Origin of the sequence: Streptomyces calvus, from assembly GCF_006782915.1 — a bacterium.
Lineage (GTDB): Bacteria > Actinomycetota > Actinomycetes > Streptomycetales > Streptomycetaceae > Streptomyces > Streptomyces calvus.
The window spans coordinates 1-56436 of record NZ_VCNP01000025.1; the positions used below are offsets into that span (position 1 = coordinate 1).

Sequence of the window (56436 nt, forward strand, 5' to 3'; positions counted from 1 at the left end):
GGTGACCGGGCGGCGCCGGGAGGGATGTCCCGGCGCCGCACCGCGGAACTAGGGTGGTCGCATGGTCAACCTGACGCGCATCTACACCCGGACCGGAGACAAGGGCACCACCAACCTCGGCGACATGAGCCGGGTGCCCAAGACCGATCTGCGGATCTCCGCCTACGCCGACGCCAACGAGGCCAACGCGGTGATCGGCACGGCGATCGCGCTCGGCGGCCTGGAGCACGACGTCGTCCAGGTCCTCACCCGGGTGCAGAACGACCTGTTCGACGTGGGCGCGGACCTGTCGACGCCGGTGGCCGAGAACCCCGAGTTCCCGCCGCTGCGGGTCGAGCAGTTCTACATCGACCGGCTGGAGGCGGACTGCGACCGCTTCAACGAGCGGCTGGACAAGCTCCGCTCCTTCATCCTGCCCGGCGGCACCCCGGGCGCGGCCCTGCTGCACCAGGCCTGCACGGTCGTACGGCGGGCCGAGCGCTCCACCTGGGCCGCCCTCGAGGCGCACGGCGAGAGCATGAACCCGCTCACCGCCACCTACCTCAACCGCCTCTCCGACCTCCTGTTCATCCTGGCCCGCATCGCCAACAAGGAGACCGGCGACGTGCTGTGGGTGCCGGGCGGCGAACGCTGAGACCGGGGCCCGGCGTTCGGATCGTCCCGGGGTCGCGGGCCCGGCTCGGACCGTGCCGGGGCGGCGGGCCCGGCTCGGATCGTCCCGGGGCACGCGGGGCCCGGCTCGGATCCTCCCGAGGCCGCGGGGCCCAGCTCGGATCCTCCCGAGGCCGCGGGGCCCAGCTCGGATCGGCCCGAGGCCGCGGGACCAGCTCGGATCGGCCCGAGGCCGCGGGCCCGGCTCGGATCCTCCCGAGGCCGCGGGGCCCAGCTCGGATCGGCCCGAGGCCGCGAGGCCCAGCTCGGATCGTCCCGAGGCCGCGGGGCCCAGCTCGGATCGTCCCGAGGCACGCGGGGCCCGCTCGGATCGGCCGGAAGGCGCCGTTGTCTGGAGTCGGACCGATCCGGAAACGACAGGCCCTAGCTGTGCTGTCCGGACAGGTTGGTGACGCGGCTGGCGGGTGTCTGGCCGTCGATGCCGGTGTGGGGTCGGTGGTAGTTGTACCAGTCCAGCCAGTCGGGAAACGTGGCCTGGCGTTCGCGGTCTGAGGTGTAGGGCCGCTGGTAGGCCCACTCCTCGAGCAGGGTGCGGTGGAAGCGTTCGACTTTGCCGTTGGTCTGCGGCCGCCAGGGCCTCGTCCAGCGGGGGCTGATGCCCAGCTCGTGGCAGGTCTGGCGCCAGGTGTTCTTGGTGTAGGCCCAGGCGTTGTCGGTCAGCACGCGCTCGACGGTGACGCCTTGCTGGGCGAACCAGGCAGTTGCCCGTCGCAGGAAGGCTGCGCAGGTGGCGGCCTTCTCATCGGGCAGGTCCTCGGTGTAGGCGAGGCGGGTGTGGTCGTCCAGGGCGGTGTGCAGGTAGGCGTATCCGGTGCCGTTGCGGCGGTCCTGGTTGGCCCGGCCGGCTGCCCGGCCGAGGACCTTGTGGCCGCCGCCGTCGGGGATGCGGCCGAGCTTCTTGACGTCGATGTGGACCAGTTCGCCGGGCCGGGCACGCTCGTAGCGGCGGACGGGTTCGCCGGTGGCCCGGTCGCAGGCGGCGAGCGCGGGCAGGCCGTGCCGGACGAGGACGCGGTGGGCGGTGGAAGCGGCGATGCCGCAACGGGCGGCCAGCCGCACCGGACCGATCCGGTGTTCGCGTCGCAGCCGCACCACCTGCTGTTCGACCGGGGCGGGCGTCTGGCGCGGGCTGTGGTGGGGGCGGCTGGAGCGGTCGAGCATCCCGGCCGGGCCCAGTTGCCGGTAGCGGCCCGCCCAGCGTGCGGCGGTGGTGTGGCTGACCTGGAAGCGTTCCGCGGCCCGCCGCAGCGGCCAGCCTTCGTCCACGACACACCGGGCCAGGCGAAGCCGTCCGGTCGGAGTCAGCGGGGCGTTACGGTGGGACACGAGGGCCTCCTGCGGTCGGGCGTAGATGTCGCAATCCACACCGAACCCAGAAGGCCCTCACCTGTTCAAGCACCCAGCACGCGTGTCACCAACGTCCCGGGACAGCACACCTAGCCGGATCCGGCCGAGGCGCGCACGGCCCGGTACAGGCCGAGCAGCACCTCGGCACCGCCGACGCACATCATCACCACGCCCACCTTGGCGGGCGTGACCACCGGCAGGTCCACTCCGTCGGCGAACAGCCACAGCCCGAGGCCCACCACCAGCGTCCCCGCCCCCGCGAGGAGGTTCCGCGCCGCCCCCGTCATCGGCCGACACGCTCCTTGCCGACGGCCCGCCCGTCCTCCGGCGCGCCCGCCGGGGCCTTCTTCGGCCAGATCCAGTAGGCCAGGGCCACCAGGCCGTGGATGCCGGCCGCACGCCAGGCCGCGAAGCGCCAGTCCTCCAGGGAGGTGGTGCGGGACGGGTCACCGACGTACCAGATGGCGAGTTGCAGCAGCACGGTCGCCACGACGGCGGCCGTCAGCGTGCCCAGCCAGATCCTGGTCTCGTGCCGGGCGCGGGCCAGGCCGTGGCGCGGCGGCCCGAGCGGCTTCGGCGCGCCGCCCAGCCGGTGCGCGGCGTGCCCGTCGAGCCACTTCACCGTGCGGTGGCCGTGGCCCACGGTGTAGCCGATGTAGAGCGCGGCCAGGCCGTGCGTCCAGTTCGGTTCGGCGCCGTTCTTCAGGTCCAGCGCGGTGGCGACCAGCAGCACCACCTCCAGCACCGGCTCGCACAGCAGCAGCGCCAGGCCGGTGCGCGGCATCCTCAGCAGGTAGCGGCAGGCCAGTCCGGCGGCCAGCAGCACCCAGAAGCCGATCTCACAGGCGGCGATCAGGGCGACGATCACGGTTGGCTCCTCTCCGTCACCCCTTCAGGCTCCCGCGCGTTCCGGCCGCGCACGTCGTCACCGCCGACGAACTCGCGGTACACCGAAAGATGCAGTCCAGGACCGTTCGCGGGCATCAGGCGACGCCCCGGCGCACCGTGTTGGATGGGCCCATGGCCGTACGACTCCCCCGACCCCACCGCTTCGACCTGTGGGCCGCGCTCGCCGGGCTGCTCGGCGGGCTGCTGCTGTGGGGCATCGGGCTGGGCACCCGTCCGGCCGACGAACCGATCGTCCTGTTCGACGGGCGCTGGCCGCTGCTCGTCCCGCTCGCCGTGACCGCCGGCTGCGAACTGCTGCGCCGGTCGGCCCCGCGCGTCGCACTGCTCCTCGGCACCCTGGCCCTGACGGCGGACACCGTCACCCAGGGCAGCATCGTCACCGTCCTGATGTACACCGACCTGATGTACGCGGCCGTCCTGTACGGTCCGCCCGCCTCGGCCCGCCGCATCCCGTGGATCACCGGGCTGCTCACCGTCGCCGGATCGCTGGTGCCGTACGCCGTCTGGCGGGTGCCGGAGGCGCTGCTGATCGGGGTGGCCATCGGCGTGGTGTCGTTCGCGCCCGCCTCCACCGGGCTGATCGTGCGCAACCACCGCGAGGCCGCCGACGCGGCCCGGCTGCGCGCCGAACAGACCGCGCTGCTCGCGGAGATGGACCGCGTCCAGGCGGTGACGGCGGAACGGGCACGGATGGCACGGGAGTTGCACGACATGGTCGCCAACCACCTCTCCGCGATCGCCATCCACTCCACGGCCGCCCTGTCGCTCGACGATCCCGCGACGTCCCGGGAGGCGCTCACCGTGATCCGGGAGAACAGCGTCCAGGGACTGTCCGAGATGCGACGGCTCATCGGCCTCCTGCGCGACGGCTCCGGCGACCTGGAGCCGGCCGCGACGCCCACGCTCGACAGCCTCGGCTCCCTGGTCGAGGGCGCCCGCGCCAACGGCCTCGACGTCACCCTGGACGCCGAGTACGACGCCGTGCCCACACCGGTCGGGCTGGCCGCGTACCGCATGGTGCAGGAGTCGCTGACGAACGCGCTGAAGCACGCCGCGCCGGGCCGGGTCACCGTGTGGCTGCGCCGCCTCGACGACGCCCTCGCGCTGCGCGTGAGCAGCCCGCACGGCGACCGTGACGGCCCGCGCGCGCCGGGCTCCGGGGCCGGACTCGTCGGCATGCGCGAGCGGGCCGCGCTGCTCGGCGGCTCGTTCGAGGCCGGGCCGGTCGACGGCCCGGACGGCACGCTGTGGGTGGTCGACGCCACCCTCCCCGTCACCGACACTGCCCAAGGAGCAAGCGAATGATCCGCGTCCTGGTCGCCGAGGACCAGTCCGCCGTCCGCGCGGGACTGGTCCTCATCCTGCGCAGCGCACCCGACATCGAGGTGGTCGGCGAGGCGGCGGACGGAGAGCAGGCGGTGGCGCTGGCCCGTGAACTCGGCCCCGACGTGGTGCTGATGGACGTACAGATGCCGCGGCTTGACGGGGTGTCGGCGACGCGGCGGGTGGTCGCGGAGGGGCTCGCCGACGTGCTGGTGCTGACCACGTTCGACCTCGACGAGTACGTGTTCGGGGCGCTGCGCGCCGGCGCCGCCGGGTTCCTGCTGAAGAACACGGAGGCCAAGGACCTGATCGCGGCGGTGCGCACGGTGGCGCGCGGCGAGGGCATCGTCGCCCCGGCCGTCACCCGGCGGCTGATCGCGGAGTTCGCCGCGAAGCCCGCCCGTCCGGTGACGGCCGATCCGGCGGTGCTCGGCTCGCTCACCCGGCGCGAGCGCGAGGTGCTGTCCTGTCTCGGCGAAGGGCTGTCCAACGCCGACATCGCGGTGCGCCTCGGCATGGCCGAGGCGACGGTGAAGACGCACGTCAGCCGTCTGCTGGGGAAGCTGGAACTGCGCAGCCGGGTGCAAGCGGCGGTGCTGGCGCAGGAGTTGGGGATCTAGCGGAGGAACCGGGAGTCACCGGGACAGTGGTCCAGACCTATTGACCCGTGGTCCAGACCTTTCTATTCTCGCGGCACCGCGAGCGTGATGGCTCAGTCACGCACGCGGCCACACTCGGGTGCGCCCAGCGGCGCAATCACCAGAGGAGGCGCAGCATGCGCTTCAGACACAGAGCCGCGGCAGGGTTCGCGACCCTGCTGCTCCCCTTCGCCGGCCTCGTCGGCCTGGCGAGCCCCGCCCAGGCGGCGACCTCGGCGACCGCCACCTACGCCAAGACCCAGGACTGGGGCTCCGGCTTCGAGGGCAAGTGGACGGTGAAGAACACCGGCACCACCACCATCAACTCCTGGACCGTCGAGTGGGACTTCCCCTCCGGCACCAAGGTCACCTCCGCCTGGGACGCCACGGTCACCAACTCCGGCGACCACTGGACCGCCAAGAACAACGGCTGGAACGGCACCCTCGCCCCCGGGGCGTCCGTCTCCTTCGGCTTCAACGGCAGCGGCACCGGCTCCCCCACCGGCTGCAAGCTCAACGGCGGCAGCTGCGACGGCACGTCCGTCCCCGGCGACGCGGCCCCGTCCGCGCCCGGCACCCCGACCGCCTCCGGCATCACCGACACCTCGGTGAAACTGTCCTGGTCGGCGGCCACCGACGACAAGGGCGTCAAGAACTACGACGTCCTGCGCGACGGCGCCAGGGTCGCCACCGTGACGACCACCTCGTACACGGACTCGGGCCTGGCCAAGGGCACCGACTACTCCTACACCGTGCAGGCCCGCGACACCGCCGACCAGACCGGCCCGGTCAGCGGCGCGGTCCGGGTCCGCACCACCGGCGACACCGAGGAGCCCCCGCCCACCGGCGACAAGGTCAAGCTCGGCTACTTCACCGAGTGGGGCGTCTACGGCCGCAACTACCACGTCAAGAACCTGGTGACGTCCGGCTCCGCCGCCAAGATCACCCACATCAACTACTCGTTCGGCAACGTCAAGAACGGCCAGTGCACCGTCGACGACACCTTCGCCGCGTACGAGAAGGCCTACACCGCCGACCAGTCCGTCAGCGGCACCGCCGACACCTGGGACCAGCCGCTGCGCGGCAACTTCAACCAGCTGCGCCAGCTGAAGGCCAAGTACCCGCACATCAAGGTGCTGTACTCGTTCGGCGGCTGGACCTACTCGGGCGGCTTCGGCCAGGCCGCGGCCAACGCCGCCGCGTTCGCCAAGTCCTGCAAGCAGGTCGTGGAGGACCCGCGCTGGGCCGACGTCTTCGACGGCATCGACATCGACTGGGAGTACCCGAACGCCTGCGGTCTCACCTGTGACACCAGCGGCCCCGCCGCCTTCAGGACCCTCTCCCAGGCGCTGCGCGCCGAGTTCGGCAAGGACTACCTGGTCACCGCGGCCATCACCGCGGACGCCTCCGAGGGCGGCAAGATCGACGCGGCCGACTACGGCGGCGCCGCCCAGTACCTCGACTGGTACAACGTGATGACGTACGACTACTTCGGCGCCTGGGACAAGACCGGTCCGACCGCCCCGCACTCGCCGCTCACGTCGTACGCCGGCATCCCGAAGGAGGGCTTCAACTCGGCCGCCGCCATCGCCAAGCTCAAGGCGAAGGGCGTCCCGGCGAGCAAGCTGCTGCTCGGCATCGGCTTCTACGGCCGCGGCTGGACCGGCGTCACCCAGTCCGCCCCCGGCGGCACCGCCACCGGCCCGGCGACCGGCACCTACGAGGCCGGCATCGAGGACTACAAGGTCCTCAAGAACTCCTGCCCGGCCACCGGCACCGTCGGCGGCACCGCGTACGCCCACTGCGGCAGCAACTGGTGGTCCTACGACACCCCGGCCACCATCAACTCCAAGATGGCCTGGGCCAAGAGCCAGGGCCTGGGCGGCGCCTTCTTCTGGGAGTTCAGCGGAGACACCGCCAACGGCGAGCTGGTGAGCGCCATCGACGGCGGACTGAAGTAGGGCCCGACCCGCACACGACGACACGCACGTAACGCGCCCTCCTCGCCGGACCCGGTCCGGCGAGGAGGGCGCACGCGGTCACGCCACGTTCACCCTCCCCCAGCAGCTCCGCTGCGGGGGGGGACCCCCACCCAGCGGGGCCCTGAACGGCGCTCTACGCGACGTTCACCCTCTGGCCGGGCGGGGCCGCCTCCAGCCACGCGAGGAAACCGGTCAGCGCGTCCTCGCTCATGGCGAGCTCCAGGCGCGTGCCCCGGTGCAGACAGGTGAGGACCACGTAGTCCGTCAGCAGCGCCAGCTCCTCCTCGCCCTCGGGGACGCGGCGGCCGGCCACCTCGATCGCGGAGCGCTCCAGGACCCGGCGCGGACGCGGGGCGTAGGAGAACACCCGGAACCACTCCACCCGGTCGCCGTTGTAGCGGGCGACTCCGTAGGCCCAGCCCTTGCCGCTGGTGTCACCGCCCTCGGGGGTGTCCCAGCGCAGGCTGCAGTCGAACGTCCCGCCCGAGCGCTGGATGAGGCGGCGGCGCAGGCCGAAGACGAAGAGGCCCGCCAGCAGGAGCACCAGCACGATTCCGCACACAGTCAGAGCGAGGATCATCGGCACCGACCTCCTCGTCTCCTAGGTAACGGAACGGAAAAATCATCCAGATCTGCCTCAGCCGCGACCGGCTCCGGATCTCTCCGGTGCCGGCCGCGGCTGAGTCACGTCATCTCACCGCGCCGGGATCAGCGCCCCGCCGTCGCCGCCCGCAGACGGACATCCGCGCGGCGCTGGGCCTCGGTGTCGTCCTCCGCCTTCGCGCGGGCCAGGTCCTGCTCCACGCGCTGGACGTCGATCTCGTCCGACAGCTCGGCGATCTCGGCCAGCAGCGACAGCTTGTTGTCGGCGAACGAGATGAAACCGCCGTGCACCGCGGCGACGACCGTTCCACCGTCACTCGTACGGATGGTCACCGGGCCCGACTCCAGCACACCGAGCAGCGGCTGGTGACCGGGCATGACGCCGATGTCGCCGGACGTGGTGCGCGCGACGACCAGGGTGGCCTCGCCGGACCAGACCTCTCGGTCGGCCGCGACCAGCGCGACGTGCAGCTCAGCAGCCAAGGTGGCTCCTCGGGTCACCACCCGGCGGGTCTGCCGGGTGTTGGTTACAAGTCTAAGGGGCGTGGGAGAGGGGGCGGGACGCGCCCGCCCCCTCGGGTGTGAGCCCCAAGGGGCTCACGGTGAGCTCGGGGCTCAGGAGACGCCCAGCTCCTTCGCGTTCTTCTTCAGGTCCTCGATGCCACCGCACATGAAGAACGCCTGCTCCGGGAAGTGGTCGTACTCACCGTCGCAGATCGCGTTGAACGCGGCGATCGACTCGTCCAGCGGCACGTCCGAACCGTCCACGCCGGTGAACTGCTTGGCGACGTGGGTGTTCTGGGACAGGAAGCGCTCCACGCGACGGGCACGGTGGACGACGAGCTTGTCCTCCTCGCCGAGCTCGTCGATACCGAGGATCGCGATGATGTCCTGCAGGTCCTTGTACTTCTGCAGGATGTTCTTCACGCGCATGGCCGCGTTGTAGTGGTCCTGCGCGATGTAGCGCGGGTCCAGGATCCGGGACGTCGAGTCCAGCGGGTCCACGGCCGGGTAGATGCCCTTCTCCGAGATCGGACGGGAGAGCACCGTCGTCGCGTCGAGGTGGGCGAAGGTGGTGGCCGGGGCCGGGTCGGTCAGGTCGTCCGCGGGGACGTAGATCGCCTGCATCGAGGTGATCGAGTGACCACGGGTCGAGGTGATGCGCTCCTGGAGGAGACCCATCTCGTCGGCCAGGTTCGGCTGGTAGCCCACCGCGGAGGGCATACGGCCGAGCAGGGTCGACACCTCGGAACCGGCCTGGGTGAAGCGGAAGATGTTGTCGATGAAGAACAGCACGTCCTGCTTCTGGACGTCACGGAAGTACTCGGCCATGGTGAGGCCGGCCAGCGCGACGCGCAGACGGGTGCCCGGGGGCTCGTCCATCTGACCGAAGACGAGCGCGGTCTTGTCGATGACACCGGACTCGCTCATCTCGTCGATGAGGTCGTTGCCCTCACGGGTGCGCTCACCGACACCGGCGAACACCGACACACCGTCGTGGTTGTTGGCGACGCGGTAGATCATCTCCTGGATGAGCACCGTCTTGCCGACGCCGGCACCACCGAACAGGCCGATCTTTCCACCCTTGACGTACGGGGTGAGAAGGTCGATGACCTTGACGCCGGTCTCGAACATCTCGGTCTTCGACTCGAGCTCGTCGAAGTTCGGCGCCTTGCGGTGGATCGGCCAGCGCTCACCGTCGTAGGACTCGTCGACGTTCAGCACCTCACCGAGGGTGTTGAACACCTTGCCCTTGGTGAAGTCGCCGACGGGGACGGAGATGGCCGTGCCCGTGTCGGTCACCGGGGCCTGGCGGACCAGACCGTCGGTGGGCTGCATGGAGATGGTGCGGACCAGGCCGTCACCGAGGTGCTGCGCGACCTCGAGGGTCAGCGTCTTGAGCGCACCCTCCTGGGCCGGGTCGGCGACCTCGACGTGCAGCGCGTTGTAGATCTCCGGCATCGCGTCGACGGGGAACTCCACGTCGACGACCGGGCCGATGACCCGGGCGACGCGGCCCGTAGCCGTCGCGGTCTCAACAGTGGTGGTCATTAGTTGTCACTCCCCGCGTTCGCGTCGGCCAGGGCACTGGCGCCACCGACGATCTCGCTGATTTCCTGGGTGATTTCGGCCTGGCGGGCCGCGTTGGCAAGACGGGAGAGCGTGTTGATCAGCTCGCCCGCGTTGTCGGTGGCCGACTTCATCGCGCGCCGCGTGGCGGCGTGCTTCGAAGCGGCCGACTGGAGCAGCGCGTTGTAGATCCGGCTCTCCACGTAGCGCGGCAGCAGGGCGTCGAGGACGTCCTCCGCCGAGGGCTCGAAGTCGTACAGCGGCAGGATCTCGCCCTTGGTGGCGCTCTCCTCCGCGACCTCTTCGAGACGCAGCGGAAGCATCCGGGAGTCCACCGCCGTCTGCGTCATCATCGAAACGAACTCGGTGTAGACGATGTGGAGTTCGTCCACGCCGCCGTCCGCCGTCTCGTCCCGGATGGCCTCGATCAGCGGAGCCGCGACCTTCTTGGCGTCCGCGTACGAGGGCTCGTCGGTGAAGCCCGTGAACGACTCCGCGACGTCACGCTCGCGGAAGTTGTAGTGGGCCAGACCGCGGCGGCCGACGATGTACGTGACGACCTGCTTGCCCTCGCGCTCCAGGCGCTCGGTCAGCTGCTCCGCCGCCTTGATGGCGTTGGAGTTGAAGGCGCCGGCCAGACCGCGGTCGCTCGTGAGGAGCAGGACCGCGGCACGGGTCGGGTTCTCCGCCTCCGTGGTGAGCGGGTGCTTGGTGTCCGACCCGGTACCGACCGCCGTGACCGCGCGGGTGAGTTCCCGCGCGTACGGCGTGGAGGCCGCCACCTTGCGCTGCGCCTTGACGACGCGCGAGGCGGCGATCATCTCCATCGCCTTGGTGATCTTCTTGGTCGCGGTGACGGATCGGATGCGACGCTTGTAGACCCGGAGCTGGGCTCCCATGAGTCAGGTCCCTTCCTTACGTCACTTGGCGGCAGCGGCCGGGGCGTCCTCGCCGAGCAGCTTGCCGTCGCTCGTCTCGAACTGCTTCTTGAAGTCCGCGATCGCCTCGGCGACGGCCTGCAGGGTGTCGTCGGACATCTTGCCGCCCTCGCGGATGGAGGTCATGAGGCCCTGCTCCTTGCGGTGCAGGTACTCCAGCAGCTCCTTCTCGAAGCGGCGGATGTCGGAGACCGGAACGTCGTCCATCTTGCCGGTGGTGCCGGCCCAGACGGAGACGACCTGGTCCTCGGTGGACATCGGCTGGTACTGGTCCTGCTTGAGCAGCTCGACCATGCGCTGGCCGCGCTCCAGCTGCGCCTTCGACGCGGCGTCCAGGTCGGAACCGAAGGCGGCGAACGCCTCCAGCTCACGGAACTGGGCCAGGTCCACACGCAGACGGCCGGAGACCTGCTTCATCGCCTTGTGCTGCGCGGAACCACCGACTCGGGAGACGGAGATACCGACGTTCAGCGCGGGGCGCTGACCGGCGTTGAACAGGTCCGACTCCAGGAAGCACTGGCCGTCGGTGATGGAGATGACGTTGGTCGGGATGAACGCCGACACGTCGTTGGCCTTGGTCTCGACGATCGGCAGACCGGTCATCGAGCCCGCGCCCATGTCGTCGGAGAGCTTGGCGCAGCGCTCCAGCAGGCGGGAGTGCAGGTAGAAGACGTCACCCGGGTAGGCCTCGCGGCCCGGCGGGCGGCGCAGCAGCAGGGAGACGGCGCGGTAGGCGTCGGCCTGCTTCGACAGGTCGTCGAAGATGATCAGGACGTGCTTGCCCTCGTACATCCACTGCTGACCGATGGCCGAACCGGTGTACGGCGCCAGGTACTTGAAGCCGGCCGGGTCGGACGCCGGGGCGGCGACGATGGTCGTGTACTCCAGCGCGCCGTTCTCCTCCAGCGCGCGGCGGACCGACGCGATGGTGGAGCCCTTCTGGCCGATGGCGACGTAGATGCAGCGGACCTGCTTCTTCGGGTCGCCGGAGCGCCAGTTGTCACGCTGGTTGATGATCGTGTCGACGGCCAGGGCGGTCTTGCCGGTCTGGCGGTCGCCGATGATCAGCTGGCGCTGACCACGGCCGATCGGGGTCATGGCGTCGACGGCCTTGTAGCCCGTCTCCATCGGTTCGTGCACCGACTTGCGCTGCATGACCGTGGGGGCCTGCAGTTCGAGGGCGCGGCGGCCCTCGGTCTCGATCTCGCCGAGGCCGTCGATCGGGTTGCCGAGCGGGTCGACCACGCGGCCGAGGTAGCCCTCGCCCACGGCGACGGACAGCACCTCGCCGGTACGGGTGACCGGCTGGCCCTCCTCGATGCCGCTGAACTCACCGAGGACGATGGCACCGATCTCGCGCTCCTCGAGGTTGAGGGCGAGGCCGAGGGTGCCGTCCTCGAACTTCAGCAGCTCGTTGGCCATGGCCGAGGGCAGGCCCTCGACCTTCGCGATGCCGTCGCCGGCAAGGGTGACCGTACCGACCTCCTCGCGCGAGGCCGCGTCCGGCTTGTACGACTGGACAAAGTTCTCCAGCGCGTCCCGGATCTCCTCCGGCCGGATCGTGAGCTCCGCCATCTGAGTTCCCTGCTCTCCTTGTTGGGCCCGAAGTTTCACTTGGGGGGTATGGGGACTCCCCCCAATAAGAGGTGAATCCTCTGCACGGCCCAACCAGGGCCGTAAGTACGTACTGCTTATGTCAGAGTGTGCTGCTCAGCTCGCCAGCCGACGGCTCGCGTCTTCGAGCCGGTCCGCGAGGGAGCCGTTGATGACCTCGTCACCGACCTGCACCCGGATCCCGCCGACGACCGCGGGGTCGACGTCGAGGTTGAGGTGCATGCGGCGGCCGTAGAGCTTCGCGAGGGCGTCGCCCAGGCGCTGCTTCTGCCCGTCGCTCAGCGGCACCGCGGAGGTGACCACGGCCACCATCCGGTCGCGACGCTCGGCGGCGAGCTTGGACAGGGACTCGAGTCCCGACTCCAGGCTACGTCCCCGCGGCGCGGTCACGAGACGCGTCACCAGACGCTCGGTGCTCGCGTTCGCCCTGCCGCCGAGCAGGCTGCGCAGCAGCTCGCCCTTGGCGGAGACGGTGGCGCTCCGGTTGGTCAGCGCGGCACGCAGCTCGGTGTTGGAGGAGACGATCCGGCCGAACCGGAACAGCTCGTCCTCGACGTCGTCGAGCGCGCCGGCCTTCTGGGCGGCGGTGAGGTCGGCGAGGTTCGCCAGCTCCTCGAGCGCGTCCACCAGGTCGCGCGACTGCGACCAGCGGGAACGCACCATGCCGGACACCAGGTCGGCGGCCGGACCGCTGACCTGCGAGCCGAGCAGGCGCCGGGCCAGGTCGGCCTTGGCCTCACCGGCCTGCGCCGGGTCGGTGAGGACCCGACGCAGCGACACCTCGCGGTCGAGCAGCGCGGTGACGGCGGCCAGCTCACCGGCGAGCGAGCCGGCGTCCACGGACGTGGAGTCCGTCAGCGCGTCGAGACGCTCACGTGCGGCTGCCAGGGCCTCGCGGCTCGCTCCGTTCATCGCGCGGCCTCGGCCTTCTGGTCGAGCTCGTCGAGGAAGCGGTCGATCACGCGGCTCTGCCGGGCGTGGTCCTCGAGGGACTCGCCGACGAGCTTGCCGGCCAGGTCGGTGGCGAGCTTGCCGACGTCCTGGCGCAGCGCGGACGCGGCGGCCTTGCGGTCGGCCTCGATCTGCGCGTGACCGGCGGCGATGATCTCCTCGCGCTGACGCTGGCCCTCGGCCCGCATCTCGGCGATGAGCGTGGCGCCCTGCTCCTGCGCCTCCTGGCGCAGACGCGCGGCCTCGTGCCGGGCTTCGGCGAGCTGTGCCTTGTACTGCTCGAGCACGCTCTTGGCCTCGACCTGCATGGCCTCGGCCTCTTCGATACCGCCCTCGATCGCCGCGCGGCGCTCCTCCAGAACCTTGTTGATGTTCGGAAGCAGCTTCTTCCAGAAGACGAAGAAGACGATGGCGAAGGCGATGGTGCCGACGAGCAGCTCGGGGCCCGGAGGAATGAGCGGGTTCTGCTCCTCCTCGGCCGCCAGCTGTACCAGGTTGGCGATCACATCAATGCCTTTCGTTGAAAGGTTGGCTCGTCAGGGTCCGTCATCCGTAGACGAACGGCATGACGATGCCGATGAGGGCGAGCGCCTCACAGAAGGCGAAGCCCAGGATCTGGTTGGCGCGGATCAGGCCGGCCGCCTCGGGCTGGCGGGCGAGGGCCTGGGTGCCGTTACCGAAGATGATGCCGACGCCGACGCCGGGGCCGATCGCGGCGAGGCCGTAGCCGATGGAACCGATGTTGCCTTCGACGGCGGCGAGGGTCTCAAGGGCAGCCATGCTGATTCTTCCTTCTCTTTCATGGACCGGCGGGGGTTGGCCACCGGACGTTCAAAGGGGTCTGGGCCGGGTCGCTCAGTGGTGCTCGGCGAGCGCGCCCTGGATGTACGAGCAGGCCAGCAGTACGAAGACGTACGCCTGGACGGCCTGCACGAAAAGTTCGAAGAGGATCATGACCATGGTCATGATGAAGGAGACGCCGGCTGCCGGGATCATCCAGCTGTTCAGCAGGTACCAGGAGGCGACGGTGAACATCACCAGCATCAGGTGACCGGCGAACATGTTGGCGAAGAGTCGCACGGCGTGGGTGAACGGCCGGACCAGCAGGTTCGAGAAGAACTCGATGACCATGACGAGCGGCAGCACCGCGCCGAGCGACTTGTCGTAGCCCGTCACGTTCTTGAAGAAGCCGACGAAGCCGTGGCGCTTGAAGGTCAGCCCCACCCAGATGATCCAGACGATCAGCGCGAGGACCATGGGGTACGCGATGATCGACGAGACCGGGAACTGGGCCAGCGGGATCACGGACCAGATGTTCATGATCCAGATGAAGAAGAACAGCGAGACCATGAAGGGGACGTACTTCTCGCCCTCCTTCTTGCCGAGGGTCTCGTAGACGATGCCGCGGCGGACGAAGTCGTAGCCGGCCTCACCGACCATCTGCAGCTTGCCCGGCACCACCTTGGCCTTGCCGAAGGCCGCCCAGAAGAAGCCGATGACGAGGACGGTGGTGATGAGCGCGAGCAGCATCACCTTGTTGAACTCGAACCCACCCACAGTGGTGATCGGCTTGAAGAGGAACGAGTGCAGGCCCGGAGCCGGAAAGCCACACCCGTTGTCGGACATGATCCGACAGCTCCAGTCAAAGGCGAGCTGGGTCTGGTCAGCACTCACCGCGGGCTCCTTCGGCGTGACGCATAGGTACGGCAACCTCGTTGTGTCGGCGCGGCGCGCAGCCGCGGATCGGCACCGGACAGGTGTTACGGATGTGGGGGCGGCTGGGGGGCATCGAGCCTCGCGATGGAGCAGGCGTCAGCTCGGATGCCCGCGCCCGCGATGCCGCAGTTGGCACCGGACGATAGCAGGATCTCTCATGCGCCTTTATCCCGGCCCTACCCCTCACGACGAGTGCCCCGACTTGTCGGCCTTCCGGCCCGTCGTCGAATCGGGCTCGACGTAGAGGATCTTGGCCTTCATGTGCGCACGGGTCTGCGCGACGATCCATGCCAGGGTGCCGGCGACCAGCGTGAACGCGAAGGCCTTGGGGTGGAACAGCGTGGTGTCCTTGAAGGCCGTCAGGAAGACGAACAGCAGCAGGATCTGAGCCGCGTAGAGCATCAGCCCCATGGCCTGGAACAGATGCGGAAGCGATTTGGCGGTGCGCTGCAGGACGTACAGGCCGATCCCCATGAACAGGATCACCACCGCGGTGGCGACGAGCGCCCCGACCGCTCCCTTTCCGCCCGCGACCACGCCACTGACGACGGCGGCGACAGCGCCGACGGCAGCCGTGGGCACAGCGGCCTGGGCCAGGGTCCGGACGTCGTTGGACGGCATGGCGGCAACTCCGCATTTCACAGGGGGCAGGGGTGTCGTCATGGACGAGCGTAGTCCCCCGGGTGGAGTGTGAAGACCTCACGAGAATGGGCCGTCGCACTACGGCCCTTCGGCTCTGTCCCGGGTTCTCGTGAACGGTATCACAAACTATTTGATGCAGTCTTTACCTGAATGGCGTGCCAACCGTCACACGTGAGAGTGAACTCGCGCGTTCGAGCGAGAACCCGTGCGGTCTGTCTGGTAATGGGGGGAATCGCACCCCCAAAGCAGACCCATCACCGCACCACGACTTGGCAATGCTCTAGTCGGATTCTTACCTTGACCGTGACCGGTCGGCCAGACGTGCGCGGGGTCCCACGGCGGTCGCACCGTTGACGCCGGAGACACCGGCGGCCACCGGGGTGCGGTGCGCGGGCTCCTCCTCGTCGTCGTCGCCGGCCGCCTCGTACGACGCGGGAGCCGACGCCTCCGGGGCCGTCGCCGCCGCCCGGCGCCTGCGGTAGCGCGGCGGGACGAAGGCCTCCGCCCAGCGCGGGGCGCGCGGGGTGAAGCGCGGCAGCAGAAGCAGCACCAGCCCGATCGTGGAGAGGATGACCACACTCAGCACGATCCACATCGAGGCCGAGTTCACCGAGTACGTCAGCGCACCGAAGGCGATGAGCGCCGACCAGAAGTACATGATCAGCACCGCGCGGCTGTGCGAGTGCCCGATCTCCAGCAGCCGGTGGTGCAGGTGCCCCCGGTCCGCCGCGAACGGCGACTGGCCGCGCCAGGTGCGGCGCACGATCGCCAGGATCAGGTCGGCGGCCGGCACCGCGATGATCGTCAGCGGCAGCAGCAGCGGGATGTACACCGGCACCGTCTGGTGCACGGCCTCCTTCTCCGAACCCGCGAACAGCTTCAGCGCGTCCGGGTCGACCTGCCCGGTGACGGAGATGGCGCCGGCCGCCAGCACCAGGCCGATCAGCATCGAGCCGGAGTCGCCCATGAAGATCCGCGCCGGGTGCATGTTGTGCGGCAGGAAGCCCAGGCACATGCCCATCAGGATCGCCGCGAACAGCGTCGCCGGAGCGGCGGCCTCGATGCCGTACGAGTACCAGATGCGGTAGGCGTACAGGAAGAACGCCGTCGCCGCGATGCACACCATGCCGGCCGCGAGACCGTCGAGGCCGTCCACGAAGTTGACCGCGTTGATGGTGATGACGACCAGCGCCACCGTCAGCAGCGTGCCCTGCCACTGGGTGAGGGCGACCGAGCCGACGCCCGGGATCGGGAGCCACAGGATCGTCAGACCCTGCATCACCATCACACCGGCGGCGATCATCTGGCCGCCCAGCTTGATCAGCGCGTCGATCTCGAACTTGTCGTCCAGCACACCGATCAGCCAGATCAGCGCGGCCCCGGAGAGCAGGGCCCGCGGCTCGTTGGACTTCTCGAAGAGCTGGCTCAGGTTGGTGAGGTGGTCGGCGACCAGCAGGCCCGCGCACAGTCCGAAGAACATCGCGATACCGCCGAGCCGCGGAGTGGGTTCCCGGTGCACGTCACGTGCCCGGATCTCCGGCATCGCCCCGGCCACGATCGCGAACTTCCGTACCGGTCCGGTCAGCAGGTACGTCACCGCGGCCGTGATGCAGAGCGTCAGCAGGTATTCACGCACGGGCTTCCCCACAGGTCTCGCTGGCCATCACAGCCCCACACCCTAGCGAGGCGCGCATATGGGTGGGGACTTCCGGGTAGCGACGATGGTTGCACGCGTGGCTGTGCACACGCTCGCACCTACCCGTTCCGGCCACCTTCAGCGCGGATAGGGCGGAAACGCCGCGGTCAGTTCCCGTACGTCCGCGCGGGCCCGCGCGGCGTCCGTGCCGCCCCGCAGGACGCTCGCGAGCAGCCCCGCGACGAGCCGCATCTCCGCCGCCCCCATGCCCTGCGTCGTCACCGCCGCCGTGCCCAGGCGCAGCCCTCGGTCGTCGGCGTGCGGCAGCGCACAGCAGTCCAGCACCACTCCGGCGGCCGCCAGCAGGCCGCGGGCGGTGCGCCCGTCGACGCCGAGCGGCGCCGGGTCGGCGGTGATCAGGTGGGTGTCGGTGCCGCCGGTGGTCACGATCAGGCCCTCGTCGGCCAGCGCGGCGGCCAGCGTCCGCGCGTTGGCGACGACCTGGTGCGCGTACGCGGCGAAGGCCGGGGTCGCCGCCTCGCCGAAGGCGACCGCCTTGGCGGCGATGGTGTGCATCTGCGCCCCGCCCTGGGTGAACGGGAACACCGCGCGGTCGACGCGCTCGGCCAGTTCGCCGCCGCACAGGAGCATCCCGCCGCGCGGACCCCGCAGCACCTTGTGCGTCGTCGCGCACACGATGTCCGCGTACGGCACCGGACTGGGCGCCGCTCCCCCGGCGACCAGGCCGATGGGGTGCGCGGCGTCCGCGATGAGGTAGGCGCCCACCTCGTCGGCGACCTCGCGGAAGAAGGCGTAGTCGAGGTGGCGGGGGTAGGCGATGGAGCCGCAGACGATCGCCTTGGGACGGTGGGTGCGGGCCAGGGTGCGGACCTGGTCGTGGTCGACGAGGCCGGTCTCCGCGTCCACGCCGTAGCCGACGAAGTCGAACCAGCGGCCGGAGAAGTTGGCGGGCGAGCCGTGGGTGAGGTGGCCGCCGTGCGGCAGCCCGAGGGCCAGCACGGTGTCGCCGGGACGCAGCAGGGCGGCGTAGGCGGCCAGCACGGCCGACGAACCGGAGTGCGCCTGAACATTGGCGTGTTCGGCGCCGAACAGGGCCCTGGCCCGCTCCACGGCGAGCCGCTCGGCCACGTCGACGATCTCGCAGCCGCCGTGGTGCCGGCTGCCCGGGTAGCCCTCGGCGTACTTGTTGGCCAGCGGTGAGCCGAGCGCCGCCAGCACGGCCGGCGAGGTGAAGTTCTCGGCGGCGATCATCTGGAGGGTGGTCGACTGCCGCTCGCGCTCCCCGAGCAGCACGTCGGCCAGCTCGGGATCCTGACGCCGCAGGACATCGGCCTCGACGAGGGCATGGGTGACCGGCATGGTGGGCTCCCGAACGTCGGCACTGACGTAGGACCAATGTAGGCCCGCCGCGGCCGCAGCGCGTGCGCTGTTGCTCCCACCGCCGCGACATTCCTCCAGCGCCCGCCTACGTCCGGGCCGCTACCCCCGTCAGCGCCGTCACCACGGGATCCAGCGCCTCGTATATCTCGTCGCCGATCGACCGGAAGAACGTCAGCGGCGCCCCGTACGGGTCGTACACCTCGTCCGCCTCGGCCGTGGGCGCCAGCAGCCATCCGCGCAGCGCAGCGGCCGCCCGCACGAGCGCCCGGGCCCGCATGACCAGCCCGTCCTCCAGCGGCGGCAGCGTCGCCGGGTCGATCGCGTTCACCAGCCGCGTGAACTCCTTCAGCGTGAAGGTCCGCAGCCCCGCCGAGTGCCCCATGGAGATGACCTGCGCGCGGTGGTCCCGCGTCGCCGTCAGCACCAGGTCGGCGCGGATGACGTGGTCGTCCAGCAGCTCACGGCCCACGAACCCGGACGCGTCCGCGCCGAACTCCGCCAGCACGGTCTCCGCGTGGGCCTCCATCGGCGCGCCCTCGTGCCCCCAGGTGCCCGCGCTCTCCACGATCAGACCGCCGCCGAGGATGCCCAGCCGCTGACTCACGAAATGCCGGGTCAGCCGCTCGGTGATGGGCGAGCGGCACACGTTTCCGGTACTGACGTGGAGGATGCGGAACGTGTCGCGCGGAAACCCGAAGGTGGTGGTCACTTCCGCGCTGGACTCCCCGTTGCCTATGCCACGCATGGGGGTCCCCCCTGCTCGAGCGGAGCCGAGAGCTCGGGGGCCTCAGGGGCCGTCAATTCGCCACCTCGAGGTCGGGTACGACCTTGCGCAGTTCCTCCGCCGAGATCGCTCCGGCGCGCAGCAGCACGGGCACGGGCCGTGTGACGTCGACGATCGAGGAGGGGACGTTGCCGGGCGTGGGACCGCCGTCGAGGTACACGGAGACGGAGTCGCCGAGCATCTCCTGCGCGGCGTCGCAGGTCTCCGGCGCCGGGTGGCCGGTGAGGTTGGCGGAGGAGACGGCCATCGGGCCGACCTCGGTGAGCAGTTCGATGGCGACCGGGTGCAGCGGCATGCGCACCGCGACCGTGCCGCGGGTGTCGCCGAGGTCCCACTGGAGGGACGGCTGGTGCTTGGCGACCAGGGTCAGCGCGCCCGGCCAGAACGCGTCGACCAGCTCCCACGCCAGCTCGGAGAAGTCGGTGACCAGGCCGTGCAGCGTGTTCGGGGAGCCGATGAGGACGGGTGAGGGCATGTTGCGGCCCCGGCCCTTGGCCTCGAGCAGGTCGCCGACGGCCTCCGCGGTGAACGCGTCGGCGCCGATGCCGTACACGGTGTCCGTGGGCAGCACCACCAGTTCGCCGCGGCGGACGGCGGAGGCGGCCTCGCGCAGACCGGTGGTGCGGTCCGTGGCGTCGTTGGTGTCGTATCGCCGAGCCATCTGGCGGGCCTCCTCGTACACGTGCTGCTGAAGGGTCGGAGTCTTCGGGGTGGTCACGGCAGCGCCTTGCGGGCGGTCGCGAACCGGGGACGGTTGTTCAGGTCGGGATGGTCGGCGGCGTCGGTCCAGCCGCGGTCCTCGGCGAAGATCCACGGCACCTGGCCGCCCTGGGTGTCGGCGTGCTCGACGACCACGACCCCGCCGGGGCGCAGCAGCCGGTGCGCGGTGCGCTCCAGGCCGCGGATCAGCTCCAGGCCGTCCTCGCCGGAGAACAGGGCGAGGTCGGGGTCGTAGTCGCGGGCTTCCGGGGCGACGTACTCCCACTCGGTGAGCGGGATGTACGGCGGGTTGGAGACGACCAGGTCGACCTGGCCGTCGAGGTCGGGGAAGGCCGTCAGGGCGTCTCCCTGGCGCAGCTCGACCCTGGACCCCTCCATGTTCTTGCGGGTCCACACCAGGGCGTCCTCGGACAGCTCCACGGCGTGCACGCGGGAGCGCGGCACCTCCTGGGCGAGGGCCAGCGCGATCGCGCCGGAACCGGTGCACAGGTCGACGATGCACGGCTCCACGACGTCCATGGCGCGGACGGCGTCTATGGCCCATCCGACGACCGACTCGGTCTCCGGCCGCGGCACGAACACACCCGGCCCGACCTGGAGTTCCAGGTAGCGGAAGTAGGCGCGCCCGGTGATGTGCTGGAGCGGCTCGCGCGCCTCGCGGCGGGCGATGACCTCCCAGTAGCGGGCGTCGAAGTCGGAGTCCTTCACGACGTGCAGCTCGCCGCGCTTGACGCCGTGCACGAATGCGGCGAGTTCCTCCGCGTCGGTGCGCGGAGAGGGCACGCCGGCGTCGGCGAGCCGCTGGGTGGCCTGGGCCACCTCGGCGAGCAGCAGGTTCACGCTGGTCCTCCGGGCTGGGTGCGGGGTTACGCGGCGGCGAGCTTGGCGGCCGAGTCCGCGTCGACGCAGGCCTGGATCACCGCGGCGAGGTCGCCGTCCAGGACCTGGTCCAGGTTGTACGCCTTGAAGCCGACGCGGTGGTCGGAGATGCGGTTCTCCGGGAAGTTGTACGTGCGGATCTTCTCGGAGCGGTCGACGGTGCGGACCTGGCTGCGCCGGGCGTCGGCGGCCTCCCTCTCCGCCTCCTCCTGGGCCATGGCGAGCAGCCTGGAGCGCAGGATACGCAGTGCCTGCTCCTTGTTCTGCAGCTGGCTCTTCTCGTTCTGGCAGGAGGCGACGACTCCGGTCGGGATGTGCGTGATGCGCACGGCGGAGTCGGTGGTGTTGACGGACTGCCCGCCGGGACCGGAGGACCGGTAGACGTCGATGCGCAGGTCGTTCGGGTTGATCTCGACGTCGACCTCCTCGGCCTCGGGGGTCACCAGGACGCCCGCCGCGGAGGTGTGGATGCGGCCCTGCGACTCGGTGGCCGGCACCCGCTGCACCCGGTGCACGCCGCCCTCGTACTTCAGTCGCGCCCACACGCCCTGTCCGGGCTCGATCTGGCCGCGGGCCTTCACGGCGACCTGGACGTCCTTGTAGCCGCCCAGTTCGGACTCGGTGGCGTCGATGATCTCGGTCTTCCAGCCGACGCGCTCGGCGTAGCGCAGGTACATGCGCAGCAGGTCGCCGGCGAACAGGGCGGACTCGTCGCCGCCCGCGCCCGCCTTGATCTCGAGGATGACGTCCTTGTCGTCGCTGGGGTCGCGCGGGACCAGCAGCAGCCGCAGCTTCTCGGTGAGCTCCTCGCGCTGCTGCTCCAGGTCCTTGACCTCGGCGGCGAAGTCCGGGTCGTCGGCGCCGAGTTCACGCGCGGTCTCGATGTCGTCGCCGGTCTGCTTCCAGGAGCGGTACGTGGCGACGATCGGGGTGAGCTCGGCGTAGCGCTTGTTCAGCTTGCGCGCGTTCGCCTGATCGGCGTGGACCGACGGGTCGGCGAGCTTCTTCTCCAGGTCGGCGTGCTCGGCGACGAGTTCCTCGACGGCCTCGAACATCTTGGGCTCCTGCTGGTACGTGGGTGAAGGGGCGGCGACCAAAAACGCCGGTCCCGGCCCGCCCCCGGGCGGGGGCGCGACCGTGGACCGGCGCTAGGGCCTGCCCGGCGGATCAGGTCGGAGGAAATCCGCCGTACCTCTCAGTGCCGGTGAGCGGGGCCTGGTGCGTGCAGCTGCAAGGCGGAGGAAGGAGCCGACGCGATGGAGGTCCCTCCCGCGTGAGCGCAGCCGAGCGTGGGGTCGGCGACCGACCACAACGCCGCAGATGTGCGTGCCAGGCCCCGCGTCTCCGACAGGATCCGCCGGGCAAGCCCTAGAGGGCTCGCTACTTCTTGGAGCCGGCGGCCTTGCCGAAGCGGGCCTCGAAGCGGGCCACACGGCCACCGGTGTCGAGGATCTTCTGCTTGCCCGTGTAGAACGGGTGGCACTCGGAGCAGACCTCGGCACGGATGGTGCCGGCGGAGATCGTGCTGCGGGTGGTGAACGACGCGCCGCAGGTGCAGCTGACCTGCGTCTCGACGTACTCGGGGTGGATGTCGCGCTTCAAGGTGTCTCCTAGGTTCCGGGAGGGCGCCGGGTCGCCGCCGCGGGATGCGGGAGCGTGAACCGGGGCCGACGTACCAGTCTGCCAGGACTGGCGCCATCCCCCAAAACCGGGTGGCCGGCTCCGGTATTCCCGCGCCGCCGGGAACGGCGGACCGTGTCACGAACGGACCACGTCCTCGGCTTCACCGCCGGCTGTGCCCTCGGTGGCGCTCTTCGGGATCGGCCGGTCGTTCTTCAGGGCGTCCCAGACCAGCTGGGCCTTGTCCGTGTCGGGCAGGACGCGGTTGAGGTCGGCGGGGTCGTACTGGACCGGCATGGTGACCATGCGCATGGCGCCCGGGCCGATGCCCTTCATGCCGTTGGCGAAGGAGACCAGGGCGTTCACCGAGCCCAGGTCGGAGTCGGTGGTGACGGCCTTGGTGGCGCTGTCGGCGAGGTCGTACAGCTTCTTGGGGCTGGTGAGGACGCCGACCTCGTTGACCTGCCGCACCAGCGCCCTGACGAACGCCTGCTGGAGCTGGATGCGGCCGAGGTCGGAGCCGTCGCCGACGCCGTGCCGGGTGCGGACCAGGCCGAGGGCCTGTTCGCCGTCGAGGCGGTGGGCGCCGGCCGGGAGGTCGAGGTGGCTGTCGGGGTCCTTGATGGCCTCGGAGGTGGTGACCTCGACGCCGCCGACGTCGTCGACGAGTTTCTGGAAGCCGGCGAAGTCGATCTCCAGGTAGTGGTCCATGCGCAGGTCGGTGATCGACTCGACGGTCTTCACCGCGCAGGCCGCGCCGCCCGTGGAGTAGGCGGAGTTGAACATCACGCCGTCGGCGGCCGGGTGGGTGCCGCCGTCGGTGTCGGTGCACTCGGGGCGGTCGATGAGGGTGTCGCGCGGTATGGACACCACGCTGGCCTTCTTGCGGCCCTCGTAAACGTGCACGACCATCGCGGTGTCGGAGCGGGCGCTGCCGTCGTCGGCGCCGCCGCCGAGCTTCTGGTTGCCGCCGGCGCGGGTGTCGGAGCCGAGGACGAGGATGTTCTCGGATCCGTTGTCGGCCTTCTGGGGCCGGTCGGTGCCGAGTGCCTGCTCGATGTCGACGCTCTCGAGGTTGCCGTTGAGCTTGAAGTACAGGTAGCCGGCGCCGGTGCCGCCCAGGACGACGATGCCCGCGGCGGTCCATGCCGCGACCTTGAGGCCCGTGTGCCGCTTGTCGCGCGGCTTGCGGCGGCGCCCCTTGGTGCCCCGGCGTTCCGTCCTGTTCTCGACAGACATCTGCTCCTCAGCTCATCTCCGGTCGGTTACCCCCTGCGTTCGGTGCCAAGCAGGCACGTCCTCGGCCTGTACGACACCTGTCGTCGTGCTGTCGGCTCAGACGGGGAAACGGGGCACAGGGTTGCACGGCGCGCTGTGCCGGGCCTGTGCCCGGCCGTCTCCGGGCCGTTCCGGCGGGGCCCGGCCGGGCACACCGCTGACCTGGGCTTTCGACGGTGACGCGAGGGCTGCTCGGCGGCCGTGCCGGCGTCCGTTCCTGTGGCGAAGATCTCGCGCACGCGAACCCGTGCATACGAACCCTGCCGATGACCGTGCCCGGCACCCGAGGGCGACCACTACGACGCGGCCCAGGCTTCCGCCGTGCCCCCGGCCGCGGCCCGACAGTGCCGTGCGAACCCGTGCCATACGAACCCGTGCCATGCGAAGGGGCCGCCCCCTCGCGGGAGCGGCCCCTTCGTGTGCGGACGGACGTCAGTCGCCGTTGCCCGGCGTCGGCGTCGTCTTCTGGATCTGCATCAGGAACTCGACGTTCGACTTGGTCTGCTTCATCTTGTCGAGGAGCAGTTCGATCGCCTGCTGCTGGTCGAGCGCGTGCAGCACCCGGCGCAGCTTCCAGACGATGCCCAGCTCCTCGGCGCCGAGCAGGATCTCCTCCTTGCGGGTGCCGGACGCGTCGACGTCCACCGCGGGGAAGATGCGCTTGTCGGCGAGCTTCCGGTCGAGCTTGAGCTCCATGTTGCCGGTGCCCTTGAACTCCTCGAAGATCACCTCGTCCATGCGGGACCCGGTGTCCACCAGGGCGGTGGCGAGGATGGTCAGCGAGCCGCCGTCCTCGATGTTGCGGGCCGCACCGAAGAAGCGCTTCGGCGGGTACAGGGCGGTCGAGTCGACACCACCGGACAGGATGCGGCCGGAGGCCGGGGCGGCGAGGTTGTACGCACGGCCCAGACGCGTGATCGAGTCGAGCAGCACGACGACGTCGTGGCCCAGCTCCACCAGGCGCTTGGCGCGCTCGATGGCGAGCTCGGCGACCGTGGTGTGGTCCTCGGCCGGGCGGTCGAAGGTCGAGGAGATGACCTCGCCCTTGACCGACCGCTGCATGTCGGTGACCTCTTCCGGACGCTCGTCGACGAGGACGACCATCAGGTGGCACTCGGGGTTGTTGTGCGTAATCGCGTTGGCGATCGCCTGCATGATCATGGTCTTGCCGGTCTTCGGCGGGGCCACGATCAGACCGCGCTGGCCCTTGCCGATCGGCGACACGAGGTCGATGATCCGCGTGGTCAGCACGCCCGGGTCCGTCTCCAGGCGGAGGCGGTCCTGCGGGTACAGCGGCGTCAGCTTGTTGAACTCCGGGCGGCCGCGGCCGTGTTCGGGCGCCATGCCGTTGACGGAGTCGAGCCGGACGAGCGCGTTGAACTTCTCGCGCCGCTCGCCTTCCTTGGGCTGGCGGACCGCACCGGTGATGTGGTCGCCCTTGCGCAGGCCGTTCTTGCGGACCTGGGCGAGGGAGACGTACACGTCGTTCGGGCCGGGCAGGTAGCCGGAGGTCCGGATGAACGCGTAGTTGTCGAGGATGTCGAGGATGCCCGCGACCGGGATCAGGACGTCGTCCTCGGTGATCTGCGGCTCGGAGGCCATGTCGTCGCGGCCACGGCGGCCACGGCGGTCGCGGTAGCGGCCGCGGCGGCCACGGCGGCCGCCTCCGTCGTCGTCGTAGCCGTCGTCCTGACGGCCGCCGCCCTGCTGGTTCTGCTGGCGGCCCTGGCCGCCCTGGCCCTGCTGGTCGTCGCCCTTGTTGCGCCGGTCGCCACGGTCGCCGCGATCACGGTCGCGGTCACCACGGTCACCACGGTCGCCGCGGTCACGGTCGCGGCCGCGCTCACGGCGGTCGCGGCGGCGGCCCTCGCCGGCCTCCTGGTCGGACTTGGCCTCGCCCTGCTGCGCCTGCTGCTGGCCGGCGGTCTCGGCCTTGGCCGCGTCCTTCGCCTCGGCGGTGACGGTGTCGGTCGCGGCGGCGGCCGGGGCACCGGCCTCGGCGGTGGCGCGGCGGCGACGGCGCTCGGTGGGGGCGGCCTCCTCGGCCTGCTCGGCCTGCGCGGTGGCCTTCGGGGAGGGCTGGCCGGGGATCTCGATCTGCTGCTGGGCCGCGGCCTTGTCGGCGGGGGCCTGCTCGTCCTTGGCGTCGGCCTTCTTCTCGGCGGTCTCGCCGGTGCGGGTCCGGGAGGTGGCGCGGCGCTTGGGCTTGGTCTCGGTGGCGGACTCGGCCTTGGCCGGGGCGGAGCCTCCGGCGGCCTGCGCCTCCTTGATGACCTCGATCAGCTGGCTCTTGCGCATCCGCGCGGTGCCCCTGATACCGAGGCCGGATGCGACCTGCTGCAGCTCGGCCAGCACCATGCCCTCGAGGCCGGTACCGCGGCGCCGCCGGGAGCCGGCACCGGTGGCAGGCGCGGAAGCGTCCGTGGCGGGCGCGGCAGCGGTCTCCTCGACACGTGCGCCCATCAGATCGGTGGTGTCGCTCACGAAGGGTCCTTCCCTGGAGCGGACGTCGGCCTGTCTGGCTCGGCGACCGGTTGTGCTGTCCGGCATCGGTCCTTGCTCGGTGAACCGTGCCGGGGCGGTTGTCCGCCGGAGCGGCGGAGGAAATATCTGGTGATGGCGCTTCCTCTGGCCGTGGCACCCAGTGTCACGTGGCGTGGTCGCACCGGTTCCGGAGCTCCCCCAGAGGGGATGCCCCCACCGTCGAGCCGTTCAGTGTTCGCGTACGACGTACTGCCCGCGTACGTAGCAGAGAACACAGTGCGGCTTGGGGGGCTCCCGGAAGAATGTCTGTCCCGGACGGGGACACGAGGCACCTCGCCATGGTGGGGTCGGGTGCAGACTTGAGATTAACACTACCGGATCCAACAAACATTCCCCCTCTCCAAATCCGGCAACCGTGTCAGGTGGCGAGCGGAAGCACGCTCGCTCCCTGCACGTCGAGGCCGAGCCGGTTGGCGGCCCAGTCGGTGCCGGCCAGTGCTTCGACCTTGTCGGCGGTGTCCGCGTCGGCCAGCGCCATGACCGTGGGTCCGGCGCCGGAGATCACCGCGGGGATGCCGTCCCCGCGCAGCCGCTCCACCAGGGCGGCGCTCTCGGGCATGGCCGGGGCGCGGTACTCCTGGTGCAGGCGGTCCTCGGTGGCGGGCAGCAGCAGCTCGGGGCGCCGGGTGAGGGCCTCGACGAGCAGGGCGGCACGGCCCGCGTTGGCGGCGGCGTCGACGTGCGGGACGGTGCGCGGGAGCAGGCCGCGCGCGGTCTCGGTGAGGACCGGCTTCCCGGGCACGAAAACCACCGGAACGATGGAATCGGCGGGGTCCATCCTGATCGCGCGGGCGGCGCCGCCCTCCATCCAGGACAGGGTGAAGCCGCCGAGCAGGCAGGCGGCGACGTTGTCGGGGTGGCCCTCGATCTCGGTGGCGAGCTCGAGCAGGGCGGCGTCGTCCAGCTTGGCCTCGGCCCCTATCGTCACGGCGCGGGCGGCGACGATTCCGGCGCAGATGGCGGCCGAGGAGGAGCCCAGGCCCCGGCCGTGCGGAATGCGGTTGGCGCAGACGATCTCGAGGCCGCGCGGCTGTCCGCCGAGCAGGTCGAAGGCGGTGCGCAGGGAGCGTACGAGCAGATGGCTCTCGTCGCGCGGAAGGGTGTCGCCGCCCTCGCCGGCGATGTCGACGTGCAGCCCGGAGTCGGCCACCCGGACGACCACGTCGTCGTACAGGCCCAGCGCGAGGCCGAGGGCGTCGAAGCCCGGGCCGAGGTTGGCGCTGGTGGCGGGGACGCGCACCCGGACGGCGGCGGCGCGGAACGCGGGACCGGCCATCGCTCGAAGACTCTCCTTGAGCTGCGTGACTGCCGAATGACATTCGATGGACATTCGATGACGTACGAAACCCTGGGGCCGCCGCCGACCGGGGTGGCCGGCCGCTTTCCGGGCCGTCCCGGGCCGCTTTCCGGACCACGGGGACGACGCACTGCCGCGGCATATGCGGCGGGCGGGTTCGGTACAGCCTATCGAAGGAAGGTTCTGTGGCGACATAGGGCGCACAGGAGGCGCACGATGCGTGTCGTAAGCCCCCTGTGCCCCCCCCGCCCGTGACTTTCCCAGGTGAACGCGCCCTTACGCCGGTTTTGCGGTTCGGAGTTTCCGCGGGCCGCGAGGCGCGCCGGGGGCGCTGAGGGGGTCCCTGCGGCCGTTCCCGTCCTCGCCCGGCGAGGCGGGACGGGAACGGCCGGGCGGACGCTAGACCAGACCGAGCCGCTCGGCCGCGGTCGCCGCGTCGACGGGGACGGTGACCGGCTGCGGCGCACCGGCGACGGCCCAGTCCGGGTCCTTCAGACCGTTGCCGGTGACGGTGCACACGATCTTCTGCCCCGGGTCGACCTTGCCCTGCTCGGCGGCCTTCAGCAGACCGGCCACCGACGCGGCGGACGCGGGCTCCACGAAGACGCCCTCCTGCGAGGCCAACAGCCGGTAGGCGCGCAGGATCTCACGGTCCGTCACCTCGTCGATGGCGCCGCCGGACTCGTCCCGCGCGGCGAGCGCGAAGTCCCAGGAGGCCGGGTTGCCGATGCGGATGGCGGTGGCGATGGTCGACGGGTCCTTGACGACCTCGCCGCGCACGATCGGGGCGCTGCCGGACGCCTGGAACCCCCACATGCGGGGCGTCCTCGTGCTGACGCCGTCGGCGGCGTACTCCTTGTAGCCCTTCCAGTACGCGGTGATGTTGCCCGCGTTGCCCACCGGCAGCACATGGATGTCGGGGGCGTCGCCCAGCATGTCCACGATCTCGAAGGCGGCGGTCTTCTGCCCCTCGATGCGCACCGGATTGACCGAGTTGACCAGCGCCACCGGGTAGTTGTCGCTCAGCGCGCGGGCCAGCGTCAGGCAGTCGTCGAAGTTGCCGTCGACCTGGAGGATCTTCGCGCCGTGGACCAGCGCCTGGCCCATCTTGCCGAGCGCGATCTTGCCCTGCGGCACCAGCACGGCGGAGACCATCCCGGCGCGCACGCCGTACGCGGCGGCGGAGGCGGAGGTGTTGCCGGTGGAGGCGCAGATGACGGCCTTGGCGCCTTCCTCCTTGGCCTTGGAGATGGCCATGGTCATGCCGCGGTCCTTGAAGGACCCGGTCGGGTTCGCGCCCTCGACCTTGAGGTGCACCTCGCAGCCGGTGCGCTCGGAGAGCACCTGCGCGGGCACGAGCGGCGTGCCGCCCTCGCGCAGCGTCACGACCGGCGTGGTGTCGGAGACCGGCAGCCGGTCCCGGTACTCCTCGATGATTCCGCGCCACTGGTGGGTCATTGCTGGTTACTCTCCTTCAACCCGCATGATGCTGGCGACACCACGCACGGTGTCGAGCTTGCGCAACGCCTCGACGGTCCCGCCGAGGGCCGCGTCGGACGCACGGTGAGTGACGACGACGAGGGAGGCCTCACCGTCCTTGCCCTGCTGGCGCACCGTGTCGATCGAGACACCGTGCTCCGCGAACACGGTCGCGACCTGGGCGAGAACACCCGGTTTGTCGGCCACGTCCAGGCTGATGTGGTAGCGCGTGACGACCTCGCCCATCGACGAGACGGGCAGCGCCGCATAGGCGGACTCGCCGGGTCCGGTCGTGCCGCCGAGCCGGTTGCGGCCGACGGCGACCAGGTCGCCGAGCACGGCGGAGGCGGTCGGCGCGCCACCGGCGCCGGGCCCGTAGAACATCAACTGCCCGGAGGCGTCCGACTCGACGAACACGGCGTTGTACGCGCCGCGCACCGAGGCCAGCGGGTGGCTGAGCGGAATCATCGCGGGGTGCACCCGCGCGGTGACCGACGCGCCGTCCTCGGCCCGCTCGCAGATGGCGAGCAGCTTGATGGTGCAGCCCATCTCCTTGGCGGAGGCGAAGTCGGCGGCGGTGACCTCGGTCATGCCCTCGCGGTGCACGTCGTCCAGGCGCACCCGCGTGTGGAAGGCGATCCCGGCGAGGATGGCGGCCTTGGCGGCGGCGTCGAAGCCCTCGACGTCGGCGGTCGGGTCGGCCTCGGCGTATCCGAGGGCGGTGGCCTCGTCGAGCGCCTCCTGGTAGCCGGCGCCCGTGGTGTCCATCTTGTCGAGGATGAAGTTGGTGGTGCCGTTGACGATGCCGAGCACCCGGTTGACCTTGTCGCCGGCGAGGGACTCGCGCAGCGGCCGGATCAGCGGGATGGCGCCGGCGACGGCGGCCTCGTAGTAGAGGTCACGGCCGTTCTGCTCGGCGGCGGCGTGCAGCGCGGCGCCGTCCTGGGCGAGCAGCGCCTTGTTCGCGGAGACGACGGAGGCGCCGTGCTCGAAGGCGGTGGTGATGAGCGTGCGGGCGGGCTCGATACCGCCGATGACCTCCACGACGATGTCGAGGTCCCCGCGCTTGACCAGGGCGGTGGCGTCGGTGGTGACCAGGGCCGGGTCGATGCCCTCGCGCACCTTGTCGGGGCGCCGCACGGCGACCCCGGCGAGCTCCACCGGTGCCCCGATGCGGGCGGCGAGGTCGTCGGCGTGCGTCGTCATGATGCGCGCCACCTCTGAGCCGACCACTCCACAGCCCAGCAGCGCCACCTTCAGCGGACGCGTACGCATCATCCGACCTCGTTTCCTGATTACCGTCTCGGTTGCACCAGTTTCACTCACCGCACGGGACTTTCTGCCCTTGGTCCGGATCGTGAGACGTCTATTTCATTTTCTTCGCCGGGAAGACCGGAGATCTTCCCGGCGTCCGTCGCCGGACGTGTCCGGCTATCCGACGTCGAGACGGAGGAGGTCCTCCTCGGTCTCCCGCCGGACGATCACGCGCGCCTCGCCGTCCCTGACGGCGACCACCGGCGGGCGCAGGACGTGGTTGTAGTTGCTGGCCATCGACCGGCAGTACGCCCCGGTCGCCGGTACGGCGATCAGGTCACCGGGTGCCAGGTCCCCGGGCAGGAACGCGTCGCGCACCACGATGTCGCCGCTCTCGCAGTGCTTGCCGACGACGCGGCACAGCATCGGCTCGGCGTCCGAGCTGCGCGAGACGAGGGCGACGCTGTACTCGGCGTCGTAGAGGGCGGTACGGATGTTGTCCGACATCCCGCCGTCCACGGAGACGTACGTCCGCAGCCCGTCGAGCGGCTTGACGGTGCCGACCTCGTAGAGCGTGAAGGCGGTCGGGCCGACGATGGCACGGCCCGGCTCGACGGAGATCCGCGGGGTGGCGAGCCGCGCGGCGTCGCACTCCCGGGTGACGATCTCGGTCAGCGCCTTGGCGATCTCGTGCGGCTCACGGGGGTCGTCGTCGCTGGTGTACGCGATGCCGAGCCCGCCACCGAGGTCGATCTCGGGCAGCTCCACCCCGTGTTCGTCCCGGATGTCCTTGAGCAGCCCGACCACCCGGTGCGCGGCCACTTCGAACCCGGACATGTCGAAGATCTGCGACCCGATGTGCGAGTGGATCCCGATGAGCTCCAGCCCGTCGAGCCGCAGCGCCCGCCGCACCGCCTCGGCGGCCTGACCGCCGGCCAGCGGGATGCCGAACTTCTGGTCCTCGTGGGCGGTGGCGATGAACTCGTGCGTGTGCGCCTCGACGCCCACGGTGATGCGGATCTGCACCCGCTGCCGCTTGCCGAGTTCCTGCGCGATGTGCGCGACCCGGACGATCTCCTGGAACGAGTCGAGGACGATCCGTCCGACGCCGGCCTCGACGGCCCGGCGGATCTCCGCCACGGACTTGTTGTTGCCGTGGAAGGCGATCCGCTCGGCCGGCATCCCGGCGGACAGCGCGGTGGCCAGCTCCCCGCCCGAGCAGACGTCGAGGTTGAGCCCCTCCTCGTGCAGCCACCGCACGACGGCCCGGGACAGGAACGCCTTGCCGGCGTAGAACACGTCGGCCTCGCTGCCGAACGCGGTGCGCCAGGCCCGCGCCCGGGCCCGGAAGTCGTCCTCGTCGAGGAAGTAGGCGGGCGTGCCGAACTCCTCGGCGAGCCGCTTGACGTCGACGCCGCCGACGGTGAGCACACCGTGCTCGTCGCGGGTGACGGTCTCCGACCACACCTTGGGGTCGAGCGCGTTGAGGTCGGCGGGCGGTGCGGAGTAGTGGCCCTCGGGAAGGACGTCGGCGTGACGGGGCCCGGCGGGGTGTGCGGAACGGCTCATGTCGGTGTCTCTCTGGGCTCTCTCAGAGGTGATCGGGTGCGTCGATGCCGAGCAGGGACAGGCCACCGGCCAGCACCGACCCGGCGGCTTCGGCAAGGGCGAGCCGGGCACGGTGGGCGGCCGAGGGTTTCTCCTCGCCGAGGGGCAGCACGGCGGGGAGCAGGGGCGGCACGGCATCGGCGACGGTGACGAGGTGCCGGGCGAGACGGTCGGGCGCGTGCCGGGCGGCGGCGGCCGCGAGGACACGGGGGTGGTCGGCGAGGGCCTGGAGCAGAGGCCGGGCGGCCGCCTCGGGCACCGGCCCGGGTTCGGGTGCGAATCCGAGACCGGCGGCGTTGCGCAGCAGGGCCCGGGTGCGGGCGTGTGCGTACCGGACGCGGAAGAGCGGGTTGCTCTCGCGCTGCGCCAGGTGCTCGTCGCCGATGCGGGGCCGGTCGTGCGGTGCGGGATGCAGCAGCGCCCAGCGGGCGGCGTCCCGACCGAGGGGCAGCGGGTCGGCTGGCGCGGGCACGGGCCGTACGCGCGTGACGGGCCCGTCGCCCGTGCCGTACCGCTCCTCGGGCACCTCACCGTCACCGTCCGCCAGACCGAGGACCCCGTCCCACTCCGCTCCGGCACCTTCGCGTCCGGCGCGGACGACGGCGCCCTGGGACCGCAGCAGACGGCCCACGACATCCAGGTGCACGTGCGCACGGACCTCCCGGCCGGCGTGCAACCGCACCACCTGTCCCGCCAAGGCGTCCGTGTGCCCGTACCGGGCACCGCGCCGCAGGATCTCGCCGACGAGCGCGACGGGCGCGCTGCCGCGCAGGCTGATGTTGAGGAACCCGGGCCCGGTGACGACGACGTCGGTGATGCCGTCGGTGCGCAGCAGATGCGGCCGGAGGATCTCCGCGACGCGCGGCGCGGGCCGCCCGGCCGACCGGGCGAGCTGGAGGGCGACGTTCGTGGCGTAGTCACCGCACCCGCCGGGCCCCGGCGGCGCGACCACGACCCGCTCGGGCACGGCCACCGCCAGCTCCCCCTCGTCGACGGCACACCGCACCGCGTGCAGCACGGTGCGCGAGAGCTCGACGGGGGTCACGGGACAAGCGTATGGGAGGAGGGGGGTGGGTAGGCGAACGGGTTTGACGACGATCCCGGGATGTGGACGTCACCTCTTTGATCCAGGCGAGGTACGGGCAGCGCCCTGCGCCACCAACAGGGGACGGAGGACACGCACCACTACTGAGGGCCTCCATATGTCGAACAGCCGACCCTCGGCGCTACGGCGCCGTCCCGCGGTGTTGACTCCCGAACTCGTCGGGAACCGAGCAGCCGATGCTCAGCACGCACCCTTAGGCCCTTCGGAAACCGAACAACCGATGCTCGGCGCGCGAACCCTTCAAGGACCGAACAGCCGATGCCGAGCACGCCGGCGCCATCCTGTCCTGCTCCCGGCGGCGTCACCCTCCGGCGTGCCCGGCCGCAGGCTCGGCGTCACCGGGGCCGGGGACGCGCCCGAGAGGACCCGGGCGGCCGCCCCGTCGAGGGGCGACGATCAGCTGCCGCACCAGCCGGACCAGCTCCGCGGGCTCGAAGGGCTTCGCGAGGAAGGCATCCACGCCGGCGTCGAGCCCGCTCTCGACCTCGTGCTGGGTACAGGCGCTCACGACGACGAGCGGAAGATCCCGGGTACGCGGATCGGCACGCAGCAGAGCAGCCGTACGGAGCCCGTCGAGTCGCGGCATGACGACATCGAGGGTGACGAGGTCGGGCCGCACCTGATGGACGACTTCAAGACACTCGGCACCATCGGCCGCGGTCACGACCTCGATGCCCTCCAGCTCGAGGTTGACCCTGATCAACTGCCGGATGACCTTGTTGTCGTCCACAACAAGAACCCGGCCCGACGCGCCTGGCACAACTCGAGAGTAGGTGCGGACCGGCCACCGCGTCCGGCGTTTGCCCACTTCCACCCCGCACGGGCGACACCCCGCACGCCGGACCGGCCCGGCCGCTCACAGAAACGGGTTCCTGACCACCCCTCCGGAACTGGTAGTGTTCTACCCGTCGCCGCGATCACCGCGACCGACACGCCCCCGTAGCTCAGGGGATAGAGCAACGGCCTCCGGAGCCGTGTGCGCAGGTTCGAATCCTGCCGGGGGCACCCAGCATGAGGTGCCCAAAGACCCCGTCACCAGCGGAAACGCTGAGAGCGGGGTCTTCGCGTATGTGCAGGCGGATGCCGCCCGGAGCGGCCGTATGTCGGAGTCTGTGGACGAGGCGTGGACGGGATCTTGGGACATCTCCGCTGGTGAGGTCTAAGAGAAGGCGACGCTCGCGCTAGCGCCAGACGCCTGACCCAGGTACCTGTCGGCGCGCCACCGGGGCTACCAACGGCGCCCATGAGTGCTGCCAGCACCCAGGGGTTCTCTTATGGATCTAGACGAACGACGAGGCCGGAGTCAGAGACGGGCTGACCTGCGTCGTACCGTCCCATCCAATCGTTGGTCCGGTCGTCCGGGCGACCAACACGTATTGGGTGTACCTGAGCCGCGAATACCGTCCACAGAGTTATGGCGAGCAGGCCGAGGAAGAGGGGCTTGTCGATGGGCACCGCTACTATCCGGGATGCCTCACGGGACGACGAGTGGAGTCAGGGGATGGGCGACTTGAACGAATCAGCGGTCAAGCGGAAGTTGGGTATCCCGAACTGGCGGAACCTGTCCAAGGACAAGGTGCTCAAGTTCGCGGCAGCGATGCCAGAGATGGCCACCGAGGCGCGTCTCAGGCTCATCGAGCAGTTCCCTGCATTCAAGGACCTGGGCAAGGCCAACATCGATGCAGTCGCAGAGGCCCACAGGTCCACTCTCGCAGCCAACGAGAACAGTCAGAACCACTTCTACAAGGCTGCACAGGACCAGCGGGACGCTCTGCAGGCCGACCTCGCTCGGGACGACCTCAGCGAGGCACAGCGGGAGTCCCTCCACGACCGCCTCGAACGAAACGTGGGGCGGGTATTCGAGAAGGACAGCGAAAGCAAGCAGTTCCAGGGGGCGGGGATGAAGCTGGTAGCAGCCACCGGTGTAGCCGCCCTCGCGCTGAGCGTGGCGTTCGTCGGCGGCAGAGTCGCTGGGGTGAGCGAGGACGGTTCCGAGGAATCCCAGTAGGGCTGTTATCGGCCCGTTACGAAACGAAGCATTGGCGCGGGTAGGGCCGAACGAGGGAGGCCCCAGGCGGCATGCCTGGGGCCTCGGTGTCGGTGCAGGTTGTCTCACTCGTACTCGCGGAGCAGGTCCTCGATACGCCGGTTCGCAACGTCCTGCCGTCCGTCGAGGCACTTCGCGTAGCGGGTCAGCAGGACCTCAACGCTATTGCCAGCGCGTTCGGCGACCTCGGTCGGATCGACCCCGGCATTGAGCCACGTCGACAGCGCCGAGTGCCGGAGGTCGTACGGCCTACTCGCGAGCGGCGAGGCTGCGACGGCCGGCGGTAGCGCGAGGAGCCGGGCCTCCTGCCACACGCGGTAGTAGGTCGAGGACGGGACGACCGAGCCCTTCTCGCTGAAGAACAGCCGCCCGTCGTCCGCCGTGCCGAAGGTGGCCAGGTGCTCGCGGAGCACGGCGACGAGGTGGGGCGGGATGGGAACCCGCCTGACGTCCTCGGTCGGCCGGTTCTTCAGCCCGCGGTCGTCATGGGTCTCCCCCGAGTCGGTCCACTGCTTGCCGACGGACGGACGGGTCCGGTGGAGCAGCGCCGAGCCCCAGCCTTGCTCGGGAAGGTTCAGGTCCGTCTCGACGAGGCCGACCGCTTCCGCCGGCCGGAGACCGCCGAAGTACATGGCGGCGAACAGACCCACGAGGCGACGACCACGGGCACGCCGGTACCCGCCCACGTAGGACACCGCCGCCAGCAGGTTCCGTGCTTGCTCCGGATTGGCGACGACCCGCGGATCGACCTGGTTGGACACCTTCGGCTTCTGCCAGCGGACAGCCGTGATGGGGTTCTCCCGCAACTCCCCCAGGTCGACGGCGTAATTCGCGGCGTTGACGAGCGTCCGACGCTTGCGCCGCACCGTCTCGGCCGCTGCCGCCGTGCCGTCGAGCTTGAGCTTCAGCGAGTCGAGGACCGCGCGAGCCGTGGCCGGTTCTGCGAGATCGGCGAGCGGCCGGGACGCTTTGGACACCCAGTGGAGAACGTTCCGCACGTCGTCCGGGACTTCCCGGTCATCGGGCCCCGGCAGCACGAAGGCCCAGTTGCGCAGTGCTCTGCGGATCACCTCGTCGGACGGCCGTCCGGCACGCTCGTCGAGGAGTTCCAGCGTCACGCTGGTGAGGGCTTCGTTGATCCCGTCCCGTGTGTTGGGGGCGGCATGGGGCCACTTCATGGCGAGGTACCTGAGAGCGAAGGCGTACCACGACACGGCCGACTTCTTCTCTTCCATCGAGGCCGGAAGGCCCGACTCCGTGTCGAACTCCTCGCCGTCGCGCATCGCGCGCATGAGCTTCGTGCGGTAGTGGTCGGCAAGCGCCTTGGTCCGGAAGGACTCCGAGAAGACGTTGCCCGCAATAGACCAGCGGACCCCGTACGAAGGGGTTTTCGTATCCCGCTTACGGACGCTCCATACCTTCACGTCAAGAGACTTCACGCCGCCGCCTCCAACTGCCGCAGCCAAGTGGTGAAGTCACTTCGCCACACCCGAAGTTCTCCGTTGGGCAGCTTGAAAGCAGCAGGCCCCTGGCCCAATTCGCGCCAGCGGTAGAAGGTGCGCCGGGAGACTCCGCCCAGCTCAGCGAGAATCTGCGGAACAGTCATCAGTTCGTCTCGTCGGCGGTCCACGCCGAGTCTCCTTCCGTGTCAGGGGTATCGGGGCGCTCTGAGGCAGCGAGCCAGGATTCAGCGGCGGTCAGGCCGGTGCCGGCGAAGCGCCAGTGGCGGAGGACGAGCACGGTGTCCGGGTCGGGCAGCGGGTGGCCGGCCTCTGCCGCGCGTTCGCGGGCTAGTGCTTCGTTGTGGTCGGCTCGTTCCTGGCGGAGAGCCCCGAGGGTGACGGAGTAGGCGCGGGACTTGGTGGAGAAGTGGCCGCGGAAGCCAAGCATGTGAGCCCACTTGCGCAGGCGCAGGTCTTCGAGTTCCGGGAGCGCGCCGAGGTGCCAGCAGGTGAGGATCATGCGCCGGGCGTGGTCGGTGACGCCGGAGCCGATCAGGTCCGTGATCGGGTTGCGGATGGGGCGGTCGAGGGTGCCGGCGGTCTCGGCGCCCTTGGTGGCGTACTTAGCGATGTAGGCGGCCACAGCGCGGCTGGACAGTTCCGAGGTGCCTGCGAAGTCGGCCGAGCGGATGGGGCGGATGTCGATCTGCTCGCCGAAGCGGAAGGCATACGCGTGGCCGTCGAGGACCGGACCAGGTGCCTCGGCTTCTCTGGCCGCCCAGCGGATCGCATCGGTGAGGAGTTCGGTCGTGGCCCAGGTCGGCGGGGTGTCCTCTGCGCCGTCCGGGCCGTCGAGGCGGATGACGGCGTGGAAGTGGACGGCACCGCGCCGCTGGTACTCGGCGACCTTGGCGTAGGAGACCTTGAGGCAGTGACGCAGCGCCGAGCGGCTGAGGCCCGCGCGGGAGGCGAGGTGCTGGCGCAGGTAGGTGGTGAAGCGGCCCCAGAGCTTCCCCGCGTGAGCGTTCCACAGGACGGCCGCGCGGTAGTCGTATCGGTCCGGGTCCAGGGGCGTGCCGAGGGCGGGGTCGTCGTCCGGGTGGAGGCGTCCGCAGCGGCACCGGCCGCCGCCGGGGCGGTTGTGCACGGGGCCGAAGGACGGTGCGGTGAAGGTGGCGAAGACGCGCGGGTGTTGGGCCACGGCCGGGCCGATGCCTTTGCCGCCGCTCAGGCCGGCCGTGATGAGGTGGAAGGTGTCTTTGCGGTACACCTCGGCGCAGGATGCGCAGCGGGTGGCGCGGCGGTTGTTGCAGCGGATGAGGAGCTGTCCGGCCGGGAGGTCGCGGTCGGCGATTTCCCGGACGATCTCTCCGGTGGTGGCGTGGACGTCGAGCCGGTGGCCCTCCATTCGGATGGGCCGCTCGCAGCCGCCGAGGCGCTGGATCTGGTGGGCGTAGGCGCTGAGGTCGCCGTGCTGGGCGAGTGCTGCCAGCTGGCGGATAGCTGCGGTCGGAGCCGCAGGAGTCATGTGCGGGGTCCTCCTTGCGTGGGTGGGTGTGCAGTTGCTTTTGTCGAGGGGACTAGACAGTGCGAAAAAGCCGGGAGGTCGGGCCGGTGGTGTCAGCGGCGGGCGATGACGGAGCGGACGGTGAGGGCACACACGGCCACGGATGCGGCGGTAAGGGCGACAGCGAGGAGCATGGAGACCAAGACGGCGCCGACGACCAGGACCACGGCGGTGCCGCCGCCGACCAGGGCGAGCACGGTGCCCGGTGTGAGCTGGACGGCCGGACGGTTCGGGGCTGGGGTGGCGGCTGTCGATGCCGGGGCGTGCGGCGTGACTACGGTCGGTTCGACGACTGCGGGCGGGGTGGTCAGGCCGGTGGGCTGCGGCATGGTCGGGACCTTCGGTCGGAACATGAGCGGTCTCCCTTCGCGGGTCACTTGAGGGCGGGGTCGATGACGGGGGCGAGCAGGCTGTCGGCGAGGAGGTAGCCGCCGAGGAGCAGTACGGCGATGAGCCACCAGGGCGGGCGGATGAGCTTGACGCCGAGGACGCCGACGACGAGCAGGGCGAGCCAGAGCGGAACGTCCATGTCGGGTGGTCTCCTGTCAGGCGGGGCAGCGGTGGGTGCGGGCGGCTAGTTCGGCGGCAGCGCGGCTGTCGTACTCGGCGGAGAAGTCGCAGCGGGGCGCGGTGCAGGCGGCCAAGTGGCGGTTCCGGCCGCGTTCGACGTAGGAGGCGACGTTGACGGGGCCGATGCGTCGGAGGTTGCGGAAACGGCGGTTCACGGTGGGGCTCCTCTCAGAGGTGTGCGGCGACGGATGCAGTCATGGACGGGGGCAGGCCGAGCCGAGTACGTACGGCGTCGGGGTCGGCGGGGCGGCCGGTGGCCGAGCGGTGTTCCTCGGCCAGGGCCCGGACGCGGTCGACGAGGGCGGGCGGCAGGGCGACGGCTGGAGCAGGCGCCGGGGCGGGAGCGGTGGCCGGGGTGGCAGCAGGCTCGGAAGCCGGTCCGGGGTCGGCGGGGTACGGAACCTTGTGATCGGGCCCTTCCACGCCGGACGAATCGCCGTCAGGAGCCGCTACCGCGTCCGTCGCGGGAGAGGCGGCGGGCCCTTCCGGGGTGTGCGGAGCGTGAGCCAGCAGCGTGCCGCCGAAGAAGGCGACAGCGGGCCAGCCCGCGACCATCACGCGGAGCCAGGCGGGTACGTCGTCCAGGTCGAGGAGGCCGGCCGTGGCGACGTTGGCGCCGAGGGACGCGGCCAGGGCTACGAGGAACCACAGACGCGGACCGCCAGCCGCCAGGCCCGCTCGCTGTGACTGGCGCATCCGACGCCAGGCGGCGACCAGGAGCAGGTCGACGCTCACGGGGTAGGCCCACGCCTTCCAGCCGTCCTGTCCGGCCGCCGCGGCGACGTCGTGCAGGTGGGAGAAAGACAGGGCACCGGCGATGACGGCCTGCACGATCACGGCGTCCACGCGGGCCAGGTAGGCACGCATCGGCTCGGGCTCCTTCGGTTTCAGGCATGGCAGGGGTAGGGACTTGGCATGAGGCGGTCACGCCGACCGTTGGAGGGGAAGTGCGGCTACCCGGTCACCGGGCGCGCGGTGGGCTGGGCGGCGGGAGCAGCGGAAGGCTGCGCCACGACAGGTCGGAAGGTGTCCAGGCGGGGAAGTTCCGGAATCAGGTCCGAAGTGTTGCGGCAGACGGCCGCCGCGTCTTCGAGGGTGACGTGCGGGGAGCGGACCCGGGACCAGCCGCCGGAGGAGTCACCGACCACCGCGACGCCGGGTCGTCCGGCCGGGATCCTGGTGGCTGCCAGCGCCGCTTCCGGTGCGATGTCGCCGAGAGCCATGTTGGCGGACGTCTCGTCGTTGACGCGATGGCAGACCCGACCGGTGAGCTGGGCGCGGAGCATGGTGGCGCCCTTGCCGAGTTCGGCGCCGAAGCGCTGCCCGCACACCTCCAGATAGATGCCGGCCGCGCGCCCGAGCTGGGCGAGGCGGATGAGCTTGGTGACCATGGCGTCCCGCCGCTTCTCGTCGTCCTTGCTCGCGGCGAGGAAGAGTTCGGCGACCTCGTCGACGACGACCACGATCGGCACCGGCCGCGCCTTCTCCGGCAGGCCCCAGACGTCCGAGGTGAGCACGGCATCCGGGCCGGCCCCGCCCCTCATGCCGATGAGGCGGAAGCGTGCCTCCATCTCGTCCACCAGGGCGTCAAGGAGGTCGTTCGCACGGTCCGGTGTGTCGGCGAGTGCTGACAACCGGGGCGCGAATGGAGCTAGTTCGACGCCCCACTTGCAGTCGATGCCGACCAGTGCGACGGGCTGCCGGGCCAGCCCGCAGAGCAGGTTGCGCAGGTACACGGACTTGCCCGACTGCGTTGCGCCGAGGATGAGTTCGTGCGGCACGGTGCGGAAGTCCCGGACGTGCCAGTGTCCGTCCTCACGCAGTGCCAGGGGCAGGGTCAGCGGTTCGGTCCGCAGCCGCCGACGAGGGGGCCGTACGTCGGTGAGGACGTCCCAGCCGACCAACCGCAGCTCCAGCCGTCCCGGCTTGGTGGGACGGACGTGCACGGCGTGCGCACCCCACGCATGCCGTAGCCGGTCGGCCGAAGCGTTGAAGTCTTCGGGTGCCTGGCCGGCCGCCATGCGCAGCCGCATCACAAGTCCGGACCCGGTCGGCAGCGGCAGCGACCGACGAGGCGGTACGGGAGCGGCCTGCCGCCCCACCATCCGGGCGGTGGCCCGGCGCACGGCCGAGGCGGGCACCGTCAGGCCGCAGGCGTCCATGGTGGCCCGGTAGGTGGTGAGCACCCGCAGCGTCACGGCCGGATACCCGACCAGCCACCAGAACAGGACCGGCAGTCGACGGCGCACAGCGGCCAGCGCAGCCGCCACCAGGACCGCTAACAGCAGAATCCACAGGGCATCGGTCATGGCGCTCAGCCCTGCACCGCGGCCGGCGTGCCGACCATGACGGCGTCAGCCCGGTAGGCAATGCCGTGCCGAGTACGGCCGCCGAACTCGCTCTCCCAGGGCCGGGCGATCAGGCCGGACAGGTACACCGGTGCACCCATGACCAGTCCCTCGCCGATGCCCTTCTCGGGCACGGTGACCTTGATCATGTCCGAGCCGCCCTGGGCGATGAACACCAGCTCCATGACCATGAGCCGGTCGTTGGTGACCGGGTCCACGGCCACCTCGCCGGTCTGCCGGTCCCTCACCTTGACCTCAGGGAGCTTGGTGACCAGGAGAGTGGCGGACGAGGTGTCCACGGGGATGACACGCATTCTGTACCTCACTTGATTCGGGCGTCCTCGTGGACGCCGAGCCGTTGAATACCCCCCTAGACAGCACAGGGAGGCGACCACCCAACTGTCTAGGGGGATTGACAACAACCGTAAACCGACGCCCCGTCAACTGTCTAGGGGGGTATACGAGCGTGTTGCATGAGCGTCGATGGAGCCACCCGATCTCGCAGCGGCCGGCGACGCCATTCGGAAGCCCTTCGCGCGCTCCTGGAACCGCCACCGTCACGGATTGTCGAGCAGGCCCAGCGCCGTATCCGGGCGGCAGTGCACGCACGCCGGCACGCCATGCCGCAGAGCTTCAACCACCTGCCCGCGGGACGCGGGACGACACCGGCCCGACTTCGTCGCTGCCCAACAGTCCCCGGCATGGACGGCATCCACGCTCTTCCGGTTGAGCCCGTACTAGAGCAGCCAGTCCGGAGGCGGCGGCCGCATCTCTTCACCTCGGCGCCGCTCAGCCTCGCGCCGCTCCTCGTCCGCGATCCACCCGTCGAGCTGCCGCACGGCAGCCGTCGCCTACTGCACGACCACACGGCGCGCGAAGCGCAGCAGCTCCAGTCGGGAGGGTTGGTTGGTCGCTCATGCGTTCGATTCTGCGGTTGGGTTGCGGCTACGACGAGGGCACCTGTCCTCTGCCAGCGAACCTTGAGCGTGTGCCATCGAAGACTGATCGCCAGCTCATCGCGCAATCACGCGGGTGGCATGTGACCTGGATGGAGAGCCCACGCGCGGGGCGGCCCGCATGCTCGAAGGATCAGGAATCAGCCAACTTGCGAACGGAAGATGATCGTCCAGGCTTATCCGCGTGGATGAGAGCGGCAAAACCGCAGGTCAGCGTCTTTAGGCTGCCCTATAGAAAAATCCGATTCTAGGAACATCGCTTTCCAGGAACCATGTTGAGCGTTTGGCCGACGGCACCCCCTGATCACATCGAGGTCAGCGCCTGCGCCCTAAAGTCGATGCCAAGACGACGGAGGCCGCCCTGCACGGCGGCCTCCGATGACGTCCAAGCCCCGATCTCTGCATTCGACAAGGGAAGGACTCCATCCATGGAAACACAGAGCTGGCGCGGCATCAGCGTCAAATGGACACGTCCCCATGTGTCCGATCTCGTTGTGGCGGCGGCCCTCTACTACCTGCTCTACCTGCAGCCGGAGGTACCTGGACTCATTGCCGTCGCCGTCGCGATCGCCTCGCTCCGCTGCATCCGGCTCAGCCGCGCTGTCTGAAACGCCACCGGCTATGAAAGGCCCCCTGCTGACACGGGCAGCAGGGGGCCTCTCCAGCGGAGTAGCGGCCACCGTGAACACACAGTGATCAACCTTCGGTGTCAAACAGTCAAGGTTCGATGACACGGGACAGCACCCAGTGGAGAACCGTGGCGTCGTCCCTCGCCTTTCCGCGAGGCCATCGCTGCCCGTCGGGATCGCCGTTCTCCGCTTCCCGTACACGGCGGATGAGTTCGTCCGGGCCGGCGGACGCGAGCACGTCCAGCACGTCCGTCCATTCGGCGAGGCCGAACCGGTCGACGAGGCGTGTCGCGCCGTCGCTCAGCAAGGTCACGGACGCCAGCGACTCCAGCGGCACCATTCCGGTGAGGGCGTGCTCGGCTGCCCGCGGTTCGGGGCCGGCGATCCAGAAGCCGCCCGGCCGGTTACGGAGTCCCGTCAGGTCCTCGCGATACTGGGCCAGGGCGGCAGCGTGCTCGGGCGTGCCGGTGGGCAGTCGGTCGACCGACGCACGGAGTTGCTTGCCGACCCGGTCCAGGCGGTCGTCGGTGACAGCGGTCGTCTTCCCGTCCTGCCCGGCGAGGAGGAGGGTCGAGTCACCGAGGACGAGGTACTCCAGCGCTCCCCCACCGACTCGGACCGCGACGACTGTGCTGGTCGGGCTGGCCCGGTAGGTCAGATCGCACGTGTCCTCGTGCAGGGACCGGACGCTGCGGATCGCGTCGGCGAGACAGTCGGCGAGCGGTCGGACGGGATCTTGCGCGATGTTGCCCAGCAGCAGTCCGCCCAGCGTAGAGGAGAACCACGCGATGCCGTGCACGCATCCGGTCTCGGCCCCTGCAACGCCGGCACCGTCGAGGAGGACGGCCGCACCGGGAGCGACGGCCGCGAAGTCCTCGTTCTGCTGGTCTGGTTCGGCGGGCAGCGTGCCGAGGGCGACGTTCACGCCGTCGCCTCCTCGTCGTGCAGGTAGAGGGGGCAGAGGAGTTCGGCGGATTGCGGCTCTTCGGTCTCGGGGTCGTACTCGACACTCACCAGTGTGGAGAAGTGCCGCTCCCCCACCTGTCCCCACAGCGTGCTGAGGTCCGAGGTGAGCAGGTGGACGACGCCGAGGGAGCCTGCCGTGTGGATGCCGGCGATGGTGAGGACCGAGCCGTTGCCGTCCGGTCGGGGCAGTCGGCCCAGGTATCCGACGTCGTGCGGGCGGCTCGGTTCGAGGTCTGCCCCGGCGTGGTACGCCGTGCCAGTACGCCGGTCCACCAGTGCCCAGGGCTCGCCCTCCGGGTGTTCCCAGGCGAGTACCGGGTCCTGGGCGTACAGGTCGCGCATGGCCTGGGACATGCCCGGCCCGCATACAACGACCAGCCCGTCACGGTTGAGGTCGACCTCGCCGCTCACCTGAACATGGCCGGAGCTGACGTCGAGCCCGTACAACTTCGCCAGCTCCTCCAGCCGCTTGCCGGAGTTCATATCGGCCATAGCGACGACCGGCCGCTTCTTCGCGTCGTCCCACCGCAGCGGCGTCACCACCGTGACGGCACCCCTCCCGAGCAAGGCCCCCTCAGGCGCCGGGCCGGTGTGGCGGATCTGATGGATACGCCCGCGGCTCAGGCCGGCCTTCTCGGCGATCTGCGCGTAGGACATCCCTTGCGCGTGGAGGTCCTGAACCACGCGGCGGCGGAGCCGGGCGAGTTCGGTCACCTCCTGCTGCGCCGCGGCCAGCCTCGTGGTGACCTCACGCAGAAGCAGGTACGGATCATCGATCGCCATGATCCGCTGCAACTCGTCCGACATGACCACACCTCCCAGAAGTACCCAGGAGTCTAGGGCCCTAGACGGAATGGGCGGGAGGCGCCGTCCCGTACGACTTTCAACGACGAAGAAACGCGACCTCCGCCGAGGCACACCCCGGGGAGTCACCCGTCACCGCCGGCATGGCAACGGCCCCTCATCAGTGACGGGCGCCCGGTCACGCGCTCTCCCAGGCTAGATCCGCCCAGACGGAACGCCCGTCGGGCCAGTTCTTCACGCCCCAGTCCTTCGCACAGGCCGCGATCAGCAGCAGCCCGCGCCCGCCCTCTTCCTGGCTGGTCACATCGCACAGGTGCGGGACCCGTTCGCCGCCCTGGTCGACCACCTCGATACGGACGAAGCCGTCGCCGAAGCCGACGACCACGAGGAACCAGCCGCCTTCCGCCCCGCTCAGCGAGTGACGTACGGCGTTGGTGGCCAGTTCGCTGACAACCAGGGTGGCATCATCGACCGGCCCCTTCTCGGCGACTAAGGCAGCGACGAAGTGACGGGCCTGGACCACTTGCTCGGCAAGACCCGGGAAGGCGCGGCACCACTTGGTACGCATGGCAAGCTCCTTGTCTGCGTCTAGGGGACTAGATAGCGCGACGGCAGGCTATGCCCACACGAAGCCAGCACGCCAGGCATGTAGAGGAATTATTCCTCTAAGGGGTGACCGTGTCTCCCAGCTCGCGGAACTCCTTCATCACCCGCAACAGCAGCTCACGTACCTCGTCCCCGAAGACGGCTGCGCCTTGGAAGCGGTCGAAGGTCTCCTCGTACGCAGCCACCTCGGCGGAGTCGACGGCCACCCGCTCACCGGTGAACGCCTCAATCACGACAGCCTGCTCGTCGCACAGAGTGAATCCGTGCCGAGGCAGAAGCGGCACCGGGCGGCGCCACGGGATGACGCCAAGCCGCACGGTGCCCAGGCTCTCGACGGCGAGCAGCCGGTCGAGCTGGGCCAGCATCAACGCCGGCGTGCCCGGCCAGGTCCGCAGCACGGCTTCCGTCAGCACGAACACCGACTCGCGCCCCGGCTTGTACAGCACGCTCTGCCGCTCCACGCGGGCAGCGACAGCCCGACCAACTGACTCGGCAGTCGCATCCGGGGCGCTCTCGAAGACGTGACGGGCGTACTCGGCGCTCTGAAGCAGCGACGGCAGAACGACACACTGGAACGACCGCACCGACCGAGCACCGCGGACCGCGTCATCAACGACGAGCCCAGCGGGCAGCCCTTCCGCTTCGGAATCGGTGGCGATCGCAGACTCAACGGCGACGAGGAGGTCACGGAGTTCCCGGGCCGCCGACTCATCGAGGTTGAGCGCCCGGCACAGCCGGTCCAGCACATCGACACTGGGGACCATCCGCCCGGTCTCCACTTTGGAGACCGTTGGCTGACCCACGCCGGCCCGCTGAGCCAGAGCAGCACCCGTCAGACCAGCCTCCGCACGCAGAGCCCGAAGACGTGCCCCAAGCATCCTCATCCGCTCGCGCCGTTCACTCCCCATACCCAGGGTTCTACACCACGAGCCAACCCTCACCAGGCACAAGAGCAGCATCAACGATGAGCAATCCCAGCGTGATTGAAACTCTCCCTACTGGTTCAAGGGCTCGCTTCGCTCGCCGTTGCTCCCGGCCTCCTGGACTGCAAGGAGTCCGATCAAAGATTGGAGGTGCCGCGCACAGCGCGGCGGCGCCGGCCAGTCGCCGGCGCGCCGCCCCTCCTTGCCTTCGTCACCGGGGCCGCGCGCCGTCGCCCGTCCGCGCCCACAAGGGGCGAAGACTAGGCGGTGTCAGGGTGAGACGGCCCAGCCGAGGTCAGAACAGTGCCTCCGGCGGGGGATCGGCCGGCACCGGGATGGAGGGGGCGCCGTTCCCGGCTGCGAGTCCGTTGTGGCGTGCGCAAGGTGCTCCCATCCCGTCCACCGTCGACCCAGGCAGAAGCCGAGCAGACGCGGCCCATGGCGTCCAGGTCGTTCGTACAGTGGCGCGCTCCACCTGGACGCCATGGACCACGCCCGCTCCACGGTGTGTGGGTCGACGGCGGACGGGATGGGAGCTGGGGTGAGTGACGGGTTGCGGTGGCTGCGCGGGTGTGGTCAGGGAGGGACAACCGGATCGACACAAAGCCGGTCGCTTGCCTAACTAACCCTGTCGAGGCATGCCCTCTCTAAAGCATAAATGTCTTCCTCTTTTTAAGAGTGGAATCTTCGAGCAAGAGAGCGTAAAAAAACTCCGCGAAGTACGGCAGCCCGGATTTTTGGCTTGCCTGCTCGGCTCGCGCGCAAAGAACTGAAATTGCGTACCGCGCCAACTTGGCACATAGGAACGTGCTCTCCTTTGCGACGAACTCACTGTCGCGAGTCATTCGCGCCAAGTCTTCGAAGCTGCTGAGGGGCCCTCCCGTTGCATCGGTGAAGCTGATCTGCACTCGATTCCCGACCTCGTCGTCCACGAATTTGGCCCACTGCACATCTGGGGTCTTCCTCCTGGTTGCCAGGAGTGGAATACCGACTTCTGTGAACCATCTGGCCACAGGGTCGATGGTAGGTTCCTTGCCGGTAAGTACGTCGATGTTGTAGTACCGCGCCCCACGTGCGAAATCAGAAAGGATGGAGACTGCGGCATTGAATATCGGGCCGTCCGGCGCCTCCCAGACTCGTGCGTCGGGCTCCAGTTGTCCACGCACGCCAGCTAGACCAACAATCAAGTCGGTGAGGCGATGCCCATATTTCTGAGCGTACTTCTCATTGCTAGGAAACGTTCCATGCTCTACGCAATGATCGACAATTAGGGCGAGCTTCATTACTCGCTCCAAGCCGATTGTGTACTCGAAGAAGGCTCCATAGTAATGCTTCGGTTCGGCGAAGTTCGCCTTTCGCATACTGGCCAAACCGATACCAAGGCAATAGGAAGCGAGACCGGCTTCATGCACAAGGGGGGGTCCAATGTGTGGATTCCACGCGGGCTCTCCTGGTCAATGACTCTTACTCTTGCTCGCCGCATTGTGCCAGCCGACGCAAGAGCGCGCAGGGTATTTAGGGGGATGCCGGATCACCGTTCAGGTTCTTCATACGTATAGGCAGCGTGCCGAACGCCATAGCGTTGGCGGAGATCACGGCCATGCCGCTAGGGATGGACCTCCCAGTCCTCGGGGCCTTCGTCGGTGGGGAGGTCATCTGCACGTCGCCCACAACCACCAGGTCAAGCTCCGGCTCGATGAGTGGCTCGCAGCCGACGAGTGATCTCCGCTGGGCCGTCTCTGGGCCGTCCGAGGCCGCTCAGCAGCGACCGGTGACGACTACAGACGACAGTCGTAGCCAGCGACAGCCCCAGGTCACCCGATTGGATCTGCGACCCTGGTTGAGCCATGCCTAAGCCCGGAGAACTGGCATGAAGAGGCCTGCCTAGCTGGCTACAGTGATGGCCGTACTGGAAGAAGACTGCGGCCTGGCCCCATGGTTGGAGAGCAAGCGACTGCTCGTCCGGCCAGAACGACACATCGATACCTTGCGTAGCCTCCTCACGCAGGACGATGACGCACTTCTCCTGTACGACTACGACTTGGTCAGCGATCCGCAGGCGGCTGCAGTCGTCAGAGCTCAGCAGCGCGCAGCGGAACAGCGTCACCGTAGGCTGCGGCAACTCGCGGCGCGCCGGCGCTTCGCGAAGTGACATCACGAGAGAGTGTGCTGCTGTAGAGCAGCGAAGCACAGCAACCACCGCGGCCGCACCCAGTCACCACCGACCGCAGGCACCCGGACGACCAGCCCGACAGATGTCAGCGACCGCCCCGCCCGTAGTTCGCATAGGAGGGCTGAGTAATGAAAACGGCCCCCGGGGCAGATGCCCGGGGGTCTTCAAGCTGTCCCTTGGCCGTAGCTGCGGCTGTGCCATCCGTGCCGCAAGCAGCCAGTAGCACTCAATTCTGGCTTACGCCGCTCAGGTCCTGTCTCGTCTTCACTGCCTTGACCACCCTTTGCGCCGCTTGCTCCAGATCTTCGTGCTCCCACACGCGGATAACGAGCCAACCAGCCTTGTTCAGTGCCTCGTTGGTCTCGGCGTCGCGGGCTCGGTTTCCGGCGATTTTGTCCTGCCAGAACTCCGCTCTCTTTTTGGCGGGTCGGTGGTGCTCCGGGCAGCCGTGCCAGTAGCAGCCGTCGACGAAGACGGCGACGCGGGCCCGGGTGAACACCACATCGGCGGTTCGGCGCAGGTCGGGTATCGGTCTGACGCCTACGCGGTAGCGCAGTCCGTGTCTGTGCAGCGCGGACCGCAACAGCTTCTCGGGCTTTGTGTCCCGTCCCTTGTTTGCGGACATGACCGCGCGGGAGACGGGAGAGGACGCCCACGAGCCAGGGGGAAGAGTCTCGGTGGTGACGTAGCCAGCGGCGTGGGCCATCTTCCACGCCTGCGCGAGGTTCGCAGCGCGTGTCGCGGCGTCCACCTCGCCGACGTACCGTTCCTGTGTCTCGCCCTCCTGTGACCATCGCAGATAGGCGCGGATGCGGCGGGTGCTGCGGTACAGGCGCAGCGCGATGGACGCGCGCGCATAGCGGCCCTCGCCGAGGTCGACGGCGCGCGAGAGACGGCCGCCAGCGGCGCGGTCCTGCTCGGCCGCGCGGGCTTCCCTGCTCATCCCCGCTTTCGGCTTCCACGCTCGGTCGGGAGGCATCCGATCCTTCCAACGCCTCTGCCGACCGTCCGCGGCTTCGGTCACTTCCGCTTCTCCGGGTCATCCAGCGCGCCAACCGACTTGAGCGCGTTGGCGACGGCTTTCGCGAACACTGTCCCGAGCTTGACGGGTACGGCATTCCCCAGCTGCCGCATCTTCTCTCCCCTTGGCCCGTCGAGGATCCAACGGTCTGGGAACGTCATGACTCGGGCCGTCTCACGCACGGTCATATACCGGTATCCGGTTCCGCCGCCGGCATTGACGAAGTTCGGGTCGTCGAGCTGCATGACGGATTCACCACCCGGCACACCATGCACACCCGCCTTCACGGTCTTCGCGGGCCGATCCAGCACGTTCGGTGTGTGGCCCGTGTACATGCGGGCTCCAGGCCATCCGATGTGATCGGGGATATCTCCCACTTCGAGCTTCTTCTCGACGGCTTCCTCGGTGACGTACGGAAGCGGCTTGCCCTCGTTCTCGTCGATTCCCTCGATGGCGTCACGCAGGGTATGCCACGGCTTAAGCTTCAGCTTTTCCTTGACCTTCTTATTCTCATAGTCGAGCTCCGGGAGGTTGGCGATGACGCGCTTGCGGACGTTGGCGGGCACGTTCCTGTGTCGCTCCGTCCAATACGGTCCACCTTCGCGCATGGAGTGGATCAGTGACTCTTCGGAGTGGGTCTCCTTGGGCATGAACTCGCCCCAGTTGACGCCGAGGTCGGCGCGGAACGCGACGATGATTACCCGATTCCGAATCTGGGGTACGCCGTAGTTAGCGGCGTTGACCGCCATTTCCTTGACGACGTAGCGCTCCGAAAGATCAACTGATTCGTTGGCGATCAGCTTCTCAAGGACGTCGTTGTGGTCTTCCCATGCGGCGCTCTTGTCGCGCTCCACGAAGGGGAGGGTCAATTCGTTCAGAATGTAATTGAAGTAAGGCCTGAAAGACGGGCGGAGAAGACCGCGAACGTTCTCACAGATGACCGCCTTCGGTCTCATTTCTCGAATGGCGCGGAACATTTCTGGGAACATGTTCCGCTTGTCCTCCGTGCCCTTGTGGACTCCACCCAGGCTGAAGGGCTGGCAGGGCGGCCCGCCCGCGAGAACGTCGACCTCTTCGGTGACGTGGTCGGTGAAGCTGATGTTGCTCACGTCACCGGGGACGAGCGGCCACGGCTTCTTTGGCTCCTTGGGGTCCGGCGGGTTGTCCCTCAGGGACTGGCACGCCCGCGGGGCCAGCTCATTCACCAAGAGCGGACGGAAGCCCGCAGCGTGCACAGCCATCGCGAGCCCCCCGCCGCCGGCGAACAACTCGACACAGGTCCCCACCTCTTGGCGTTCTTCTCGCAGCTCAGGCATGCGCGAAGCATACCGCGGAGTTGGCGATCATCAAGCCACTCCAAGAGAGACGCACCCCATGAACACCAAGGCCACCCGTTAAGGTGACAGCGATCACTTACGGAAGGGGGCCGTTAGTCATGACGCTCGGTGACCAGGGGGGCCTGGGCAACTACGCAGAGTTCAAGCTCAGCATCACCCAGGCACTCGGTGACCAGCTGGCGGAACACCTTGCCGCCCTTACGAAGGCGCCCCTCACGGCGGAGAACCTGGCGAAGCTCCCACCTCTCAAGGGCGTGTATCAGCTCTACCGCCACGGCAAGCTGGTGTACATCGGCAAGGCCGACAAGTCACTCCCTCAGCGTTTGTCCAAACACTTGAGGAAGCTGAGCGGTCGCGAGAACACGGACATTGACCAGATCACGTTCACCGCACTATCCGTCGATGAGGATTTCAACGCCGTTACACCTGAAGAGCTATTGATCAAGAAGCATCAGGGCGACGGCGAGGCGCCCTGGAATTACAACGGCTTCGGTATCAATGATCCAGGGAGAGAGCGGGACACGACGTTCTTCGGCCCTGACCATTTCGATCAGTTGTACCCGGCACGCCTGGATTGGGTGATTGACGGGCTTCCCGTCGGGAACGTCGACCTGAAGAGCCTGCTTCACATCGCGAAGACGAATCTTCCGTACACCTTCCGATACGCCTATTACCGGGACAAGAAGAAGGTCGAGTTTTACGCCGGCTTCGAGATAGCTCTCGCAACGTCGGAGATGACCGCTGACGAATTCTTCCAGCTCGTGAGCGCCCAACTGCCGTCGCCTTGGCAGATCACGGTCTTGCCGGGCTATGTCGTGATGTACCCCGAGAAGCTGCGCTCGAAGAGCGCGCGCAAGTACTACATCGAAGGCGAGTCGTTCCCCCCTGACGACTTGACGTGACAAGACGAAGAGAGCCCGCCCACGCCTGTTGCCGTGAGCGGGACACAATGCGTTACGAGTTGGCATTCAGCCATAAAGGATGACGGCGGCGGCCGCAGCAGCCTGGCTGCAGCTATTTGAGTTGGTCAAGTGCGGCAAGGACAAGGCCAGCCAGGGCGCCGACCTTGCAGAGCACTAGTCAGCCTGACTTGCATGGCGCGCAGTGGTATGGAGCCCTGCGATCGCCTCGTGCTGGCGGCGACCGGCAAGTTGGGTCAGGGCAGCCGCGGAGTGGTGACCGACGCACCGCGTCGCTCCAGCGAGGCGTCCAACTCGGCGGCCAGGCCCGCGACTCCTGCGTGTCCTCACGGGGCCAGCCGCTGGCAAGCATCTTGCCTGTTGAATATCTTCACAAGACGCACACGTTTGGCGATATGGTGACGTCATGCCTTCGGTGACTCACTCCCTCGGTAGTCCTGGCCAGGTGACGTTGGGTCAGCGCTGGCAAGAGGAAGTGCCAGTGGACGGCAGTGTTGAACTGCCTCCGGACCGGCGGGCCCTCGACGGCCTGGGACGGAACCACTCTCTGCACACCGCCCTCGCAGACCTGGTCGACAACTCGATCGACGCGGAAGCGAGCCATGTACTGATCCGGTTTGTCCGCAAAGACGGCCGACTCCGCGGGCTGTACGTGGTTGACAACGGCAAGGGCATGAGTGCCGCGCGCATCAACGTCGCCATGACTCTCGGCGGGCGTCGAGAGTACTCCGAAAAGGACCTTGGAAGCTTTGGGATCGGGCTTAAGGCAGCTTCATTCAGCAACGCAAAGCTCGTGACCGTCTTGTCATGCGCAGCGGGGCATGCACCGGTAGGCCGGCGCCTGGAAGCCGATCCCAACAAGCGGGGGTTCCACTGCGACGTCGTCGCCGAGGCCTTCGCCAAGTCGGAGCTGTCCCGCCGTTGGGGCATACCCTGGTCCGGTACGGGAACGATCGTGCGTTGGGACGAGGTCTTCGGCTTTCCAGTCACGGACGATCCCACGCGTGTTGAGGAATTCATCACCAGGTCGATGACAGAGATCATCAACCACTTGGGGCTGACCCTGCATCGCGTCATCGAGGAGGGTCGCATCGAGATCTTTCTGGACGTTGAAGACGTCGACCACGAGCTGGTGGGTCCGCGCTCGCGCGTGGACGCGATTAATCCCTTCGGCTACGCCAGAACCGGAAAGGCGGGCTACCCGAAGAATCTGGTCGCCCGGCACGGTGACTTGCAAGTGGTTTTCAAGTGTCATATCTGGCCGCCACGATCGCGAATCCTTGAGTTCAACCTCGCCAAGGGCGCGGAGAAGCACCAAGGGCTGTTCTTCTACCGGCGTGGCCGGCTCCTTCAAGCAGGCGGCAGCTGGGATGGGGTCAGCGTCGCGGTCCGCGAGCGACAGCTGGCACGGGTCGAGGTCGACATCGACGGGCTGCCACCCGGGCTTCTCGCGATGAATCCGGAGAAGTCTCGTGTCCAAGTTGGCCCGGATTTCGCTCCGTTGGCCGCCTCCGCAGTGGCTGACGACGGAGCTACGTTCGCCGACTATCTGACGGACGCCGAGGAGCGCTTCAGGGAGTCCCGCAAGCGACGGCGGGCACGCAAGTCGATGATCCCGCCGGGCAAGGGCTTCGCGCCGCAACTGAAGCGCGCGATCCGAGACGAGATACCGATGCAGGACCATCAGGCGCCCATCACGATGCGTTGGACACGCTTCGATCGCGCGCACAGGGACGATTTCTTCCGCGTAGACCGCGCCGACCGGGTGCTGTGGCTCAACGAGCGCTTCAGGCCACCGGCGAAGAGTGGGCGCCGTGGTTCGAACGACGCCTCGCTGTTGAAGTCTCTTCTGTACCTCCTCATGGAGCAGGCCTTCACTGGCGAGTATCTCGGGGTCCGCGACCGAGACAACATCGAGCTGTGGCAGGAGATCTTGAGCATGGCGGCGAAGGTGGACGTGGGTGAGTGACAACCGCCATCTAGATCCGGAGAACTTCGCGGAGGCCCTGTCCCTCGGTGTGCCCTTCGAACACCCGATTGCGGGCCACCCGAGACTGAGCATCTTCATCAACCCCAGTCGCCGGGAGATCGGACTGCGAGCACCGCGGGCCTCACGGGAGGGGAAGATCGAGACAGGCCTAACTCACGTTCGGTGCCGGTCGGTGTTGCTCGCCGGCAGACAGCACATCGAGATAGTCGTCGACGAACCCGACAAGTTCGCCGAAGGCTACGCGATCTTGTGCCTCGTGGCAGACCGGATCCAACTTGCCGGCCGCAGCGTCTCAGCAGCCGTCACGGAGACCATCCGCTCCCTCGGGAAGCTACTTCGCGGACCAGGGGCCCTCTCGCCCGAACGCGAGGTCGGCTTGTTCGGCGAACTAGTAACACTCAGGTGCTTGATCGGCTACCTCGGGTCGGAAGATGCTGTGGGGGGATGGCTCGGGCCCGTCGCTGAGGAGCACGACTTCAGCCTGCGAGAGATCGATCTTGAGGTAAAGTCCACTCTCTCGGAGAACCGCGAACATTGGATATCTAGCCTCACCCAGCTCGTGCCAACGGTTGACAAACCTTTGTGGCTGGTCTCGCATCAATTCACCGGTGCCGGACCCGGCGAAGGCAAGACGCTTGCCGAGCTCGTCGCAGAGGTACGAGCGGCGCTGGGCGGCGCCGTCTTGGCGGACTTCGATCGCCGACTGACAGCTGCTGGCTGGCGCGAGGCTCCAGCGAAGGTCAGCGGAAGGCGCTTCCGCTCCCGAACCCCACCGGTTCTCTATCTGGTCGACGAGACCTTTCCTCGCCTCACTCCAGCGAGTTTGGCCAGCTCTGGCGTCCATATGTCCTCCATCACCGAGGTTCGCTACCGGCTCGACCTCTCAGCAGTGCCGCACAGTCACCACACTCCCTCCTACCTACGATCGGCCCTCGCCTCCGGAGGAACCGTATGAATCTAGCCGATGCCTACCTCGGCGCCTTGAAGATGATGGAAAGCACCGGTCCCCGTCCTCTGCGCCAGGCTGCCGCTTTCATTGCCGAAAGTCCCGCAATGGTGGAAGAGGCCGAGCTACGCACCCACTTGGCAGCAGCCGACCCGAACGACGAGTTGCGTCGCGCGCTAAGTCTGCGCCTAGCCACATTTGATCATCAGTCTGAGGACGCTGCCTGGACGGAAAACACCGCCCCCAACACACGCGAGCGCCGCGAGGTCGTGCTACGCATGCTCGACGTCGAGGAGGCGACCGCAGCCCTGCTGGGTGACCTCATCCCCATTGCCAACCTTGAGGAGCCCATCGTCATCGCCGACGAGTGGACGCCCTGGTACACAGAGGACATCAAACGTAGCCGGGACTTCTACTGGCAGCACTACTCCGAGTCCCTTCAGGCCGCCCCCCATTTGGACCCGAAGGCAATCACGGCGCTGGACAAGGCCACGGATAGCGTGGTGGAAAGGCTGGCGAATCCGACCGCAGCCGATGCCTACCAGGCCAAGGGCCTCGTGGTGGGCTACGTCCAAAGCGGAAAGACCGCCAACTTCACCGGCGTCATCGCCAAGGCCATCGATGCTGGCTACCGATTGATCATCGTCCTCAGCGGAACCACGGACCTGCTACGGACACAGACGCAACGCCGCCTGGATATGGAACTCGTCGGCCAGGAGAACATCCTCAGAGGCGTCAAACCGGACGACGACGCGGCATTGGACGCCACGGACTATGTCAGGGACGACCCGGACTGGGACCGTTTCGTCCGACACGGCGTGCGGCCATCGGACGGGGGCGGTTCGGACCTCTATCGGCTGACGAAGAAGTCTTTCGACTACAAGAGCCTGGAACTCGGCATCTCCGCGCTGGACTTCCCCAAGCGGGAACGGCACCTGCCCTTCTTCCATCCGGCCAATCTCTTCGCCGGAGACACACGCCTGGCGGTGGTGAAGAAGAACAGCACAGTCCTCAAGAAACTCGTCGCGGACCTCAACAAGATCACGACACGTCTCGAAGAGGTTCCCACCCTGATCATCGACGACGAGTCCGATCAGGCCTCCGTCAACACCAGTAAGCCCAAGCCGCTCACGGCCGAGGAGAAGAAGAAGCGCTCCGCTATCAACCGTCACATAGCGGAACTATTGAAGATGCTACCCCGGGCGCAGTACGTCGGATACACGGCCACTCCTTTCGCCAACGTATTCATCGACCCGAACGACGCCGAGGACATCTTCCCCAAGAACTTCCTAATCGCCTTGCCCCCGGGCCCTGGCTACATGGGCGCGCGTGACTTCCACGATCTCAACCTCGACATCCCTCTCGACGAGCGCACCGAGGACAACTCCGCCGAGAAGGCGCACGTGCGCATCGTGAACAAAGACGAAAACGAGCAGGTTTCCGATCTCCAGCAGGCGCTTGACACATTCGTCCTCACCGGTGCGGTCAAGCTCTACCGTGAGAGTCTCGACCTCGGCGCGTTCCGCCATCACACCATGCTCTACCACGTAGCGATGCAGAAGGAAGCCCACCGCGAACAGCGCGCAAGAATCAAGGAAATGTGGGACCGTTCCGGATATCGCTCTGCATCGTGTTTCGAACGACTGCGGGACCTTTACGACAGAGATATCCTTCCGGTTACGAGACGTCCAGACGGTGGCGCAGCGCCGTCGACATTCGACGAGATCGTCCCATTCATCGGCGACGCGGTTAACCGCATCGGGCAAACCGGCCACCCAGTCCTTGTGGTAAACAGCGACAAGATCGAGGGAGAAGAGCTTGACTTCGCGACAACACCGCACATCTGGAGGGTCCTCGTCGGAGGTAACAAGCTCGCCCGCGGCTTCACCGTGGAGGGTTTGACCGTCTCCTACTATCTGCGCCGATCCCGGCAGGCCGACACCATGATGCAAATGGGTCGCTGGTTCGGATACCGTGCTGGCTACCGCGACCTGGTGCGCTTGTACACCACCCAAGCGCTGTACGACGAATTTGAGGACATCTGTCAGGACGAGGAGTTCTTCCGCGACGAACTACGCCAATACGCTCCGCTTGGGGCCGACGGTTTGCCGCAGATCACACCGAGCCAGATCCCGCCGCTCGTCGCCCAGCACCACCCGAAGATCAAGCCCACCGCCGCCA

Annotated in this window: 55 protein-coding genes, 1 tRNA gene and 1 pseudogene (1 of these 57 only partly in view); 12 read left to right on the forward strand and 45 right to left on the reverse strand. The window is 68.8% G+C overall.

Features of this window, described 5'->3' with window-relative positions; all coding sequences use genetic code 11:
• The first annotated feature begins 61 nt into the window (after positions 1-61).
• Positions 62-634 carry a cob(I)yrinic acid a,c-diamide adenosyltransferase gene (locus FGW31_RS10465; protein ID WP_142193122.1) on the forward strand — a complete coding sequence of 191 codons (573 nt, stop codon included), beginning with the start codon at positions 62-64 and terminating at the stop codon, positions 632-634.
• Positions 635-1035: 401 nt separating this feature from the next.
• Here the strand turns inward: FGW31_RS10465 and FGW31_RS10470 are convergent, their stop codons facing one another.
• From FGW31_RS10470 to FGW31_RS10480, 3 genes are all read right to left on the reverse strand, one after another.
• Positions 1036-1998 (reverse strand): IS481 family transposase, encoded by a 963-nt coding sequence (locus FGW31_RS10470; RefSeq protein ID WP_142193123.1) that lies wholly within the window; start codon positions 1996-1998, stop codon positions 1036-1038.
• A 110-nt stretch (positions 1999-2108) separates the two neighbouring features.
• The gene (locus tag FGW31_RS10475; RefSeq protein WP_142193124.1) at positions 2109-2306 is read right to left on the reverse strand and encodes a DUF5708 family protein; all 198 of its coding nucleotides are present in this window, start codon (positions 2304-2306) and stop codon (positions 2109-2111) included.
• Positions 2303-2887 carry a hypothetical protein gene (locus FGW31_RS10480; protein WP_142193125.1) on the reverse strand — a complete coding sequence of 195 codons (585 nt, stop codon included), beginning with the start codon at positions 2885-2887 and terminating at the stop codon, positions 2303-2305. The genes FGW31_RS10475 and FGW31_RS10480 overlap by 4 nt, the downstream gene beginning before the upstream one ends.
• A 152-nt stretch (positions 2888-3039) precedes the next feature.
• Here FGW31_RS10480 and FGW31_RS10485 point away from each other — a divergent pair, with 152 nt between their 5' ends.
• From FGW31_RS10485 to FGW31_RS10495, 3 genes are all read left to right on the forward strand, one after another.
• Complete coding sequence (locus FGW31_RS10485) at positions 3040-4233, forward strand: sensor histidine kinase (protein WP_142193126.1); 1194 nt, start codon at positions 3040-3042, stop codon at positions 4231-4233.
• On the forward strand, positions 4230-4871 hold the full coding sequence (locus tag FGW31_RS10490) for a response regulator (RefSeq protein ID WP_142193127.1): 642 nt from the start codon (positions 4230-4232) through the stop codon (positions 4869-4871). The genes FGW31_RS10485 and FGW31_RS10490 overlap by 4 nt, the downstream gene beginning before the upstream one ends.
• A 155-nt stretch (positions 4872-5026) precedes the next feature.
• Positions 5027-6850 carry a glycoside hydrolase family 18 chitinase gene (locus tag FGW31_RS10495; RefSeq protein ID WP_142193128.1) on the forward strand — a complete coding sequence of 608 codons (1824 nt, stop codon included), beginning with the start codon at positions 5027-5029 and terminating at the stop codon, positions 6848-6850.
• Positions 6851-7004: 154 nt separating this feature from the next.
• Here FGW31_RS10495 and FGW31_RS10500 read toward each other — a convergent pair whose 3' ends face one another.
• From FGW31_RS10500 to FGW31_RS10620, 25 genes are all read right to left on the reverse strand, one after another.
• The gene (locus FGW31_RS10500; RefSeq protein ID WP_142193129.1) at positions 7005-7451 is read right to left on the reverse strand and encodes a DUF2550 domain-containing protein; all 447 of its coding nucleotides are present in this window, start codon (positions 7449-7451) and stop codon (positions 7005-7007) included.
• A gap of 128 nt (positions 7452-7579) precedes the next feature.
• Complete coding sequence (locus FGW31_RS10505) at positions 7580-7957, reverse strand: F0F1 ATP synthase subunit epsilon (RefSeq protein ID WP_142193130.1); 378 nt, start codon at positions 7955-7957, stop codon at positions 7580-7582.
• Between the two features lie 132 nt (positions 7958-8089).
• Positions 8090-9526, reverse strand: coding sequence for a F0F1 ATP synthase subunit beta (gene atpD / locus FGW31_RS10510; RefSeq protein ID WP_142193131.1), 1437 nt, complete (start codon positions 9524-9526; stop codon positions 8090-8092).
• Entirely contained in the window at positions 9526-10443 is a 918-nt protein-coding gene (locus FGW31_RS10515; RefSeq protein ID WP_142193132.1) for a F0F1 ATP synthase subunit gamma, read from the reverse strand. Before FGW31_RS10515 ends, atpD begins: the two co-directional genes overlap by 1 nt.
• Before the next feature lie 21 nt (positions 10444-10464).
• Positions 10465-12057 carry a F0F1 ATP synthase subunit alpha gene (gene atpA / locus FGW31_RS10520; RefSeq protein ID WP_142193133.1) on the reverse strand — a complete coding sequence of 531 codons (1593 nt, stop codon included), beginning with the start codon at positions 12055-12057 and terminating at the stop codon, positions 10465-10467.
• Between the two features lie 135 nt (positions 12058-12192).
• Positions 12193-13008: a F0F1 ATP synthase subunit delta gene (locus tag FGW31_RS10525; RefSeq protein ID WP_142193134.1), complete on the reverse strand. Its 816-nt coding sequence runs from the start codon at positions 13006-13008 to the stop codon at positions 12193-12195.
• Positions 13005-13553: a F0F1 ATP synthase subunit B gene (locus FGW31_RS10530; protein ID WP_142193135.1), complete on the reverse strand. Its 549-nt coding sequence runs from the start codon at positions 13551-13553 to the stop codon at positions 13005-13007. Before FGW31_RS10530 ends, FGW31_RS10525 begins: the two co-directional genes overlap by 4 nt.
• A 40-nt stretch (positions 13554-13593) precedes the next feature.
• Positions 13594-13827: an ATP synthase F0 subunit C gene (gene atpE / locus FGW31_RS10535; protein WP_031485821.1), complete on the reverse strand. Its 234-nt coding sequence runs from the start codon at positions 13825-13827 to the stop codon at positions 13594-13596.
• A 75-nt stretch (positions 13828-13902) separates the two neighbouring features.
• Complete coding sequence (gene atpB / locus FGW31_RS10540; RefSeq protein WP_142193277.1) at positions 13903-14673, reverse strand: F0F1 ATP synthase subunit A; 771 nt, start codon at positions 14671-14673, stop codon at positions 13903-13905.
• Positions 14674-14946: 273 nt separating this feature from the next.
• Complete coding sequence (locus FGW31_RS10545; RefSeq protein ID WP_142193136.1) at positions 14947-15384, reverse strand: hypothetical protein; 438 nt, start codon at positions 15382-15384, stop codon at positions 14947-14949.
• A 313-nt stretch (positions 15385-15697) separates the two neighbouring features.
• The gene (locus tag FGW31_RS10550) at positions 15698-17041 is read right to left on the reverse strand and encodes an MraY family glycosyltransferase (protein ID WP_142193137.1); all 1344 of its coding nucleotides are present in this window, start codon (positions 17039-17041) and stop codon (positions 15698-15700) included.
• Positions 17042-17179: 138 nt separating this feature from the next.
• Positions 17180-18421: a serine hydroxymethyltransferase gene (locus FGW31_RS10555; RefSeq protein ID WP_142193138.1), complete on the reverse strand. Its 1242-nt coding sequence runs from the start codon at positions 18419-18421 to the stop codon at positions 17180-17182.
• A 106-nt stretch (positions 18422-18527) separates the two neighbouring features.
• The gene (locus tag FGW31_RS10560) at positions 18528-19187 is read right to left on the reverse strand and encodes an arsenate reductase/protein-tyrosine-phosphatase family protein (protein ID WP_142193139.1); all 660 of its coding nucleotides are present in this window, start codon (positions 19185-19187) and stop codon (positions 18528-18530) included.
• A gap of 52 nt (positions 19188-19239) precedes the next feature.
• Positions 19240-19887, reverse strand: a complete 648-nt coding sequence (locus tag FGW31_RS10565) for an L-threonylcarbamoyladenylate synthase (RefSeq protein WP_142193278.1) — start codon at positions 19885-19887, stop codon at positions 19240-19242.
• A 53-nt stretch (positions 19888-19940) separates the two neighbouring features.
• Entirely contained in the window at positions 19941-20786 is an 846-nt protein-coding gene (gene prmC / locus FGW31_RS10570) for a peptide chain release factor N(5)-glutamine methyltransferase (RefSeq protein ID WP_142193140.1), read from the reverse strand.
• Positions 20787-20812: 26 nt separating this feature from the next.
• Positions 20813-21880, reverse strand: coding sequence for a peptide chain release factor 1 (gene prfA, locus FGW31_RS10575; protein ID WP_142193141.1), 1068 nt, complete (start codon positions 21878-21880; stop codon positions 20813-20815).
• A 325-nt stretch (positions 21881-22205) separates the two neighbouring features.
• A complete protein-coding gene (gene rpmE, locus FGW31_RS10580) occupies positions 22206-22427 on the reverse strand; it encodes a 50S ribosomal protein L31 (protein WP_142193142.1) in 222 nt (73 codons plus the stop codon).
• 156 nt (positions 22428-22583) lie between these two features.
• Positions 22584-23684 carry an LCP family protein gene (locus tag FGW31_RS10585; RefSeq protein ID WP_142193143.1) on the reverse strand — a complete coding sequence of 367 codons (1101 nt, stop codon included), beginning with the start codon at positions 23682-23684 and terminating at the stop codon, positions 22584-22586.
• Between the two features lie 471 nt (positions 23685-24155).
• Positions 24156-26207 (reverse strand): transcription termination factor Rho, encoded by a 2052-nt coding sequence (gene rho / locus FGW31_RS10590; protein WP_142193144.1) that lies wholly within the window; start codon positions 26205-26207, stop codon positions 24156-24158.
• A 418-nt stretch (positions 26208-26625) separates the two neighbouring features.
• On the reverse strand, positions 26626-27543 hold the full coding sequence (thrB, locus tag FGW31_RS10595) for a homoserine kinase (protein WP_142193145.1): 918 nt from the start codon (positions 27541-27543) through the stop codon (positions 26626-26628).
• Positions 27544-27963: 420 nt separating this feature from the next.
• Positions 27964-29022: a threonine synthase gene (gene thrC / locus FGW31_RS10600; RefSeq protein WP_142193146.1), complete on the reverse strand. Its 1059-nt coding sequence runs from the start codon at positions 29020-29022 to the stop codon at positions 27964-27966.
• Positions 29023-29028: 6 nt separating this feature from the next.
• Positions 29029-30321: a homoserine dehydrogenase gene (locus FGW31_RS10605; protein WP_142193147.1), complete on the reverse strand. Its 1293-nt coding sequence runs from the start codon at positions 30319-30321 to the stop codon at positions 29029-29031.
• A gap of 153 nt (positions 30322-30474) precedes the next feature.
• A complete protein-coding gene (gene lysA, locus FGW31_RS10610) occupies positions 30475-31866 on the reverse strand; it encodes a diaminopimelate decarboxylase (RefSeq protein ID WP_142193148.1) in 1392 nt (463 codons plus the stop codon).
• A 22-nt stretch (positions 31867-31888) separates the two neighbouring features.
• The gene (nrtL, locus tag FGW31_RS10615) at positions 31889-32950 is read right to left on the reverse strand and encodes an ArgS-related anticodon-binding protein NrtL (protein ID WP_142193149.1); all 1062 of its coding nucleotides are present in this window, start codon (positions 32948-32950) and stop codon (positions 31889-31891) included.
• Between the two features lie 361 nt (positions 32951-33311).
• Entirely contained in the window at positions 33312-33818 is a 507-nt protein-coding gene (locus tag FGW31_RS10620) for a response regulator (protein WP_142193279.1), read from the reverse strand.
• Between the two features lie 125 nt (positions 33819-33943).
• Between FGW31_RS10620 and FGW31_RS10625 the strand changes: the two genes are divergently transcribed.
• Both FGW31_RS10625 and FGW31_RS10630 read left to right on the forward strand, forming a co-directional pair.
• Positions 33944-34015, forward strand: a tRNA-Arg gene (locus FGW31_RS10625).
• A 409-nt stretch (positions 34016-34424) separates the two neighbouring features.
• Positions 34425-35018, forward strand: coding sequence for a hypothetical protein (locus FGW31_RS10630; protein ID WP_142193150.1), 594 nt, complete (start codon positions 34425-34427; stop codon positions 35016-35018).
• Positions 35019-35122: 104 nt separating this feature from the next.
• On the opposite strand, the gene FGW31_RS10635 is transcribed toward FGW31_RS10630, so the two are convergent.
• The 10 genes and pseudogenes from FGW31_RS10635 to FGW31_RS35250 form a co-directional block, all read right to left on the reverse strand.
• Complete coding sequence (locus FGW31_RS10635; protein WP_142193151.1) at positions 35123-36496, reverse strand: tyrosine-type recombinase/integrase; 1374 nt, start codon at positions 36494-36496, stop codon at positions 35123-35125.
• The gene (locus FGW31_RS10640) at positions 36493-36663 is read right to left on the reverse strand and encodes a helix-turn-helix transcriptional regulator (protein ID WP_033275543.1); all 171 of its coding nucleotides are present in this window, start codon (positions 36661-36663) and stop codon (positions 36493-36495) included. Before FGW31_RS10640 ends, FGW31_RS10635 begins: the two co-directional genes overlap by 4 nt.
• Positions 36663-38027: a replication initiator gene (locus FGW31_RS10645; RefSeq protein WP_142193152.1), complete on the reverse strand. Its 1365-nt coding sequence runs from the start codon at positions 38025-38027 to the stop codon at positions 36663-36665. Before FGW31_RS10645 ends, FGW31_RS10640 begins: the two co-directional genes overlap by 1 nt.
• A 92-nt stretch (positions 38028-38119) precedes the next feature.
• Positions 38120-38419 carry a SpdD-like protein gene (locus FGW31_RS10650; protein WP_142193153.1) on the reverse strand — a complete coding sequence of 100 codons (300 nt, stop codon included), beginning with the start codon at positions 38417-38419 and terminating at the stop codon, positions 38120-38122.
• A gap of 20 nt (positions 38420-38439) precedes the next feature.
• Positions 38440-38595: a hypothetical protein gene (locus tag FGW31_RS10655; protein ID WP_006134826.1), complete on the reverse strand. Its 156-nt coding sequence runs from the start codon at positions 38593-38595 to the stop codon at positions 38440-38442.
• Between the two features lie 16 nt (positions 38596-38611).
• Positions 38612-38791: a mobile element transfer protein gene (locus tag FGW31_RS10660; RefSeq protein ID WP_019524147.1), complete on the reverse strand. Its 180-nt coding sequence runs from the start codon at positions 38789-38791 to the stop codon at positions 38612-38614.
• A 13-nt stretch (positions 38792-38804) separates the two neighbouring features.
• Entirely contained in the window at positions 38805-39503 is a 699-nt protein-coding gene (locus tag FGW31_RS10665) for a DUF2637 domain-containing protein (RefSeq protein ID WP_142193154.1), read from the reverse strand.
• An 86-nt stretch (positions 39504-39589) separates the two neighbouring features.
• Positions 39590-40945, reverse strand: a complete 1356-nt coding sequence (locus FGW31_RS10670) for an FtsK/SpoIIIE domain-containing protein (RefSeq protein WP_142193155.1) — start codon at positions 40943-40945, stop codon at positions 39590-39592.
• A 5-nt stretch (positions 40946-40950) separates the two neighbouring features.
• Positions 40951-41298: an SCO3933 family regulatory protein gene (locus FGW31_RS10675; RefSeq protein WP_142193156.1), complete on the reverse strand. Its 348-nt coding sequence runs from the start codon at positions 41296-41298 to the stop codon at positions 40951-40953.
• A gap of 243 nt (positions 41299-41541) precedes the next feature.
• Positions 41542-41850: pseudogene (locus tag FGW31_RS35250) on the reverse strand (DUF6233 domain-containing protein).
• 518 nt (positions 41851-42368) lie between these two features.
• Here FGW31_RS35250 and FGW31_RS10685 point away from each other — a divergent pair.
• Complete coding sequence (locus FGW31_RS10685; protein ID WP_142193157.1) at positions 42369-42548, forward strand: hypothetical protein; 180 nt, start codon at positions 42369-42371, stop codon at positions 42546-42548.
• A gap of 109 nt (positions 42549-42657) precedes the next feature.
• On the opposite strand, the gene FGW31_RS10690 is transcribed toward FGW31_RS10685, so the two are convergent.
• The 5 genes from FGW31_RS10690 to FGW31_RS10710 form a co-directional block, all read right to left on the reverse strand.
• Positions 42658-43494 carry a protein phosphatase 2C domain-containing protein gene (locus FGW31_RS10690; protein ID WP_142193158.1) on the reverse strand — a complete coding sequence of 279 codons (837 nt, stop codon included), beginning with the start codon at positions 43492-43494 and terminating at the stop codon, positions 42658-42660.
• Positions 43491-44342 carry a sigma factor-like helix-turn-helix DNA-binding protein gene (locus FGW31_RS10695; protein WP_142193159.1) on the reverse strand — a complete coding sequence of 284 codons (852 nt, stop codon included), beginning with the start codon at positions 44340-44342 and terminating at the stop codon, positions 43491-43493. Before FGW31_RS10695 ends, FGW31_RS10690 begins: the two co-directional genes overlap by 4 nt.
• 175 nt (positions 44343-44517) lie before the next feature.
• Positions 44518-44907 carry an ATP-binding protein gene (locus FGW31_RS10700; protein WP_142193160.1) on the reverse strand — a complete coding sequence of 130 codons (390 nt, stop codon included), beginning with the start codon at positions 44905-44907 and terminating at the stop codon, positions 44518-44520.
• A 97-nt stretch (positions 44908-45004) separates the two neighbouring features.
• Positions 45005-45853 carry a helix-turn-helix domain-containing protein gene (locus tag FGW31_RS10705; RefSeq protein WP_142193161.1) on the reverse strand — a complete coding sequence of 283 codons (849 nt, stop codon included), beginning with the start codon at positions 45851-45853 and terminating at the stop codon, positions 45005-45007.
• 662 nt (positions 45854-46515) lie between these two features.
• Complete coding sequence (locus FGW31_RS10710) at positions 46516-47280, reverse strand: hypothetical protein (RefSeq protein ID WP_142193162.1); 765 nt, start codon at positions 47278-47280, stop codon at positions 46516-46518.
• A gap of 488 nt (positions 47281-47768) precedes the next feature.
• Here FGW31_RS10710 and FGW31_RS10715 point away from each other — a divergent pair, with 488 nt between their 5' ends.
• On the forward strand, positions 47769-48020 hold the full coding sequence (locus tag FGW31_RS10715) for a hypothetical protein (RefSeq protein WP_142193163.1): 252 nt from the start codon (positions 47769-47771) through the stop codon (positions 48018-48020).
• Between the two features lie 247 nt (positions 48021-48267).
• Here the strand turns inward: FGW31_RS10715 and FGW31_RS10720 are convergent, their stop codons facing one another.
• Positions 48268-48984: a very short patch repair endonuclease gene (locus tag FGW31_RS10720; protein WP_220450368.1), complete on the reverse strand. Its 717-nt coding sequence runs from the start codon at positions 48982-48984 to the stop codon at positions 48268-48270.
• Positions 48985-49061: 77 nt separating this feature from the next.
• On the reverse strand, positions 49062-50378 hold the full coding sequence (locus FGW31_RS10725) for a DNA cytosine methyltransferase (RefSeq protein ID WP_142193164.1): 1317 nt from the start codon (positions 50376-50378) through the stop codon (positions 49062-49064).
• Between the two features lie 119 nt (positions 50379-50497).
• On the opposite strand from FGW31_RS10725, the gene FGW31_RS10730 reads away from it, so the two are divergent.
• From FGW31_RS10730 to FGW31_RS10745, 4 genes are all read left to right on the forward strand, one after another.
• Entirely contained in the window at positions 50498-51301 is an 804-nt protein-coding gene (locus FGW31_RS10730) for a GIY-YIG nuclease family protein (RefSeq protein WP_142193165.1), read from the forward strand.
• Between the two features lie 499 nt (positions 51302-51800).
• Complete coding sequence (locus tag FGW31_RS10735; protein ID WP_220450369.1) at positions 51801-53288, forward strand: ATP-binding protein; 1488 nt, start codon at positions 51801-51803, stop codon at positions 53286-53288.
• A complete protein-coding gene (locus FGW31_RS10740) occupies positions 53281-54264 on the forward strand; it encodes a PD-(D/E)XK motif protein (RefSeq protein ID WP_142193167.1) in 984 nt (327 codons plus the stop codon). Before FGW31_RS10735 ends, FGW31_RS10740 begins: the two co-directional genes overlap by 8 nt.
• Positions 54261-56436: the 5' portion of a Z1 domain-containing protein gene (locus tag FGW31_RS10745; RefSeq protein ID WP_142193168.1), read on the forward strand. It continues 668 nt past the right edge of the window; only the first 2176 of its 2844 coding nucleotides appear in the window; its start codon is at positions 54261-54263; its stop codon lies beyond the right edge, outside the window. The genes FGW31_RS10740 and FGW31_RS10745 overlap by 4 nt, the downstream gene beginning before the upstream one ends.

Excerpts from the sequence above, each read along its gene's own strand:
- FGW31_RS10685 (WP_142193157.1), top strand. The coding sequence starts at position 42,369 with ATGGAAACACAGAGCTGGCGCGGCATCAGCGTCAAATGGACACGTCCC.
- FGW31_RS10485 (WP_142193126.1), top strand. The coding sequence starts at position 3,040 with ATGGCCGTACGACTCCCCCGACCCCACCGCTTCGACCTGTGGGCCGCG.
- FGW31_RS10515 (WP_142193132.1), bottom strand. The coding sequence starts at position 10,443 with ATGGGAGCCCAGCTCCGGGTCTACAAGCGTCGCATCCGATCCGTCACC.
- FGW31_RS10565 (WP_142193278.1), bottom strand. The coding sequence starts at position 19,887 with ATGGCTCGGCGATACGACACCAACGACGCCACGGACCGCACCACCGGT.
- FGW31_RS10525 (WP_142193134.1), bottom strand. The coding sequence starts at position 13,008 with ATGAACGGAGCGAGCCGCGAGGCCCTGGCAGCCGCACGTGAGCGTCTC.
- FGW31_RS10665 (WP_142193154.1), bottom strand. The coding sequence starts at position 39,503 with ATGCGTGCCTACCTGGCCCGCGTGGACGCCGTGATCGTGCAGGCCGTC.
- FGW31_RS10465 (WP_142193122.1), top strand. The coding sequence starts at position 62 with ATGGTCAACCTGACGCGCATCTACACCCGGACCGGAGACAAGGGCACC.
- atpA (WP_142193133.1), bottom strand. The coding sequence starts at position 12,057 with ATGGCGGAGCTCACGATCCGGCCGGAGGAGATCCGGGACGCGCTGGAG.
- FGW31_RS10490 (WP_142193127.1), top strand. The coding sequence starts at position 4,230 with ATGATCCGCGTCCTGGTCGCCGAGGACCAGTCCGCCGTCCGCGCGGGA.
- prfA (WP_142193141.1), bottom strand. The coding sequence starts at position 21,880 with ATGTTCGAGGCCGTCGAGGAACTCGTCGCCGAGCACGCCGACCTGGAG.
- FGW31_RS10655 (WP_006134826.1), bottom strand. The coding sequence starts at position 38,595 with ATGGACGTTCCGCTCTGGCTCGCCCTGCTCGTCGTCGGCGTCCTCGGC.
- FGW31_RS10495 (WP_142193128.1), top strand. The coding sequence starts at position 5,027 with ATGCGCTTCAGACACAGAGCCGCGGCAGGGTTCGCGACCCTGCTGCTC.
- FGW31_RS10730 (WP_142193165.1), top strand. The coding sequence starts at position 50,498 with ATGACGCTCGGTGACCAGGGGGGCCTGGGCAACTACGCAGAGTTCAAG.
- FGW31_RS10555 (WP_142193138.1), bottom strand. The coding sequence starts at position 18,421 with ATGCCGGTCACCCATGCCCTCGTCGAGGCCGATGTCCTGCGGCGTCAG.
- FGW31_RS10645 (WP_142193152.1), bottom strand. The coding sequence starts at position 38,027 with ATGACTCCTGCGGCTCCGACCGCAGCTATCCGCCAGCTGGCAGCACTC.
- atpD (WP_142193131.1), bottom strand. The coding sequence starts at position 9,526 with ATGACCACCACTGTTGAGACCGCGACGGCTACGGGCCGCGTCGCCCGG.
- FGW31_RS10720 (WP_220450368.1), bottom strand. The coding sequence starts at position 48,984 with ATGAGCAGGGAAGCCCGCGCGGCCGAGCAGGACCGCGCCGCTGGCGGC.
- FGW31_RS10640 (WP_033275543.1), bottom strand. The coding sequence starts at position 36,663 with ATGACTGTTCCGCAGATTCTCGCTGAGCTGGGCGGAGTCTCCCGGCGC.
- FGW31_RS10725 (WP_142193164.1), bottom strand. The coding sequence starts at position 50,378 with ATGCCTGAGCTGCGAGAAGAACGCCAAGAGGTGGGGACCTGTGTCGAG.
- lysA (WP_142193148.1), bottom strand. The coding sequence starts at position 31,866 with ATGAGCCGTTCCGCACACCCCGCCGGGCCCCGTCACGCCGACGTCCTT.
- FGW31_RS10545 (WP_142193136.1), bottom strand. The coding sequence starts at position 15,384 with ATGCCGTCCAACGACGTCCGGACCCTGGCCCAGGCCGCTGTGCCCACG.
- FGW31_RS10500 (WP_142193129.1), bottom strand. The coding sequence starts at position 7,451 with ATGATCCTCGCTCTGACTGTGTGCGGAATCGTGCTGGTGCTCCTGCTG.
- FGW31_RS10605 (WP_142193147.1), bottom strand. The coding sequence starts at position 30,321 with ATGATGCGTACGCGTCCGCTGAAGGTGGCGCTGCTGGGCTGTGGAGTG.
- thrB (WP_142193145.1), bottom strand. The coding sequence starts at position 27,543 with ATGGCCGGTCCCGCGTTCCGCGCCGCCGCCGTCCGGGTGCGCGTCCCC.
- atpB (WP_142193277.1), bottom strand. The coding sequence starts at position 14,673 with ATGTCCGACAACGGGTGTGGCTTTCCGGCTCCGGGCCTGCACTCGTTC.
- FGW31_RS10560 (WP_142193139.1), bottom strand. The coding sequence starts at position 19,187 with ATGCGTGGCATAGGCAACGGGGAGTCCAGCGCGGAAGTGACCACCACC.
- FGW31_RS10705 (WP_142193161.1), bottom strand. The coding sequence starts at position 45,853 with ATGGGGAGTGAACGGCGCGAGCGGATGAGGATGCTTGGGGCACGTCTT.
- FGW31_RS10695 (WP_142193159.1), bottom strand. The coding sequence starts at position 44,342 with ATGTCGGACGAGTTGCAGCGGATCATGGCGATCGATGATCCGTACCTG.
- FGW31_RS10585 (WP_142193143.1), bottom strand. The coding sequence starts at position 23,684 with ATGTCTGTCGAGAACAGGACGGAACGCCGGGGCACCAAGGGGCGCCGC.
- FGW31_RS10715 (WP_142193163.1), top strand. The coding sequence starts at position 47,769 with ATGGCCGTACTGGAAGAAGACTGCGGCCTGGCCCCATGGTTGGAGAGC.
- FGW31_RS10650 (WP_142193153.1), bottom strand. The coding sequence starts at position 38,419 with ATGTTCCGACCGAAGGTCCCGACCATGCCGCAGCCCACCGGCCTGACC.
- FGW31_RS10630 (WP_142193150.1), top strand. The coding sequence starts at position 34,425 with ATGGCGAGCAGGCCGAGGAAGAGGGGCTTGTCGATGGGCACCGCTACT.
- FGW31_RS10700 (WP_142193160.1), bottom strand. The coding sequence starts at position 44,907 with ATGCGTACCAAGTGGTGCCGCGCCTTCCCGGGTCTTGCCGAGCAAGTG.
- FGW31_RS10475 (WP_142193124.1), bottom strand. The coding sequence starts at position 2,306 with ATGACGGGGGCGGCGCGGAACCTCCTCGCGGGGGCGGGGACGCTGGTG.
- FGW31_RS10670 (WP_142193155.1), bottom strand. The coding sequence starts at position 40,945 with ATGACCGATGCCCTGTGGATTCTGCTGTTAGCGGTCCTGGTGGCGGCT.
- FGW31_RS10675 (WP_142193156.1), bottom strand. The coding sequence starts at position 41,298 with ATGCGTGTCATCCCCGTGGACACCTCGTCCGCCACTCTCCTGGTCACC.
- thrC (WP_142193146.1), bottom strand. The coding sequence starts at position 29,022 with ATGACCCACCAGTGGCGCGGAATCATCGAGGAGTACCGGGACCGGCTG.
- atpE (WP_031485821.1), bottom strand. The coding sequence starts at position 13,827 with ATGGCTGCCCTTGAGACCCTCGCCGCCGTCGAAGGCAACATCGGTTCC.